We start from the raw sequence: 55,011 nt of genomic DNA on the forward strand, positions 1-55,011 counted from the left end.
CGACAACCCCGTCTTCGACGAGATCCGGGTCCAGCTGGCCCCCGGTGACCGGCTGCTGATTGCCTCGGACGGGCTGACCGAGGCCACGACACCCAATGGTCAGCAGCTGGGAAACGAGGGGCTGGAGGCGATCCTGCGCACCAATGCCTTCCTCAAGGGGCATCCCTTCCTGGAATCCATGGCCTGGTCGGTGTCGGAATATTGCCGCGGGGAACGCCAGGACGACATCTCTGCCGTCCTTCTGGAAATCCGCGAGGATGCTCAGCTGGTCCGCCTGCCCCGCAAGTCGCGCTAGGCCCGCCCGCCCAGGTCCAGCCATCTGCGCACCGCATAGCGCGATCCGGGATCGGCCAGCAGGTCCAGCGCGCGGGCGGGCGTCACCCAATGCGCGCTGTGCCCCGGTTCGGTGGGGTCGCCCCGCTGCAGGGTCGGGCGTGCCTGCCAGATCATGCACAGCTTTTCCGCGTGAAAGTTATAATCCGGCATCCAGCAGAAGCGGCGGTAATCGCACAGGTGGCGGGGCGTCGCGATACCCCAGCCGGTTTCCTCGAAGACCTCGCGGTGCAGGGCCGCGATGGCCGATTCGCCCTCGTCCACGCCCCCGCCCGGCAGCTGGTATTCCGGCACCGGCGCCCGCTGGAAGGTCAGCAGCATCAGCCCGTCGCGCACCAGAACGCCATAGGCGCCCTGGCGGCGGCGATAGCGTGTGCCGGGGATGGGCGGCTTGCCGAAACGCGGAATCATCGATCACCTGTCTGTTGCGTCCTGCTGATATCGTGCCCCGGATGCGGGCGAAACCCGCCCCCTTGGGATCGGCGCAAAAACCCCTATATTGGGCGCAACCGGGCCCGCCATGGGCGGTGCCGCTGCCACTTCAAGGATCAATGATGAACGACATCAACCAGATAGCCTGGGACGACACGATTTTGCCATTCCAGTTGGACCGCTCGGACATCCGGGGGCGCGTCGCGCGTCTTGACGGGGTGCTGGACCACATCCTGACGCGCCACGACTATCCGCCCGTGGTCAGCGCCCTGGTGGCCGAGGTCGCCCTGCTGGCCGCGCTGATCGGCCCGACCGTCAAGCTGCGCTGGAAGCTGAGCCTGCAGGTCCGCGGCAACGGCGCCGTCCGCACCATCGCCGCCGATTACTTTGCCCCCGAAGCCGACGGCCAGCCGGCCCGCATCCGGGCCTGGGCCAGCTTCGACGCCGACCGCCTGGACAATCGCCCCGCCTTCGACCAGATCGGCGAGGGGTATTTCGCCATCCTGATCGACCAGGGTTCGGGCAGCACCCCCTACCAGGGCATCACGCCCCTGGCGGGCGGATCGCTGTCGGCCTGCGCGCAGACCTATTTCGCCCAGTCCGAACAGCTGCCGACGCGGTTCCAGCTGGCATCGGGGCTGTCGCGGTCCAGCGGTCAGACGGCGGGCTGGCGGGCAGGCGGCGTGATGTTGCAGACCCTGCCTGCACAGCAGATGAACGTGGCCGATGGCGGCAGCGGCGAAGGCGGCCTGATCGAGGCGGCCGACATCCTCCAGGGTGCCGAATCGGAAAACTGGAACCGCGCCAACATCCTACTGGACACGGTCGAGACGCTGGAACTGATCGGCCCAACCGTCGGCCCGACCGACCTGCTGCTGCGCTTGTTCCACGAGGAAACGCCCCGCGTGCATGAACCCCACCCCGTCAAGTTCGGCTGTTCCTGCACCGCCGACCGTGTGCGCGATACCTTGGCGATCTATTCCGCCAAGGACATCACCCACATGACGACCGAGGAAGGGACCGTCACCGCCGATTGCCAGTTCTGCGGCGCGCATTACGTCTTTGACCCGCGCAGCCTTGGTTTCGAGGCCGAGATCGACGCCGAGGGCAATCCCCTGCCGCCCAGGGACAAGGCTGCCGAGTGAGCGGGGCCTGGTCGGAAACACGCTTGTCCCTGGCGCTGCAGAATGCGGCGGGGGCAAGTTCGGATTTCGACCTGAATCCCAGAGTTGCCCTGCCCGATACGCCGTTGCGCCCCGCAGGCGTGCTGGCGGCCTTTCACGCCGATGACGGGCGACTGGTCCTGACCAAGCGCGCGTCCGGCCTGCGCCACCATCCGGGCCAGATCGCGCTGCCCGGTGGAAAGGTCGATCCGGGCGACGCGGACGTCGTGGCGGCCGCCCTTCGCGAGGCGCATGAAGAGGTCGGCCTTGCCCCAATGCAGGCCCGCGTGCTGGGCTGCCTGCCGCCCCACCGCACCGTCACCGGCTTTCGGATCACCCCCGTCATCGCCATCATCGACGGCCCCTTCACCCCCGTCGCCGAAGAGGGCGAGGTGCAGGAGGTCTTCACCCTGCCCTTTCGCCACATCGCGAACCCCGCCAGCTATCGCATCGAGAAGCGACGCTGGCGCGGCGGTTGGCGCAGCTTTCATGCCGCGCCGTTCGGCCCTTATTACCTGTGGGGTGCTACCGCCCGCATCCTCCTGAACCTGGCGCAGGGCATGAGGCCGTGATGCGGATGCCGGCGCAGATCATGGAGGATGCCGCGCTGGTCCATGTGCTGGACACGCTGCATGCGCAGGGCGATCACGCCTATCTGGTGGGCGGCGTCGTGCGCAACGCGCTATTGGGTCAGCCGGTCGACGATATCGACATCGCGACCGATGCCGTGCCCGAACGCGTCATCGCGCTGGCCGGTGCCGCGAACCTGCGGGCCGTTCCGACGGGCATCGACCACGGCACCGTCACGCTGGTCCATGAAGGGCGCGGCTTCGAGGTGACGACCTTTCGCCGCGACGTCGAGACGGACGGCCGCCATGCCGTCGTGTCCTTCACCGATGACATCGCCCAGGATGCCGCGCGCCGCGATTTCACCATGAACGCGCTTTATGCCGACCGGACGGGCCAAGTGCTGGACCCGGTGGGCGGCCTGCCCGACCTGCAGGCCCGCCGCCTGCGCTTCGTCGGCGATCCGGCACAGCGCATCCGCGAGGATTACCTGCGCATCCTGCGCTTCTTTCGCTTCTTTGCACGCTATGGCCAAAAGGCCGATCCGGATGCCGTCGCCGCCTGCGCCGCGCAAAAGGACGGCCTGTCCGGCATCGCCCGCGAACGCATCGGCGCCGAGATGCGCAAGCTGCTGGCGGCGGATGATCCGGCGCCCTCGGTCGCGCTGATGGCGCGGACGGGCGTTCTGGACCTGCTGCTGCCCGGCGCCGATCCGGTCGCACTGGACGCGCTTCTGGCGCAGGAAGGCAACGCGCCCCCGGCCTGGCCGCGCCGTCTGGCGGCCTTGCATCGCGATCCCGCCGCCGCGCTGCGCCTGTCCAAATCCGAAGCAAGGACCCAATCGGCCCTGCGGACGGCGCTGGATCAGGATTGGTCGCTGGACCAGGCCGCCTATCGGTTTGGCGCCGTGATCGGGCTGGACCATGCATTGCTGATGGCCGCGCGCGGACAGGACCTGCCCCCCGACTGGCGCGATCGGGTCGTTCAAGCGGCCCAAGCCCGCTTTCCCATCAAGGCCGCCGACCTGCCCGACCTGCAAGGCCCCGCCCTGGGCCAGGCCCTGAAGACCGCCGAAGCTGCCTGGATCGCCTCGGGTTTTGCGCTGCCCGCCCCTGCCCTGATCGACATGGCCAACCTGGCCGGAAAAGAGCCCGTATGAGCCTGCACGCCCGTTTCGGCCGCATGGTCGATGCCTTCCGCCCCGCCGATGGCGCGCCCCCGCGCAGTCTGATGGCCTTCTTCCGTTGGTGCCTGTCGGGCGCTTGGAAGGGGCTTGGTTTCGCGGCGCTGACATCGGCGATGGGGGGCGCGGCGGATGTGGTCTCGGCCATGCTTTTGGGCATGGTCGTCGATGCGGTCACGGGCAGCAGCCCCGGCACCTTCTGGGCCCAGAACTGGGGGCTGGTCGCGATCTTCGCAGGCTTTTTCCTGATCCTGCGACCGGCGATCTTCGGCCTGTCCACGGCCAGCTCCAACGTCATCATCGGGCCGAACGTCCTGCCCCTGGTGCTGTCGCGCCTGCATCGCTGGACCATGGGCCACGCGATCGACTTCTTTGACAATGATTTTGCGGGCCGGCTGGCGCAGAAACAGATGCAGACCGCGCGCGCCGTCACAGATGTCGCCAGCGAAGTGGTGAACGTGGTGGCCTTTGCGCTGGCCTCGGTCATCGGGTCGGCGGCATTCCTGCTGGCAGTGGATGGCTGGGGGGCGGTGGCGCTGCTGGTCTGGCTGGCGGCCTATTTCGCGCTGATCCGCTTCTTCCTGCCGCGCATCCGGGCGAAATCTGGGGCGCGGGCCTCGGCGCGGGCCAATGTGACGGGGCAGGTCGTCGATACCATCACCAACATCAAGACCGTCAAGCTGTTCGCCCATGACCGCCATGAAGATCAGGTGGCCCTGGGCGCCATGGCCGGTTTCCGTGAACGCGCGCTGGATTTCGGCGTCGTCAGCACTTGGTTCCGCCTGTCGCTGATGATCGTGGCGGGGATCCTGCCGGTGATTTTGGTGGGCGGCACCATCATTCTGTGGCGCCAGGGCGCGGCCACGGTGGGCGATGTCGCGGCATCGGGTGCCATCGCCATGCGCCTGTCGCAGATGACCGGATGGGTCAGCATGTCGCTGATGGGCATGTGGGGCAATATCGGAGAGGTCGAGGACGGGATGCGCACCCTGTCGCCCCCCCACGGGCTGACCGATGCCCCCGACGCCATCACGCTGGACCGGGTGCAGGGCCAGATCCGGTTCGACCATGTCAGCTTTGCCTATGGCCGGGACGAGGGCGGAATCGAGGATCTGGACCTGACCATCGCCGCCGGCGAAAAGGTCGGCATCGTCGGTGCGTCAGGGGCGGGCAAGTCGACCCTGGTGGCGCTGCTGCTGCGGCTCTACGACGTCGAACGTGGGGCGGTGCTGCTGGACGGGCACGACCTGCGCCATGTCACCCAGGAAAGCCTGCGCCGCCAGATCGCGATGGTCACGCAGGAAACGGCGATGTTCAACCGGTCGGCGCGCGACAACATTCTCTATGGTCGGCCCGACGCCACGCAGGACCAGATCGTCACGGCGGCGAAGGCGGCCGAGGCGCATGATTTCATCCTGACCCTGCACGACCATGCCGGACGCACAGGTTACGACGCGCATCTGGGCGAACGCGGCGTCAAGCTGTCGGGCGGCCAGCGTCAGCGGATCGCCTTGGCGCGCGCCTTCCTGAAGGATGCCCCCATCCTGGTCCTGGACGAGGCGACCAGCGCCTTGGATAGCGAGATCGAGGCCCAGGTCCAGGACGCTCTTGGCCGCGCCATGCAGGGCAAGACGGTGCTGGCCATCGCCCACCGCCTATCGACCATCGTGGAACTTGACCGCATTCTTGTGATCGAGGATGGACGCATCGTCGAACAGGGCACGCATGACGCGCTGCTGGCCCGGAACGGCACCTATGCAAGATACTGGATGCGCCAGTCGGGCGGCTTCCTGGGGACAGACGAGGCTGCCGAATGACCACCTGGACGATTGAACGGCTTGGCCGCAAGGGCGACGGCGTGGCCATCCGTGGCGATGAACGCGCGCTGGCCGCCCTGACCCTGCCGAGAGAGGAGATCGACGGCACCCCCCAGGATGGCCGCATCGCCGCGCCGCGGATCGTCACGCCCTCGGATCAGCGGGTGCGCCCGATCTGCGCGCATTTCCGCGCCTGCGGAGGCTGTTCGCTGATGCATGCCAGCGACGGTTTCACGACCGCTTGGAAACGGCAGGTGGTGGAAACGGCGCTGGCCGCGCAGGGCATCCAGGCGCCCGAGCCCCAGATGCATGTCTCGCCCCTGAAATCGCGGCGGCGGGCGGTGCTGTCGGGCAAGCGCACCAAGAAGGGCGCGCTGGTGGGCTTTCATGCCCGCGCATCGGCGGTGATCGTCGATCTGGCCGAATGCCACGTCATGCGCCCGCAGATCACCGCCGCCCTGCCGCTGCTGCGCCGGATCACCGTTGCAGGGGCCTCGCGGCAGGGCGAACTGACCTTCACCGTCATCCATGGGCCTGCCGGGCTCGATGTGGCCGTGCGGGGTGGCAAGCCGATGGACCCCGACCTGTTGCAGACCATGGCCGCCCTGGCGCGCGACGGCGATCTGGCGCGGCTGGACTGGGACGGCCAGACGATCACCCGCCGACACGCGCAACTGCCGATGGGCCGCGCGCAAGTCGTCCCGCCGCCCGGCGCCTTTCTGCAGGCCACTGCCGAAGGCGAGGCGGCGCTGTTGTCCGCCGTGCGCGACACCGTGGGCGATGCCGCCCGCGTTCTGGACCTGTTCGCCGGCTGCGGCACCTTCACCCTGCCCTTGGCGGAAACCGCCCGCGTGCATGCGGTCGAAGGTCTGGCCGCGCCCTTGCAGGCCCTTGATTCGGCCTGGCGCCAGACCGCCGGGCTGAACCGCGTCACGACGCAGGTGCGCGACATCGCCCGGCGCCCGCTGCTGCCCGATGAGCTGGCCGAATTTGACGCAATCGTGATAGATCCGCCACGCAGCGGGGCCGAACCGCAGATGCGTCAGATCGCCGCCGCGCGCGTCCCGGTGGTGGCCCAGGTTGCCTGCGACCCCGTGAATTTTGCCAAGGATTTGCGTATTCTGGTCCAGGCGGGATACCGGATCGACAGGCTGTGGGTGGTGGACCAGTTCCGCTTTTCGCCGCATGTCGAAATGGTCGCTGCATTAAGGCTTTGCTAGTCAGCATCGCGATAGATGTGATATTCCGGTCCTATAAAACAAAAAACCGTCAGAGGCAGTGATGAGCAAAACGACCCGTCGGGCGTTCACGATTTCGATGTTGGCCGTTCTGGCCGCCTGTGGCCGCCCGCAGGAGGAAAAGCCGAAATTCATCCGCTATTTCGGCCCTCCGGTGACGCAGGTCCAGATCAACAAGGGGCAGCGCCGGATGCATCTGTTCAGCGGCAGCACCGTGGTCAAGTCCTATGACATCAGCCTGGGCAACGTGCCCGTCGGTCACAAGCAGTTCGAAGGCGACGGCAAGACCCCCGAGGGCGTCTATTTCGTCGACCGCTTCAACCCGCGCAGCGCCTATCACCTGTCGGTCGGGGTGTCCTATCCCAACGCCCAGGACCGCGCCTTTGCCGAAGCCCATGGCCGCAAGCCCGGCGGCGACATCTTCATCCACGGCCGCGGCCCCGACGGCAACAACCTGTTCCCCCGCCAGCGCGACTGGACGGCCGGTTGCATCGCCGTCTCGGACGAGGAGATCGAGGAAATCTATGCCATCCTGCGCCCCGGCACCCAGGTCGTCATCTATCCCTGAGGCCGCGCTGCAATCCTGACATGACACGGCCCCGATCGCAGGATCGGGGCCGTGTCATGTTCGGAGGTGCGCCGGTTCACTGGGACCCGGTCAGCAGGGTCCACCACAGCTTGCCCGAAGGTTCCTTGTACCAGGAAAAGCCCAACAGCGTCGCCGACGGGTCCATGATGACGTCGCGGGTGTCGCGCGCACTCATCCAGGCGGCCAAGGTCTGCATCTCGTCCTCATAGCTCTCCGAGATGTTCTCGCCGATCAGGGTGCCGTTGAAACCCTGACGCCGCGCGCGGTCCAAGGGGGACGATCCGTCCGACCCCCAATGCCAGGCCCGATTCTGGGCCGACATGTCGCGCGAATGGGCCAGGGCCGCGGCATCCAGCTGGGTGCTGGGGACCAGCGCGGCCTGCCCCAGATTTCCCCGCAATGTGTTGATCTGCTGCAACACCCGCGCGGCGATGGCGGCGTTGTCGTCCACCGGCGCAACGGCCTGCGCGGGCATGTCCTGGGGCATGGGCATGGGCTGCTGTTGCAGGTAGCGCGGCGCGCATGCTGTCAGCGCAAGAACGGCAAGAACCCCGATCGACCTGATATTCCTCAACGTGCCGGCTCCCTCAAATGCGATGTGGTCTTGGTCTAACGAAGCGGGCGCCGCTGTTCAAACGCAACTCTGCGTGAGACCGTCTGCCCAGCGTCATGTCCCCGTCAAACTCCGGTTTGATTTGCCGCATCGTGGCGCGGGCGGTATGATTCCCCATCGAAGCCCGCCTCTCAAGAGCGGTGATCCGAACCCCGAGGACATGAACAGATGAGCACGCGTTTCAACTTCAACCGGCGGGCCTTTCTGGGCACCGCTGTCGCAGGTCTGGCAATGCCCGCATTGGCGCAGGAAGCGCCGACCGGCAATACCGGCCCCCAGCACAACATCTCCAGCTTCCGGATGCAGGACTGGCGCCCGCATTTCCAGAACCTGACCAATGGCGCGATCCTGTGCGACCTGACATCGCGCGCCGTCCATTACTGGTCCGAGGACGGCAACACCTATCACGTCTATCCCTCCTCGATCCCGGTCAGCGCCGAACTGACCCGCACGGGCCGGACCGAGATCATCAAGAAGGTCGATGGTCCCACCTGGTCGCCCACGCCGTCGATGAAGGCCAGCAATCCCGAATGGCCCGATTTTGTACCCGCCGGACCGGACAACCCGCTTGGCACCCATGCCCTGTGGCTGTCCTGGCAGTATTACCGCATCCACGGCACCCATGACACGCGCAAGATAGGGCGCAAGTCGTCGAATGGCTGCATCGGTCTTTACAACGAACACATCGCCCAGCTGTTCGGGCTGGCCAAGATCGGGACGCAGGTTCTGGTGATGTGAAAAAGGGGGCCAGCGCGGCCCCCTTTCCCTTATGCGACCGGTTCGACCCAGCCGCCGATATTGTCGCGGATCACGTTCAGCATCACCTGGATATGGGCCGGATCGTCATTCAGGCAGGGGATGTACTGGAATTCGTGGCCGCCGGCCTCCTCGAAGGCCTCGCGGATCTCGCCATTGATCTCCTCCAGCGTCTCGATGCAGTCGGATGAGAAGGCCGGAGAGATGACGGCGATGTCGGTATGTCCCTGTTTCGCCAGTTCGGCCACATGTTCGACGGTATAGGGCTTCAGCCATTCCTCGCGGCCGAAGACCGACTGGAAGGTGGTGTCGATGATGCCCTCGGGCCAGCCCAGTTCCTCGCGCAGCAGGCGGGACGTCTTCTGGCACTGGCAGTGATAGGGATCGCCCTGCATCAGATAGCGCTTGGGCATGCCATGATAGCTGGCCACCAGCTTCTTCGGCACCTTGCCATCCAGCGCGCGGCGCACGCTGTCGGCCAGCGCCTTGATGTAGTCGGGGCGGTTCACATAGGGCTCGCAGGTGCGAACCGCGGGCTGCCAGGTCTGTTCCATCAGCGCCCGGAACAGCTGGTCGTTGGCCGTGGCCGAGGTCGGCCCCGCGTATTGTGGATAAAGCGGCAGGAAGACGATGCGGCGGCATCCGGCATCCACCATCTTCTGCAGCACGTCATGGGTCGAGGGGTTGCCATAGCGCATGCAGAATTCGACCATCACCTGATCGCCCCATTCCTGATGGGCAGCTTCGCGCAGCGCGTTTGTCTGCGCCTTGGTGATCGTCATCAGCGGGCTTTCGTTGGCCTCGTTGTTCCAGATCAGCTTGTAGTTCTTGCCCGAGCTGCGCGGCCTGAAGGTCAGGATGATCCCCTGCAGCAGCGGCTGCCATTTCCAGCTGGGCAGGTCCACCACGCGCTTGTCGGACAGGAATTCGTTCAGGTACCGCCGCATCGGCCAATAGCCATAGCCGTCAGGCGTCCCCAGATTGGCGATCAGGATGCCGGTCTTGGCGGGTTTGATCTTGGGGTGGTCGGCAGGCGCATGGGCTGGCGTCATGGGTTCGGTTTCCTGATTGCGTTCAAGGCGTCGGCAAGCGCGGTCTTGGCGCTGCCGGGTCGCAAGGGCTTGGGCTGGCTGTCCGATGGCGCCCATCCGGTCAGAAAGACCAGATCGAAGCCGACGTTGACACGGGACGGATCGTCGCGGTCGGGGTGATGGGTGGCAAGGATGGCGCTGGCGCGGCCGATGACATCGCGGCGCGTGGGGCGGCGCAGGCGGGCGGCCATGGCGTTGCCTTCGCCCATGCCACGCAGGTCGCGGCCCAGATGGGCCAGATCGCGATAGCTGACGCGCTGCGACAGCAGGTCCGCCACCGGCAGTGCCAGCCCCGCCCGTTGCAGCAACCCGCCCATGTCGCGGATCTCTCCCATCGGCAGGACGCGGGGCGACAGGCCGCCGGTGATTTCGGCCTCGGCCTGGGCCAGTGCGGCGCGCAATTCGGCCAAGGTCTGGTTGCCGAAACAGACGCCGATGAACAGCCCGTCCTCGCGCAGGGCGCGGCGGCATTGGGCGATCTGGCCGATCGGATCCTCGGCCCAGTGCAGCGACATGGCGTGGATCACAAGGTCATGCGCGCCAGGTTCCAGATCGATCACCGGATCGTCGGCCACGACGCGGGCCTGCGGAAAGCGCGGGCCCCAGATTTCGGGAAAGCCGGTCACGACGGCGGGCTCCGTAAAGGTTCTGTTAACCTCGATCAGCCTATCGTCGATCTCGTCGGCGGCGATCTGGTGAAACAGGTCGACAAACCCCGTCCGGCGCGCGCGGTCGCGCTGGCGCTGCAGGGCGGCCGTGTCGGTCAGGGCGGGGCGCGTCGTATCTTGGGGGATCTTCATGGGACTGGAACATAGGGTGCTTTCGGGGGCGATGAAAGTCGCGCTGCACGTGCTTTATCCGCCGCAATGCCTGTCCTGCGGCGCAGGCGTCGCGGATGGCGGCGCGGGCGCGGTCCATCTGTGCGCCACCTGCTGGACGGATGCCCGGTTCATCACCGGCGCGCTGTGCGACTGCTGCGGGGTGCCGCTGCCGGATGACGGGTCGGGCGACGACCAGGTGCTGGTCTGCGACGACTGCCTGACCAGCGTGCGGCCCTGGTCGCGCGGACGGGCGGCGATGGTCTATGACGGCACGGCGCGCAAGCTGATCCTGGCGCTGAAGCATGGCGACCGGCTGGACCTGGCGCCCGCGATGGCCGGATGGCTGGCGCGGGCGGCGCGGCCCTTGGTGATGGCAGACCAGATCGTCTGCCCCATCCCGCTGCACCTGCGCCGCCTGATCAAGCGGAAATACAACCAGTCGGCCCATGTCGCGGCCCGGCTGGCGCGCGACCTGGGGCTGGATCATCAGCCCGACCTGCTGGTCCGCACCCGCCACACCCCCGCCCAGGATCATCGCGGCGCGGCCGAGCGCTTTGCCAACCTGCAGGACGCGCTGGCCGTGAACCCCCGCCGGCTGGACGCCCTGCAGGGCCGGCCCGTGCTGTTGGTCGATGACGTCATGGCCTCGGGGGCCACCATCACCACGGCGGCCATGGCGCTGTTGCAGGCCGGATCGGGACCAGTTTCGGTCGCGGTGCTGGCACGGGCGGTCAAGGATCACTAAATAAGGTCCGAACCACCCGAAAGGACCGACATGTCACAGCCCAAGATCCAGATCTATACCACCCGCACCTGCCCCTTCTGCATCCGCGCCAAGGCGTTGCTGGAGCAGAAAGGCGCCAAGTTCGACGAAACCGACGTGGGGGCCGACGCCTCAAAGCGCGCGGCGATGACGCAGCGTGCCAACGGCAAGCGCACCGTCCCGCAAATCTTCATCGGCGACACCCATGTCGGCGGCTGCGACGAGCTGTTCGCGCTGGACCGCGCAGGCAAGCTGGACCCGATGCTGAAGGGCGCCGCCTGATGTCCCCCGCGTCGCTGACCGTGGGGCTGATCCAGCTGACGGTCGGCGACGCACGGCTGACCAATCTGGAACAGACCATCCCGCTGATCCGGCAGGCTGCCGCCCAAGGCGCGCAGCTGGTCCTGACCCCCGAAGCCACGAACCTGCTGTCGCCCGACCGCAACTGGCAGCGCCGCACCCTGCGCCCCGAGGGTCAGGATGCCACACTGGCCGCCCTGCGGTCCGAGGCGAAGGCCAATGGCATCTGGTTGCTCATCGGCTCGCTGGCGCTGGCGACCGAGGATGCAGACGGGCGCTTCGCCAACCGCAGCCTGCTGATCGACCCGCAAGGCCAGATCGTCGCGCGATACGACAAGCTGCACATGTTCGACGTGACGATCAGCGAGACCGAATCCTATCGCGAAAGCGCCGCCTATCGCCCCGGCGACCGGGCGGTGCTGGCGCAAGCGGCGGGTGTGCCACTGGGCATGACCATCTGCTATGACCTGCGCTTTCCGCATCTTTATCGGCAGCTGGCACAGGCGGGGGCGCGCATCCTGACCGTGCCCTCGGCCTTCAACCCGGTCACGGGGGATGCGCATTGGGAAACCCTGCTGCGCGCCCGCGCGATCGAGACGGGATGCTTCGTCCTGGCGCCCGCCCAATGCGGCACTCATCCCGCGCCCCACAGCCCCGACAGGCCCGCACGCCGCAGTCACGGGCACAGCCTGGTGGTGGACCCTTGGGGCAAGGTGCTGGTCGATGCGGGCGTGACGCCGGGTATATCTGTTGTTTCCCTTGACCTTACGGCCGTCGACAGGGCACGGTCCTCCATCCCGTCCCTGACCCATGACCGGCCTTTCGCGGCCCCGGAAATCCCATGACCCTGCGCGCGACCCATATCGACCCCAGCACCGACCGACTGGCCGCCAGCCTGTTCGCCGAGGTGCTGATTGCCGAACAGCTGTCGCGCAACCTGATCAGCAAGGCGCTGCCGGGGGGGATGCAGATCTCTCATTTCTCGGTGCTGAACCTGCTGGCCCATGTGAACGAGGAACGCACCCCCGCCCAGCTGGCCCGCGCCTTTCACGTCACGCGCGGCGCCATGACGAACACGCTGTCGCGGCTGGAGTGGGCGGGACATGTCCATATTCGCCCCGATTGGGACGATGCGCGGCGCAAGTTTGTCTCGCTCAGCCCGGCGGGTCGGGCGGCGCGCGACAATGCGCTGGCCGCCTTCATGCCTCTGATCGCGGGCGTCGTGCGCAAGATCGGGGCCGAACGGGTGCGCAGCGCCCTGCCCGTCCTGCGCGAGATGCGCGTCCAGCTGGAAGGCAGCGACTAGGCCGCCGTTTCAGGCACGGCGCGCCGTCAGGATGTAATTCACCGACATGTCGCGATCCGACAGGCGCCAGCCATGCGTGATCGGATTGAAGACCATGCCGCGCCGGTCGACCGTGTCCAGATCGGCGGCCCCGGCCATGGCGGTTAGCTCGTCCGGGGTGATGAAGCGTTGCCAGTCATGCGTGCCGCGCGGCAGCCATCGCAGAATCCATTCCGCCCCCAGGATCGCCGCGCCAAAACTGCGCACCGTGCGGTTCAGTGTGGACACGATCACCAACCCGCCGGGACGCACCAACCGCTGGCAGGTCGCGACAAAAGCCTTGGGGTCGGCGACATGTTCCACGATCTCGAGCGCCAGAACGACATCGAAGACCTCACCGGCATCGGCCATCGTCTCGGCGGTTGTGGCGCGATAGTCGATGGTCAGGCCCTGCTGGTCGGCATGGGTCTGGGCCACGTCGATATTTACATGAGTCGCGTCGGCGCCGGTGACATCGGCCCCCAACCGCGCCATCGGTTCGGCCACCAGACCGCCGCCGCAGCCGATGTCCAGAATGCGCAGCCCTTCGAAAGGCGCGGGCCCGGTGCGGTCGCGGCCGAATTCGATGGCGATCTGTTCGGCGATATAGTCCAGCCGCAGCGGATTCATCAGGTGCAGTGGGCGGAACTTGCCGTTCGGGTCCCACCATTCGGCGGCCATCGCCTCGAACTTGGCGATTTCGGCGGGGTCGATGCTGGTCATTTTCGGTGGTCCTTCTGGCAGGCGGGCTCGACAGGCCTTATAGTATCAGCATGGACCGATTGGCAGGACAAATCTCCGCGTCACATGGCCGCCTTCACCCGGCGGTCGAACCCTTCGCGCGCCACATGCTGGAGGTGGGCGACGGCCACAGCCTCTATGTCGAGGAATGCGGCAACCCCCAAGGGCGGCCCGTCATCGTGCTGCATGGCGGCCCCGGCGGCGGATGCAGCCCCTTCATGCGTCGCTTTTTCGACCCCGATCATTTCCGCGTCATCCTGTTCGATCAGCGCGGCTGCGGCCGGTCGCGGCCCACGGCCTCGGTCACGGCAAACACCACGCCGCATCTGGTGGGCGATCTGGCGCTCATCCGCGATCATCTGGGCGTCGATCAATGGTTGCTGTTCGGCGGCAGCTGGGGGGCGACGCTGGCCCTGGCATATGCGCAGGCCCATCCCGATCATTGCACCGGGCTGATCCTGCGCGGCGTGTTTCTGGGGATGCAGTCAGAACTGGACTGGTTCTATGGCGGCGGGGCGGCGCGGTTCTTCCCCGACCTCTGGGCGCAGTTCCAGGAACCGATCCCCGAGGCCGAGCGGGGCGACATGATCGCCGCCTATCACCGCCGCCTGTTCGACGACGATACCGGGCGGCAGACGCGCTTTGCCCAGCCCTGGCTCATGTGGGAAAACGCGCTGGCGGGGCTGCAATCATCGGCCTCGGGCTTTGCGCCGCCGGAATATGCCCGCGCCTTTGCCCGGCTGGAAAACCACTATTTCCACAACAACTGCTTTCTGGACGAAGGCCAGCTGCTGCGCGACCGCGACCGGATCGAGCATCTTCCCGCCGTGATCGTGCAGGGCCGTTACGACATGGTCTGCCCGCCCGCGGGCGCCCATGCGTTGGCGCAGGGATGGGCCGGATGCCAGCTGCGCCTTGTCCCCGCATCGGGACATGCGCTGTCGGAACCCCGCATCACCGCTGAACTGGTCACCGTCATGGACACCATCCGCGACGAGGACCGCATTAAGACCCGGACCCCCCGCATATGAGCCTGAACCTGTTTCTGATCTTCATGGTGGCCAGCGCCGCCGCCGCCGCCACAGGCATCATCTTCCGCCCCGGCAGCTGGTATGACGGGCTGCGCAAGCCATCCTTCACGCCGCCGAAATGGGCCTTCCCCGTCGCATGGAGCACCATCTATCTGCTGTCGGCCATCGCTGCGGCGCGGGTGGCGCTGCTGCCGGGTGCGGGGCTGGCGCTGGCGCTCTGGGCGGCGCAGATCGCGCTGAACACGCTATGGACGCCGACATTCTTCGGGGCGCGGCGGATGGGCATGGCGATGGGCGTCATGGCCGTGCTGTGGGCCGTGGTCGCGGGAATGGTCGTGCAATTCTGGATGCTTGACTGGCGGTCGGGGCTGATGCTGCTGCCCTATCTGGCCTGGCTTTGCGTGGCGACAGGGCTGAACTGGCGCGTCTGGCGCGACAATCCCGGTGCAGGGGCACGCTGAGACAGCTTGCATTCGGCGGGGGGTGGCGCTATATGGCCTTACAACAGCGGTGCAGGGGTCCAAACCCTGCCCACCTGAACTTCCGCATGGGGCCCGCTGACGGCCCCTTTTTCATGTCCGAAAGGATCCCATGTCGAACGACCTGATCGCCAAGACGGCCATTGACCGTCGCCTGGCCGAAATCATCACGCCCGTGATCGAGGATCTGGGCTTCGAGCTGGTCCGCGTGCGCCTGCAGGGCGGCAAGACCGCCACGCTGCAGATCATGGCCGACCGCCCCGAGGGCGGCATCAACGTCGATGACTGCGCCGAGATCTCGACCGCCGTCAGCGCCACGCTGGATGTCCAGGACCCCATCGAGGACAACTATCACCTCGAGGTCTCCTCGCCCGGGATCGACCGCCCCCTGACCCGGATGAAGGATTTCGAATCCTTCGAGGGCTATGAGGCACGTCTGGACCTGAACCAGCCCATCGACGGCCGCAAGCGCTTCAAGGGCACGCTGGCCGGGACCGAGGGCACCGAGGTTCTGATCAACATCGAGGATCAGGGCGCGACCCATACGATCGGCCTGGATTTCGACCTGTTGGCCGATGCCAAGCTGGTCCTGACGGACGAGCTGATCAAGGAAATGCTGCGTCAGAAGAAGGAAGCCGGGGTCGAGATCGACAACCTGGACGAAACCGCCTTCGACGAGATCGAAACCGACGACAACGAAGGTGCCGACGGCGCCGCTACCAAGGAGTGAGTTGATGGCGATCACATCTGCCAACCAGCTTGAACTGTTGCAGACGGCCGAAGCCGTCGCCCGCGAGAAGATGATCGAGCCCGAGCTGGTCATCGAAGCGATGGAAGACAGCCTGGCGCGCGCCGCCAAGTCGCGTTACGGCGCCGAGATGGACATCCGCGTGTCCATCGACCGCAAGACCGGCAACGCCACCTTCACCCGTGTCCGCACGGTCGTCGAGGATGACGCGGTCGAGAATTACCAAGCCGAGGTCACCGTCGAGCAGGCGCGTCCCTATCTGGACGATCCCAAGGTCGGCGACGAGATCATCGACCAGGTTCCGCCCGTGGAACTGGGCCGCATCGCCGCGCAATCCGCCAAGCAGGTCATCCTGCAGCGCGTGCGCGAAGCCGAACGCGACCGCCAGTACGAGGAATTCAAGGATCGCGCCGGCACCATCATCAACGGTGTCGTCAAGCGCGAGGAATACGGCAACATCATCGTCGATGTGGGCCGTGGCGAGGCGATCCTGCGCCGCAACGAGAAGATCGGCCGCGAAAGCTATCGTCCGAACGACCGCATCCGCGCCTATGTCAAGGACGTGCGCCGCGAGACCCGCGGCCCGCAGATATTCCTGTCGCGCACCGACCCGCAGTTCATGGCAGAACTGTTCAAGATGGAAGTGCCGGAAATCTATGACGGCGTCATCGAGATCAAGGCCGTGGCCCGCGACCCCGGTTCGCGCGCCAAGATCGCGGTCATCAGCTATGACGGCTCGATCGACCCGGTCGGCGCCTGCGTCGGCATGCGCGGCAGCCGCGTTCAGGCCGTCGTGGGTGAGCTTCAGGGCGAAAAGATCGACATCATCCCGTGGAACGAGGATCAGGCCACATTCCTGGTCAACGCCCTGCAGCCCGCCGAGGTCAGCAAGGTCGTCTTCGACGAGGAAGCCAACAAGATCGAGGTCGTGGTTCCCGACGAACAGCTGTCGCTGGCCATTGGCCGCCGCGGTCAGAACGTCCGCCTGGCAAGCCAGCTGACGGGTCTGGACATCGACATCCTGACGGATGAGGAGGAATCCAAGCGTCGTCAGGCCGAGTTCAACACCCGCACCGCCCTGTTCATGGAAGCGCTGGACCTGGATGAATTCTTTGCTCAGCTGCTGGTTGCCGAAGGCTTCACCAACCTCGAAGAAGTTGCGTTCGTCGACAGCGAGGAATTGCTGACCATCGACGGCGTGGACGAAGGCACGGCATCCGAATTGCAAGCCCGTGCCCGCGACGTGCTGGAGGCCAAGAACAAGGCGGCGCTGGACCGCGCCCGCGAACTGGGTGTCGAGGACAGCCTTGTTGAATTCGACGGCCTGACCCCCCAGATGATAGAAGCGCTGGCAAAGGACGGCATCAAGACGCTGGAAGACTTTGCGACCTGCGCCGATTGGGAACTGGCCGGTGGCTGGACCACCGTGAACGGCCAGCGCGTCAAGGACGAAGGCCTGCTGGAACCCTTCGACATCTCGCTGGAGGAAGCGCAGGGCATGGTGATGACCGCGCGGGTGCTTCTGGGCTGGGTCGACCCGACCGAGCTGGAAGGCGATGCCGATGATGTCGACACCGGCGAAGATGACAACGACGACGAGGAGGCCGGGGCCTGATCGCCCCGGTACTGTGCACAGCTTGAGCCGTGGTGGACGTGACAAGGACCGGACCGATCCGGAACGCAAATGCATCGTCACCGGCGATGCGCAACCCAAACGTGGGCTGATCCGTTTCGTGATCGGTCCCGAAGGCCAGGTCGTTCCCGACCTGGCCGAAAAACTGCCCGGACGGGGCATCTGGGTCACGGCCGATCGCGCGGCGATCGACAAGGCGGCGGCGAAGGGATTGTTTTCCCGCGCCGCCCGTGCCCCCGTTTCCGCGCCCGACGATCTGGGCGCCATGACCGAGGCGGGCGTCGCCCGTCGTCTGGTCGAACTGGTGTCCATGGCCCGCAAGTCGGGTCGTGCGGTCGCCGGTTTCGAAAAGGTTAAGGGCTGGTTGGCCGAGGGGCGCGCGAAAGTGCTTCTGCAGGCCAGCGACGGGTCGGAACGCGGCAAGGGAAAGCTGTGGACGCCCACCGGCGGACGCTGGTTCGGTTGCCTGACGGCCTCAGAATTGGGTTTGTCCTTTGGGCGTGATCATGTCATACACGGCGCGCTTGCGGCGGGTGGCCTGACGGACAAGGTGATCTTGGAAGCCGGCAGACTGACGGGTCTGCGCGGGCATGACGATGGCAATACGGCTGTCGGGAAGGAATAAGACGCAGATGAGCGATAAAGACGATAAAAAGCCCTTGGGACTTGGCGGCGCAGGCCGTTCGGGCCAAGTCAAGCAAAGCTTCAGCCATGGCCGCACCAAAAGCGTGGTCGTGGAAACCAAACGCAAGCGCGTCGTGGTCCCGAAATCCAGCCCGGCGCAGACCGCTGCCGACAAGGCCAAGAATCCGCTGACCGCGCGCATGGCAGGTGACCCCTCCAAGCGCCCGGCAGGCATCTCGGATGTCGAGATGGAACGCCGCCTGAAGGCCCTTGCCGCCGCCAAGGCGCGCGAGGCCAGCGATGCTGCCGAACGTGCCGCACTGGACAAACAGCGCGAAGACGACCGCGCCCGCCGCCGCGCCGAGATCGAGGCGAAGGCCGAGGAAGAGCGTCAGCGCGAAGAGGCCATCAAGGCCAAGGCCGAAGAAGAGGCTCGCGTTGCACGCGAAGCCGCGGAAGAGGCCAAGCGCAAGGATGCCCCCAAGCAGGACCGTGCCAAGCCGGCAGCGGCAGCCAAGCCCGCCGCGCCCGACCAGGCCGCGATCGAGGCGGCGGCATCGCGCGCCGAGACCAAGGGCGTGTCGACCAGCGCCCCGCGCAAGACCGACCGCGAGAAGGTCGATCGTGACAAGAACAACAAGACCGCCCGCGACGACAGCCGCCGCGCAGGCAAGCTGTCGCTGAACCAAGCGCTGAACGGCGAAGGTGGCCGCCAGCGCAGCATGGCCGCGATGAAGCGCAAGCAGGAAAAGACCCGCCAGAAGGCGATGGGTGGACACCAGCGTGCCGAAAAACAGTTCCGTGAAGTCAAGCTGCCCGAGACGATCGTCGTGCAGGAGCTGGCCAACCGGATGACCGAGCGTGCCGCCGACGTCGTCAAGACGCTGATGAAGATGGGCATGATGGTCACCATGAACCAGGCCATCGACGCCGAGACCGCCGAATTGGTGATCGAGGAATTCGGCCACAAGGCCGTGCGCGTCAGCGATGCCGATGTCGAACAGGTGATCAACACCATCGACGACAGCGAAGCCGATCTGCGCCCGCGTCCCCCGATCATCACGATCATGGGCCATGTCGACCACGGCAAGACCTCGCTGCTGGACGTCATCCGCAAGGCGAACGTGGTGTCCGGCGAAGCCGGTGGCATCACCCAGCATATCGGTGCCTATCAGGTGACGACCGAAAGCGGAGCCGTGCTGTCCTTCCTGGACACGCCGGGCCACGCCGCCTTCACTTCGATGCGTGCCCGTGGTGCGCATGTGACGGATATCGTCGTCCTGGTGGTCGCGGCCGATGACGCCGTGATGCCGCAGACGGTCGAGGCGATCAATCACGCCAAGGCCGCCGGTGTTCCGATGATCGTGGCGATCAACAAGATCGACAAGCCCGCCGCTGACCCCAACAAGGTCCGCACGGACCTGCTGCAGCACGAGGTGGTCGTCGAGGCCATGTCCGGCGACGTGCAGGATGTCGAGGTTTCGGCCAAGTCGGGCCAGGGCATCGACACCCTTCTGGAAGCCATCGCCCTGCAAGCCGAGATCCTGGAACTGAAGGCAAACCCGAACCGAGCCGCCCAAGGTGCCGTGATCGAAGCCCAGCTGGACGTGGGCCGCGGCCCCGTCGCGACCGTTCTGGTCCAGCACGGCACGCTGAAGCGGGGCGACATTTTTGTCGTCGGCGAACAGTGGGGCAAGGTGCGCGCCCTGATCAACGACAAGGGCGAACGCGTCGAAGAGGCCGCGCCTTCGGTTCCGGTCGAGGTTCTGGGTCTGAACGGCACGCCCGAGGCCGGTGACGTGCTCAACGTCGTCGATACCGAGGCTCAGGCCCGCGAGATCGCCGAGTTCCGCATGCAGCAGGCCAAGGACAAGCGCGCCGCAGCCGGTGCCGCAACCACGCTGGAACAGCTGATGGCCAAGGCCAAGGCCGATGTGAACGTGGCGGAACTGCCGGTGGTCGTGAAGGCCGACGTGCAGGGTTCGGCCGAAGCCATCGTGCAGGCCCTGGAAAAGGTCGGCAACGACGAGGTTCGCGTCCGCGTGCTGCATTACGGCGTCGGTGCCATCACCGAATCCGATATCGGCCTGGCCGAGGCGTCGGGTGCTCCGGTCATCGGCTTCAACGTCCGTGCCAACTCTCCGGCACGCAATGCGGCCAACCAGAAGGGTGTCGAGATCCGCTACTACTCGATCATCTACGATCTGGTGGACGACATCAAAGCTGCCGCTTCGGGTCTTCTCTCGGCCGAAGTTCGCGAAAACTTCATCGGCTATGCGTCGATCAAGGAAGTCTTCAAGGTCACGGGCATCGGCAAGGTCGCTGGTTGCCTGGTCACCGAAGGCATTGCCCGCCGTTCGGCCGGCGTCCGCCTGCTGCGCGACAACGTGGTGATCCACGAAGGCACGCTGAAGACGCTGAAGCGCTTCAAGGACGAGGTCAAGGAAGTCCAGTCCGGTCAGGAATGCGGCATGGCGTTCGAAAACTACGAAGATATTCGCCCCGGCGATGTCATCGAGATCTTTGAACGCGAAGAGGTCGAGCGTACTCTCTGAGAGTGACGCGACAGGACCACAAAAGGGCGGCCCCGCGAAGGGCCGCCCTTTTTCATTGCCCGACCACGCGTCGCTGGCCGTGCGGAGCAGCAAAAAAGGGGCGACCTTTCGGTCACCCCTTGTTTCTGGTCTTCGACGGCGCAGAGCTCCTCCTGCGCCGGAGACGGTCAGTTGCCGACGGGCTTGCCTTCATAGGTGCGGTCTCCCACCCGAACCCGAATGTTGCCGTCAGCGGTCGAGCCTTCGAAAAGGCCCTGGATCGAGATGTAGCTTCCAACCGAAATTGTGCGAATCATGTCAATACCTCTTGTGCTCCCAGTTCTCAGAGTAGTCATGAAATGGTTAAAAAAGCGTACACAACATGATCATCTAAGACTTATTTGGGCAGTTTGACAACTAAAACGTGCGGACAATTGTCATCAAAGCCACATTTGCAACATGGGGATCAGGGGAATATCGGCTTCGGGCATGGGATAGTCGCGCAGCTTGCCCGCGCGGACCCAGGCCAGCGATTGGCCTTCGCGCGGCTGGACGATGCCCTGCCATCTGCGGCAGGCAAAGACCGGCATCAGCAGGTGGAAATCGTCATAGCTGTGGCTGGCAAAGGTCAGGGGTGCCAGGCAGCTGTTCCAGGTCTGGATGCCCAGCTCCTCGTCCAATTCGCGGATCAGGGCGGCTTCGGGGGTTTCGCCCGATTCGACCTTGCCGCCCGGAAATTCCCACAGGCCTGCCATGGGTTTGCCCGGCGGGCGCTGTGCCAGAAGCACGCGCCCGTCGGGGTCGATCAGGGCCACGGCCGAGACCAGGACAGTCTTCACGACCGGTAATCCGCGTTGATGTCGATATAGCCGTGGGTCAGATCGCAGGTCCAGACGGTCCGCGCGCCCTGCCCCAGCCCCATATCGACACCGATCCGCAATTCGGCATTCTGCATGTAGGCGCTGGCCTTGGCCTCGTCGTAATCGGGCGCCCGCCAGCCGTTTTCGGCCAGAACCATGTCGCCGAAACTGATCCGCAACCGGTCGCGATCGGCCTGTCCACCCGATTTGCCGATGGCGGCGACGATGCGCCCCCAATTGGCGTCCTGACCGGCGATGGCGGTCTTGACCAGGGGAGAGTTGGCGATGGCCATGCCGATCCTGTGGGCATCGGCATCGTCCACGGCGCCGGTCACGGCGATTTCGACGAATTTGGTGGCACCTTCGCCGTCGCGCACGACCAGATGGGCCAGTTCGCGCATCACGTCGTGCAAGGCAGTCGTGAAGGCACGCCCCACATCGCTGTCCAGATCGGTGATGGGTTCGGCCGCGCTGCGGCCCGTCGCGGCCAGGATCAGCGCATCCGAGGTCGAAGTGTCGCTGTCCACCGTGATCGCGTTGAAGGTCGCGTCCAATCCGCCGCTCAGCGCCTGCTGCAACAGGGGCGCAGGAATGGCGGCGTCGGTAAAGAGATAGACCAGCATCGTGGCCATGTCGGGCGCGATCATCCCCGAGCCCTTGGCGATCCCGGCGATCCTGATGTCACCCCCCTGCCCCGCAACGGTGGCGGATGCACCCTTGGGGAAGGTGTCGGTCGTCATGATGGCGCGGGCGGCATCGGCCACCCCGCCCTTGTCCAGCCCTGCGGCCAGATCGCCGATCACCGCGACGATGCGGTCATGCGGCAGGGGTTCGCCGATCACCCCGGTCGAGGATGAGAACACCCGCCCGATCGGCAGGTTCAGCGCCTGCGCCACGGCCCCCGTGACGGCATCGACCGATTCCTGGCCGCGCGCGCCGGTGAAGGCATTGGCATTGCCGGAATTGACGATGATGGCCGCACCCGCGCCCGTGTCATCGGTCGCTGCCAGCTTGGACTGGCAGTCCAGCACGCAGGCCGCACGGGTCGAGGACCGCGTGAAGGCCCCCGCGACCGAGGCCCCCGGCGCGACGCGGATAAGCGTCACGTCGGTGCGGCCCTGGTATTTCACCCCGGCGGCGGCGCTGGCGAATTCGACGCCCTCGATCACCGGCAGGTCGGGAAAGGCAGCGGGCGCCAGAGGCGAGACCGGAAGACCGGCCTTGCCCATTATTCGGCCTCCAGAAGATCGGTGTTGTTCAGCAGCGCGGGATCGACGCCTTCGGTCTTCTTGATGTCAGCCTCGCCCACCAGACGCTCGATCTCGGCCTCGACCTTTTCGCGGCGGATCATCTGCGACAGCTGTTCGCGAACGTCCTCCATCTTGGGGGCCTCGCGCATGCGGGTGTCGTTCAGCTTGATCAGGTGCCAGCCGAACTCGGTCTTGACCGGGTCCGAAACGGCGCCCTTTTCCATGCCCGCGACAGCCTCGCTGAAGGGGGCGACCATCTGGTCGGCGGCGAACCAGCCCAGATCGCCCTTGTTGGGGCCCGAAGGTCCGGTCGAATGCTGTTCGGCCATCGCGCCGAATTCGGCACCGCCATCCAGTTCGGACTTGATTTCCTTGGCCTCTTCCTCGGTCTCGACCAGGATATGGGCGGCGTTGAATTCCTTGGTCTCGCCGGTATCGGCGAACATCTTGTCATAGGCCGCCTGCAGTTCCTCATCGGTCAGCTCGGCCTCGGCGATGTCGGTGACGGCGGCGGTGGCCAGCGCGTTGCGGCGCTGCAATTCGACCTGGGCGCGCACCAGCGCGGTTTCCGTCCCCGACGCGGCAACGGCGGTCTGGCGGATCAGCTGGTCCAGCATCATGTCCCACAGCGCCTGGTCGGGCAGGTTCGCCATGTTGGGGTCCTGCACGGACTGCTTCATGACGATCATCTGGCCGAGGGTGATGTCCTGGCCGCTGACGGTCGCCACGACCGTGTCGGCATCCTGGTCCTGTGCCCATGCGGCAGGGGCGGACAGCATCGGCGCCGCGACGAGGGCGATGGCCAGCAGGTTCGGTCTGAACATGGAAGATCCTTTGTACATCATGGCACGCATCCCCTGTCGGGACCGGGCCAACATTGACAGTCAGGCGGACGGGGCCTACATCCCGAAGCAACTCCGTGGAAGGCACCGCCGCCGCGTTCGTTCCAAACCCTGATACGGCAATGGGGTCGGTGCGGGCAAGTGGGCCGCGGTCACTCGTCTTTCCCAACAACGTGATTGCGAAGGTAACATGCTCGGCATCGGAAATCTGGCAAAGATGGTTTTTGGGACTCCCAACGACCGCATGGTCAAAGGGACGCGCCCATTGGTGGCGCGCATCAACGCCCTTGAGGACGACTTCAAGGCCCTGGACGATCAGCAGCTGATCGACAAGACCCGCGAATTTCAGACACGCGTGGCGAATGGCGAAAGCCTGGACGCCATCCTGCCCGAGGCCTTCGCCAATTGTCGCGAAGGCGCGCGGCGCGCCCTGGGCCTGCGGGCCTTCGACGTGCAGCTGATGGGCGGGATCTTCCTGCATCAGGGCAACATCGCCGAGATGAAGACCGGCGAGGGCAAGACCCTGGTCGCCACCTTCCCGGCCTATCTGAACGCGCTGTCGGGCAAGGGCGTCCATGTCGTTACCGTCAACGACTATCTGGCGCGGCGCGACGCGGAATGGATGTCCAAGGTCTTTGCCCAGCTGGGCCTGACCTGCGGCGTCGTCGTTCCCTTCCAGCCCGAAGATGAAAAGCGCCAGGCCTATGCCGCCGACGTCACGTATGCGACGAACAACGAACTGGGCTTCGATTATCTGCGCGACAACATGAAGGGCAGCGTGGCCGAGATGGTCCAGCGTGGCCACAATTTCGCCATCGTCGACGAGGTCGACAGCATCCTGATCGACGAGGCGCGCACGCCGCTGATCATCAGCGGCCCGTCGCAGGACCGGTCGGAACTGTACAAGGTGCTGGACGGCTATGTGCCGCTGCTGACCGAGGAACATTACAAGCTGGACGAAAAGTCCCGCAACGCCACCTTCACCGAGGAAGGCAACGAGTTCCTGGAACAGCGCCTGCAGGCCGACGGCGTCCTGCCCGAGGGGCAGTCGCTCTATGACCCGGAATCGACCACGATCGTCCATCACGTCAACCAGGCCCTGCGCGCGCACAAGCTGTTCCTGAAGGACCAGCATTACATGATCCGCGAAGGCGAGGTCGCGCTGATCGACGAATTCACCGGACGCATGATGAAGGGCCGCCGCCTGTCGGACGGCCTGCACCAGGCGATCGAGGCCAAGGAAGGCGTCGAGATCCAGCCCGAGAACGTGACCCTGGCGTCGGTCACCTTCCAGAACTACTTCCGCCTTTACGACCGCCTGTCGGGCATGACCGGCACGGCCTCGACCGAGGCCGAGGAATTCGCCGAGATCTACAAGCTGGGCGTCGTCGAGGTTCCAACCAACCGCGGCATCGCGCGTCTGGACGAGCATGACCGCGTCTATCGCACGGCGCAGGAAAAATACGCCGCCGTGATCGAGGCGATCAAGGAGGCCCATGCCAAGGGCCAGCCCACCCTGGTCGGCACCACCAGCATCGAGAAATCCGAGATGCTGTCCGAGCTGTTAAAGAAGGACGGCGTGCCCCACAACGTCCTGAATGCCCGCCAGCACGAGGCCGAAGCGCAGATCGTTGCCGACGCCGGCAAGCCCGGCGCGGTGACCATCGCCACCAATATGGCCGGCCGCGGCACCGACATCCAGCTGGGCGGCAATGTCGAAATGAAGGTGATGGAGGCCCTGAAGGCCGATCCCGAAGCCCATCCCGACGAGATGCGCGCCCGCATCGAATCCGAACATGCCGCCGAGAAGGAGGCCGTCCTGGCCGCCGGCGGGTTGTTCGTGCTGGGCACCGAGCGTCACGAAAGCCGCCGCATCGACAACCAGCTGCGCGGCCGTTCGGGCCGTCAGGGCGATCCGGGGCGTTCGCTGTTCTTCCTGTCGCTGGACGACGACCTGATGCGGATCTTCGGGTCCGAACGTCTGGACAAGGTGCTGTCCTCGTTGGGGATGAAGGAAGGCGAGGCGATCGTGCACCCTTGGGTGAACAAGTCGCTGGAACGCGCCCAGGCCAAGGTCGAGGGTCGCAACTTTGACATCCGCAAGCAATTGCTGAAGTTCGACGACGTGATGAACGACCAGCGCAAGGCGATCTTCAGCCAGCGCCGCGAGATCATGGACAGCGAGGAAGTGGGCGAAATCACTGCCGACATGCGCCACCAGGTCATCGACGATCTGGTCGAGGATTTCATGCCCGCCCGCAGCTATGCCGACCAATGGGACACCGAGGGTCTGAAGACCGCCGTGCGCGAGCGGTTGAACATGAACCTGCCCGTCACCGAATGGGCGGCCGAGGAAGGCGTCGACCAGGAGATGATGCGCGAGCGCATCGTCGAGGCAACCGACACCTACATGGCCGAGAAGACCGCCGGTTTCGGCCCCGAGAACATGGCCCAGATCGAAAAGCAGGTCCTGTTGCAGATGATCGACCAGAAATGGCGCGAGCATTTGATGACGCTGGATCACCTGCGTTCGGTCGTTGGCTTCCGCGGTTATGCGCAGCGCGATCCGCTGTCGGAATACAAGACCGAGGCCTTCCAGCTGTTCGAAGCCCTGCTGGACGGGCTGCGCTTCGACGTGACGCAGCGGCTGGCGCAGATCCGTCCCCTGACCGATGCGGAACGCCAGGAAATGCTGAACCAGATGACGGCGCAGCAGAAGGCCGCGCAGGACGATATGACGATGGAGCATGGCGACGAGGATGGCAGCAATGCCAGCCCCGAAACGCCGCTGCCTGCCGTCGAGGGCTTTGACGAGAACGATCCGTCGACTTGGGGCAACCCCGCGCGGAACGACCTGTGCCCCTGTGGGTCAGGCAACAAGTTCAAGCATTGCCACGGCGCCATCTGAAGTGATCGCGGGGCGCGGTTTGCGTCCCGCGACCACGTTCGCCCCCTGCGGGCGGGGGCCTTGCCCCCACCGCGCCAGGCGGCGAAGGACCGCGTTGCGGTCCTAATCGATCCGCGCGGGTAGTTGCCAGCCCCGCAGCAGGTCATCCGCCGCCATCGGCTTTTTCCCCGATCTTTGCGCCGTCAGCACCTGGATGGCACCGTCACCGCAGGCGATGGTGAAACCGGGCAGGACCTGTCCGGGTTCACCCGACCCCGACGCCAGACGGCTGCGCAGCAGCTTGACCCGTTCGCCGTCGATCTGGCACCAGGCCCCCGGAAATGGCGAAAGGCCGCGGATCTGGCGATCGACCTGAGATGCGGGCTGCGACCAGTCGATCCGCGCCTCGGACTTGTCGATCTTGGCGGCATAGGTGACGCCATCTTCGGGCTGGGGTGTGGCCGCCAGTGGCAACCGGTCCAGCACATCGAGGATCAGGGTCGCGCCCAGGTCCGACAGACGGTCATGCAGGTCGGCCGTCGTGTCCTGCGGGCCGATGGGCGTGCGCGTTTCCGCAAGAACCGGCCCGGTATCCAGCCCTGCCTCCATCTGCATGATCGACACGCCCGAAGCCGCATCGCCCGCCAGAATCGCGCGGTGGATCGGCGCGGCCCCGCGCCAGCGCGGCAGCAAGGATGCGTGGATGTTCACGCAGCCAAGCCGCGGCGCATCCAGAACCGCTTGGGGCAGGATCAGCCCATAGGCGACCACAACTGCGACATCGGCCTGATGGGCCGCAAAGCGGTCCTGATCGGCAGGGTCGCGCAGCTTTTCGGGGTGGAACACGGGCAGCCCCAGTTCCAGCGCCGTCGCGTGGACCGGCGATGGGCGTGGTTTTTGCCCCCGGCCCGCCGCCCGCGGGGGCTGGGTATAGACGGCGACGACATCGTGGCGGTCGGCGATCGCCCGCAAGGCGGGCACCGAAAAATCGGGCGTTCCCATGAAGATCACGCGCATGGCGACGGCCTTTCTGTTGTTGGATCAGCGACGGGCCAGCTTGGCCGATTTCTGCACCAGCATCTTGCGGCGCAGGGGCGACAGATGATCGACATACATCCGGCCGTTCAGGTGGTCGATCTGATGCTGAACGCTGGTGGCCCAGAGATTGACGAAATCGCGATCCTCGATCTGGCCCTCCGCATTCAGGAAGCGCACCGTCAGCGCGCGGGGGCGGCTGATCGTGGCATGGACGCCGGGCAGGTTCGGGCTGGCTTCGTCATGGTCGCGGAACTTGCCGCTGACGTGCAGGATTTCGGGATTGGCCATGCGGATGGCCTGACCGTGCGCCTCGGACGCATCGACCACGGCCAGGCGCAGCATGACGCCGATCTGCGGCGCGGCCAGACCCACGCCCGGCATCGCGTTCATGGTGTCGATCATGTCGTCCCAGATGGCACGGATATCGTCGGTGATCGCCTCGACGGTATCGGCCGCGCGGTGCAGGCGGGGGTCGGCATAGGGCAGGAATGGGCGAACGGTCATGCGGTGTCGGATTCCTTCAGGATCAGGCGGCCGTCCAGATGGTCGGCCTCGTGCTGGGCGATCCGGGCAGCGTCGCCCGACATCTGGCGCATCCGGTGGCGGCCCTGCAGGTCGTACCACCCAAGGGTGATGGACAGGGACCGGGTCACGGACAGGGGCCTGTCGGGAATGGACAGGCAGGTTTCGACCGCGCTGTCGGTTTCATCGCTGCGCCACAGGATTTCCGGGTCCAGCATGACCAGCGGGTCGGGTTCACCCGTCTTCCACCCGGCATCCATCACGAAGATGCGCCGCGACACGCCGATCTGGGGAGCGGCCAAGCCGCGCCCCCGGGCCGCGTACATGGTGGCCAGCATGTCGGCGGCCAGCACCAGGATGTCGGGCTGGGCCAGATAGCCCACGTCGTCGCAGCGGGTGAACAGGACCGGATCGGGGTAGAGCAGGATCGGGCGCACCTTCCCCGCAGCCAGATCGCCTGTCAGGACAGGGGGGATCGGCGATGCGGGGATGGGTGTGTCAGCCACGGGCCTGCTCTCGTTTCAACTTGACCATCTTGCGCGTGATCATCTGGCGCTTGATGGCGGAAAGATGGTCGATGAACAGGATGCCGTCCAGATGGTCCAGCTCGTGCTGGGCGCAGGTGGCCCAAAGGCCGTCGAATTCCTGTTCGTGGGTCTTGCCATCCAGGCCCAGCCACTCCATCCGCAATTCGGCAGGGCGGGTCACGTCGGCATATTGGTCCGGAATGGACAGGCAGCCCTCATCGTAGGTGTTCAGCGCCTCGGACGTCCAGGTGATCTGCGGGTTGACCATGACGATGGGCGCGCGTTCGGCCTCGGGGTCGCGGGTGGCGTCCATCACGAAGATGCGGGCGCCCACGCCGATCTGCGGCGCGGCCAGGCCAATGCCGGGCGCGTCATACATGGTGGCCAGCATGTCGGCGGCCAATGTCTCGATCTCGGGCGTGATGCGCGCGATCGGCTCGGCCACCTTCTTCAGGCGGGGATCGGGATGGATCAGGATGGTTCTCAGGCTCATGATTGGCGATTTAGGGCATGGCTTCACCATAAGCAACAACAGGCGTATGCAGTGTGAAACGCGAAAATCACGAGGATCCCATGAGCCAGCCCGATTTCGACCAGATCATCGACCGCAAGGGGACGCATTGCAGCAAGTGGGACGACATGCAGGCGGCTTACGGCGTGGACCCTGATGACGGGCTGGCGATGTGGGTAGCTGACATGGATTTCCGCCCCCCCCAGGCGGTGCAGGACGCGGTCGAGACGGTCGCGGCGCATGGCATCTATGGCTATCCGGGCGCGCACCGGCCCTATCTGAAGGCGATCTGCTGGTGGATGGAAAACCGCCACGGCTGGCAGATCCGGCCCGAATGGGTGCTGACCTGCGCGGGTCTGGTCAACGCGGTGGCGATGGCGCTGAACGCCTTCACAGCCAAGGGCGACGGGGTGATCGTGATGTCGCCCGTCTATCACGCCTTTGCCCGGGTGATCCGCGCCCAAGGGCGCGATCTGGTCGAATTGCCGCTGGCGCAGCAGGATGGCCAGTACCGCATGGACTGGGACGCGTGGGAAACGATGCTGAAGGGCCATGAAAAGCTGCTGATCCTCTGTTCGCCCCACAACCCCGGCGGCCGCGTCTGGTCCGAGGACGAGCTGCGCCAGGTCGCTGATTTCTGCAGGCGCCACGACCTGATCCTGGTCTCCGATGACATCCATTGCGACCTGGTCCTGCCGGGCAGCCCGCGCCACCGGATGATGGCCACCGTCGCCCCCGACATCGCGGACCGGCTGATCACGCTGACGGCGGCGACCAAGACCTTCAACATCGCCGGCGCCCATATCGGTAATGCGATCATCGCCGACCCTGACTTGCGCGCGCGGTTCAAGGGCGCGCTGATGGCGGCGGGGATATCGCCGGGGATCTTCGGGATGGATATGGTGGCTGCGGCCTATTCGCCGCAAGGCGCCGCCTGGGTCGATGCGCTGGTCGAATATCTGGACGGCAACCGCCGGATCTTCGACGCGGGCGTGAATGCCATTCCCGGGCTGAAATCCATGCCGCTGCAGGCCACCTATCTGTCTTGGGTCGATTGTTCGGGCACCGGCATGACGCCCGACGAATTCACCGCCCGCGTGCAGGAGGGTGCAAGGATCGCCGCCAATCACGGCGCGACCTTCGGCACCGGCGGGCAGGATTACCTGCGCTTCAACATCGCCACGCCGCGCGCCTTGGTCGAACAGGCGGTCCGGCGCCTGCAGGATGCCTTTGCCGATCTGCAATAGGGCCGCGTTGCAACCGTCCGCGACCCCGCATATACAGCCCCAAACCGAACGCCCGGAGCATCACCCATGGTCTATCTGGATTTCGAAAAGCCGCTTGCCGACATCGAGGGCAAGGCCGAGGAACTTCGCGCGATGGCCCGCAAGGGCGATGGCGTCGATGTCGAGAAAGAGGCCGCCGCCCTGGACAAGAAGGCGGGCGATCTTCTGAAAGAGATGTATCGCAACCTCTCGCCCTGGCGGAAAACCCAGGTCGCGCGCCATCCCGACCGCCCCCATTGCAGCCAGTATATTGAGGCGCTGTTCACCGACTACACCCCGCTGGCGGGCGACCGGGCCTTTGGCGACGACCATGCGGTGATGGGCGGGCTGGCGCGCTTCAACGACGCGCCTTGCGTGGTGATCGGCCATGAAAAGGGCAACGACACCAAGTCGCGCATCCACCACAATTTCGGCATGGCCCGCCCAGAAGGCTATCGCAAGGCGATCCGCCTGATGGACATGGCGCATCGCTTCGGACTGCCGGTGATCACGCTGGTCGACACGCCCGGCGCCTATCCCGGCAAGGGCGCCGAGGAACGCGGCCAATCCGAAGCGATCGCCCGTTGCACCATGAAATGCCTGGAGATCGGCGTGCCGCTGGTCAGCGTCGTCATCGGCGAAGGCGGATCGGGCGGGGCCGTGGCCTTTGCCACCGCGAACCGGATCGCCATGTTGGAACACTCGATTTATTCGGTGATCTCGCCCGAGGGCTGTGCCTCGATCCTGTGGAAGGACAGCGACAAGATGCGCGACGCGGCCGAGGCGCTGCGCCTGACCGCACAGGACCTGAAGAAGCTGGACGTCATCGACCGCATCATCGCCGAGCCGATGGGCGGCGCGCAGCGCCTGCCCGCCGAGGCCATCGCCAAGGTCGGCACGGAAATCGCCGCGATGCTGGAGGATCTGTCCGGTAAATCCCCGGCCGAACTGATCGCCGACCGCCGGCAGAAATTCCTGACCATGGGCGCGCATTCCCTGGCCGCCTGATCCACACGACATTGTGACCCAAACGCCACAGCCGCCCCTTTTGGGCGGCTGCTTGCATTTGCGCACTTGCGCGCCATGCAGGGAATCGGGCAGCGTCCGCCTTGCCCGTATCATGCATCAACGAGGGAGGGGCCGCACATATGACCAATGTCACCAAAGCCGCCCAGCCCATGCATGATGGCCGCCAGTCGCGACGAAATCCGCTGCTGACCGCCTGAACAGGCATTTTCCGACCGATGCCCTGACCTGACCGACCGCCTTTGCGCGGCCTGTCCGCACGGCATCATTCCATCCTCAACCAACCCGTTTTCCGGTCGTGGCACAGCCATGTCCGGCTTGCAAAGGACTGCAATGATGATTGCCCAGATGACGCCGCAGGCCCCTGCCCTGCGTCCCGCCCTGCATCGCCTGATCGCCCGTCACGGTGCGACGGCGGTGACATTCGCCCTGTTTCGGGCGCTGCTGATCAGGCGGCGGAAAAGACCGAGGCCGCCCGACGCCTATCACCTCAGCCCGCATATGCGGCGCGACATCGGGCTGCCTCCGGCGGGGCCCCATGTCCCGAAATACTACGAACTGCGCTGATCAGGGGCGGGCGGCATCACTGTCGCCCGCGCCCAGCACCAGACCCGCCTCGGCCATCAACCGGTCCGAGGCGGCCTCGACCTGGCGTTCCAGCCGCGGCATGAAATCGGCCTGCGGCTGGTCCGGATCGATGACGGGCAGAAACTCGACCACGGCACGACCGCGGCGGATGCCCCAACCGCTGCGCGGCCAGAACAGGCCGGCATTCACCGCGACCGGCACCACCGGCAGCCCGGTTCCCGCCCGCAATGTCGCCACCCCGTGCTTATAGGGTTTGCGCTGCCCCGGCAGGGTGCGCGTGCCTTCGGGATAGATGATCAGCTGACCGACGCCGCCATCCTGCATGCGCGCCTTGACCTCGGCCGACATGATGCCCATCGCGTCGCGCCCGCGACCGCGATCGATGGGGATGCAACCGACCTTCCATGCATACCAGCCCATGACGGGAACGCGCATCACCTCGCGCTTCATGATGAAGGCGCGGCGGGGCACGGCATGGGCGATGACCAGGATGTCCCAGAAGCTTTGATGCTTGGCGGCGATGATGCAATCGCCCGTGGGCGGCGTGCCGCGGATTTCGCAGGTCAGGCCCAGATGCAGGCGCGCGGCCCAGATCATATAGCCGATCCAACGCGTCGCCACCCGGTTCGCGCCCGCCCGCCCGTGCCGCATCTGCGGCAGGCCGAACAGACCGATCACCACCGTCGCCAGCGCGACATGCACATAGAACAGGACGTTCTGGACATATTGCCAAGGCCCGAGGGGCGCGGGAACGGCGCGGGTGGTCAACGGACAGCCTCCAGCATGTTCAGCGCGGCCCAACGGGTGGCCAGAAAGCCCACCGCCGCCGCGACCAGCGGGATGGAGAGCGGCATCAGCCAGTCCCACCCCTGAAACCCAAGCCCGGTCAGAAAGCCGCCCGCCGCGCTTGCATCGGGCAGGATCGAAACCGCCCCGACGCCCAGCACCGTGCCGACGGCCGACCCGATCGCGGCGCGCCGGGTAAAGCGGCGGACGAAGGCGGTGGCGATGGTCAGGTCGCGCGCGCCGATCAGGCGAAGGACGCGGATGACCTGCCCATTGGCCGCCAGCGCCGCCTTGGCCGCCAGCGTGATCATGGCCGCCGAGGCCGCCGTGATCAGCAGCAGCGACACGATCCCCAGCATCCGCAGGCGATTGGCCGCAGAGACCAGCGGCCTGCGCCATTCGGTATGGTCGTCCAGGATCGCGCCGGGCACCTCGGCCTCCAGGCGCAGGCGCAGGCCCTCGGCGTCAAAATCATCGCCCCGGATCGGGAGGTCGATCAGCGCAGGCACCGGCAGGGCGTCGACCGGCATGTCGGGCCCGAACCAGGGTTCCAGCAGCATGGCCAGTTCCTCTTGGGGCAGCTGGCGCGGCTCTCCGGTGCCGGGGGTGGTGCGCAGCAGTTGCAGGGCGGTCTGGACCTGACCCTCCTGCTGGTCGGCGGGGGCGCTGATGCGGACCGTGACCGAACCCGCAAGCTGGGTGGACCAGTGATCGGCCAGCCGCCCCGTCGCCAGTGCCAGCGCCAACGCGAAGACCGCCAGAAACGCCATCGCCCCTGCGGAGAACAGCGTCAGCTGGGCGGTGAAGCCCGTCGGCGGGACGATGCGGTCGCCCTTGCCGCCTTCGTCGCGCAACAATCCCCTGCCAAGGGTCATCAGGTTCAGTGCCAAGCTTTTGCCCCGTTTCACAGATCCGCCCCCGCCAGCTGAAGGTTGCCGCCCGAAATCCGCAGGACCCGCGCCGTCACCTGCGCCTTGGTGGCGCGGATCAGGTTCAGGTCATGGGTCGCCACCAGCACGGTCTTGCCGGATTTGTTCAGTTCGATCAGCAGCTGCATCAGGCGCATGGACATGTCCCAATCCAGGTTGCCGGTCGGTTCATCGGCCAGGATCAGGTCCGGTGACAGGATCACCGCCCGCGCCAGGGCCGCGCGCTGACGTTCGCCGCCCGACAGCGACGGCGGCAGGGCGCGCGCGTGCTGCGACAGCTGCACCCAACCCAGAAGATCGCGCAGGGCGTCCATATCCACGGGTTCATGCGCCACGCTCAGCGGCAGGGCAACGTTTTCGGCAACGGGCAGATGGTCCAGGAATTGCGGTTCCTGATGCACCACCCCCACCCGCCGGCGCAGGTCCGCGATATCGTCGCGCGACAGATCGCGCATCTCATGGCCGAAGGCCGTCATCTGTCCCGCCGTCGGCAGCAGATCGGCATAGCACAGACGCAGCAGCGTCGTCTTGCCCGACCCCGACGGCCCCGTCAGGAAATGGAACATGCCCGGCTGCAGACTGAGCGTCATCCCCGACAGCAGCTCGGCCCTGCCGTGATAGCCGAACCCGACATCCCGCATCTCGATCAAGCGCCACCTCTTTTCCGTTTCAGCCCGTCTTGCGCGGGGCATTTGCATCCGGCGCGTCTTGGAAGCCGGACCTGCGCTTGATAGAACAGGCACAAGACGAATGCGAGGGTGGCATGGCTGAATTTAGGTTGAACTGTCCAGGCTGCGGCGCGGAATATGTCGTGCCGCAGGACGCGATCCCCGCCGCCGGCCGCGAGGTCGAGTGCAGCCGCTGCGAACGCATCTGGCAGGCGCAGCGGCCCAAGGACCCTGCGCGCCCACTGGATCTGGCCGATTTCACCGCCCCCTCGGCCCAGGATGACGATAATGCCGCAACGCCACCGCCCCTGCGCCCGGCCAGCAAGCGCCTGTCGCCCGACATCCTGGACATCCTGCGCGACGAGGTCGAACACGAACGCCGCCTGCGCGAGGCCGAAAGCGACCCCGACGCCCCCCGCCCGGCCATGCCCGCCGGTGGCATGACCGACAACGACTGGCCCGCGACCACGGTGACGATGCCGGCGGAGGACGCCACGCCGTCCGAGGGTCGCCCGACCACGCCGACGGTCATCCGACACATGCCGCCGCGTCCCCCAGCGGCCCAGCCAAAGCCCGCCCCGCAGCGTCCCCGTCCCGTTGCGCAGCCAGTGGCGTCGGAACCTGTGGCCGTGGCCCCCGTCAATGATGCTGCGCCGCAACCGGGCGCGCGGCGGGGTTATGGAACCGGCTTCGGCATCTCGATGCTGGTGACGGCGGCGCTGCTGGCGCTGTACATGGCGACGCCGATGATGGCCGCAAAGGGCCTGCCCATGGCCGATCAGCTGACCGGATTGCGGGCCGAGGTCGATCAGGCCCGCCAATGGCTGTCGGCCACGCTGATCGACCGCTGAACGTCCCGTCCCAGGAAAGGGCTGGTCTCAGAACTGGTCGCCCAAGCGGTCCAGATAATCCAGCTCGGATGCCGAGCGGCCCGGATCGCCCATGCGGCGCCGGATCTCGTCCAGCAGATCGCGCGCCCGGGCGGCAGGGTTGGTGCCAAGCCCGCCTTCGCTGTCGCCGGTGATCTGGTTGGTGCCGGTGGGCTGCTGACGCCCCAAGGGGTCGGTGCCGGGATTGCCGCTGGCCTGGCCGCTGCCATCGGCGCCACCGGTCTGGCCTTCCTGGCCATCCTGACCGCGCTGACCCTGCTGCCCCTGTTCGGCCAGCATGTCGCCCATGGACTGCATGCCCTCACGCATGGATTGGATCGCGTCGGCCTGGCGCTGCATGGCGCGGCCGGTATCGCCTTCGCGCAGGGCCTGTTCGGCATCCTCCATCGCACGGCCGGCATCGTCCAGCCGGTCGCGGGCCTGATCCCCCCGTTCGGACCCCTGCCCCGGCAGCAGGCCGCGCTGCTGGTCCAGATCCTCGCGCAGCGCCTGCTGGCGGTCGGCCAGATCGCCGGTCTCGCCCTGCTGGCCGTCGCGGAACTGGCGCTGCGCCTCGCGGAAGGCTTCGTCCGACAGCTGCTGCTGGTCGCGCAGCGTGTCTGCCAGCCGGTTCATCGGCTGGCTGCCCTGCGATCCTTCGCCCTGCTGGCCTTGCTGGCCCCGGGATTGGCGCACCTGCAGGTTTTCCATCATGCGATTGAACTGTTCCAGCAGCTGCTCGGCCTCGGCCATGCGGCCTTCGTTCATCAGGCGCTGGATCTCCTCCATCATCTGCTGGATCTGGTCGCCGGTAATCTCCTGGCCCTGTTCCTGGCCCTGGTCGGGACTGTCGGCCTGGGGCGCTTCGCTCTGTTCGGCCAGCATACGGGTGTAATCGTCTGTGGCTTCGCGCAACTGGTCCATCAACTGCTGAATCTCATCGGGGCTGGCACCGTTGCGGATGGCCTCGGACAGCTTTTCCTGCGCGTCGCGCATCGCCTGCAGCGCATCCGACAGCCCGCCATCCTCCAACTGGACGGCCGCGTCCCACAGTGCCTCGGCCAGACGGTCGCGGGCGTCAGACTCGAAATCGGGCCCCTCCAGCAGCGCGACCGAGGCCCGGAGTTCCCGGTAAAGCTCGCCCTCGACAAAGCCTTCGGGCTGCCAGGTCAGGGCGCGCAGGATCTCGGCGCTGCGGGGGGCGTTGGCCTTGGCCCACAGCAGGTCGCGCCGCATCTCGATCAGGGCGGCGGCCAGCGGATTGAAGAAGCGTCGCCCCGGCAGGACGGTGGCGCGCGGATCGGATTGGCCGACCTGCTGGATACCGTCGGTGGCGCGCAGCGTTAGGCTGACCGGCAGGTTCGCCCAAGGGTGACGTGACAGATCCTCGACCAGCCGGCCCTGCACATCCTTGCGGTCGCGCGACGGCAAAGGCAGGTTCAGCCGGATCGGGTCGCGTGGGTCGGGATCGGCGGCCAGGCCAAAGCGGCGGTCCAGCTGGGCCATGTCCAACGTGATCACGGCTTCGGCGTCCGCCAGACCATGATCGTCGCTGGCGGTGAAATCCTGCATCATCCGGCCATCGGCACGGCGTGCGGCGGCCTCTCCGGGGGTGATCCGGGGCGCGAGGTCGGGCAGCACGGTGATGGCAAAGCGCCGGTCCAGGATCTGGACATGGCCCGACTGTTCGGCCCTAATGACCATTTCCTGCGGATCATCACCCTGCAGCGCGCCGATATCCTGTTCGACGGTCTTGTCGTCCCCGTAAAGCCGGACCTGCACCAGGCTGCCCTTGGGCAGTTCCAACGCATCGCCCTGCAGCGCATTCAGATAGATGGTCGGGCGTCGGGTATAGGCGGGCGGCTCGGCCCAGCCTTCCCATGCGGGACCGGTATCGGCGGCGGATTGCGGCATCATGCGGGGGGCGACGGTCGCGGCGATGGCGCCGATCCCCTGCCCCACCTGCCCGATGCCGCCAAAGATCAGCGCCATGACCAAGGCCACCAGCGCAGCAAGCCGCAGCGCCAGCGGGTCGCGCCGCGCCAGGCCTGCATCGGGGCGCACCGGCCGCGCGGCCTGCGCCGCCTGCCGCATCTGTCGGATATGGGCATCCCACAGCGCGCCCTCGCCGCCGATGGCGGCCCGGTCGGCCAGGGCGCTCAGCGGGCGGCCCGGCAGAGTGCGGTCCAGCCGCAGCAACGCCTCGGCGGGGCGGACCCGGCGCAACCGGACGCCGCCAAGGATCGCGGCACCGATGACGGCCAGCAGCCACAGCCCCGCGACCCAAGGCAACAGGATGGCGGGCATCACCTGCGCCACCCCGAAGGCCAGCGCCGCAAACCCCACGGCCAGCAACACCGCCAGCGGCCAGAAGGCCGCTATGACCCGTTCCCAGATCATTCCCCACCGCGTCAGTGCCAGGGCGCGCGCAACAGACCTGCTGAGCCCTGCCGACAGATCGTCGGTTGTCCGGGGGCGGCTGGCCCCCGGCGTTTCGGTTTCGTGCTGTCGCCCGGTCAAAGCCATTCCGGGATGCTATCCCGGGCCAGCATTTCCTCAAACGTCGGACGTGCGCGGATGACGGCGAAGTGATCCCCGCTGACCAGAACCTCGGGGACCAGGGGCCGGGAATTGTATTCCGAGGCCATCACGGCCCCATAGGCCCCCGCCGACCGGAAGGCGACCAGATCGCCTGCCGCCATGTCGGGCAGCTGCGCGCCCTTCTGGAAGGTGTCGCCCGATTCGCAGACCGGTCCCACCACGTCGAAGGATTGCACGGCTGCCGCCACGGCGGGTTCGACCACCGGCACGATGTCGTGATGCGCGCCATACATCGCCGGACGCAGCAGGTCGTTCATGGCGGCGTCCACGATCAGGAAGTCGCGATCCTCACCATTCTTGACGTAGATGACCTGGCTCAGCAGCACGCCCGCATTGCCGACGATGTTGCGGCCCGGCTCGATCTCGATCTCGCAGCCCAGATCGCCGACGGTGTCGCGGATCACCTGCCCGTATTCCAGGGGCAAGGGCGGCGCGTTGTTGTCGCGGCGATAGGGGATGCCCAGACCGCCGCCCAGATCCAGGCGCGTGATCACATGCCCGTCCTCGCGCAGCGCGCGGGTCAGTTCGGCCACCTTCAGATAGGCGGCGCGGAACGGCTCCAGATCGGTCAGCTGGCTGCCGATATGCACATCGACGCCCACCACCTGAAGACCCGGCAGGGTGGCCGCCTCGGCATAGACGTCGCGGGCGCGGGCGATGGGGATGCCGAACTTGTTTTCCGACTTGCCGGTGGCGATCTTTTCATGGGTCTTGGCATCGACATCGGGATTGACCCGGATGGCGATGGGCACGGTCGCGCCCAGACCATGGGCCACGCGCGACAACACGCGCATCTCGGGTTCGGATTCGACGTTGAACTGGCGGATGCCGCCGCGGATGGCCAAGGCCATCTCGGCCTCGGTCTTGCCGACGCCGGAAAAGACGATGCGGTCACCCGGCACCCCCGCCGCCTTGGCGCGCAGGTATTCCCCGCCCGATACCACGTCCATGCCCGCGCCCAGATCGCCCATCAGCTTCAGCACGGCCAGGTTGCTGTTCGACTTGACCGCAAAGCAGACAAGGTGATCGGTCCAGTCCAAGGCCTGCCGGAACAGGGTGAAATGCCGCGTCAGCGTGGCCGCGGAATAGACATAGACGGGCGATCCGACCTGATCGGCAATGCGCGACAGGGGGACGTCCTCGGCGTGCAATTCGCCGTGCTGATACTGGAAATGGTCCATTACATCTGCGCCAGGACACCGACGCGGGCATCGCCGCTGATGGTGACGCCGGATTGAGCGGGTTTTTGGACGGGACGCTCGGGCGCGCCGTCGACGCCGCAGGCGGCCAGCGCCAGAACGGCCAACAGGGACAGGCGGATCATCATGCCAGTTTCTCCTTCCAGCGGGCGATCTGCGCGCGGACCTGATCGGGCGCCGTCCCGCCATAGCTTTGCCGCGAGGCGACCGAGTTGTGAACCCCCAGCACGCCGAACACGTCTTGGGTGATGTCGCCATGGACCGACTGCATGTCGGCCAGCGTCAGGTCGGGCAGGTCGATCCCCTTGCCCTCGGCCATGGCGACAAGCGATCCGGTGACGTGATGGGCGTCGCGGAAGGGCAAGCCCAGTTCGCGCACCAGCCAGTCGGCCAGATCGGTGGCGGTGGAAAAACCGGTCGCCGCGGCAGCTTCCAGATTGGCGGTGTTCGCGGTCAGGTCGGACAGCATTCCCGACATGGCGGCCAGAGCCAGCATCAGGTGATCGGCGGCGTCGAAGACCTGTTCCTTGTCCTCTTGCATGTCCTTGGAATAGGCCAAGGGCAGGCCCTTCATCACCGTGAACAATGCGACATTCGCCCCCAAGATGCGCCCGATCTTGGCGCGGATCAGCTCGGCCGCGTCGGGGTTGCGCTTCTGCGGCATGATCGAAGACCCGGTCGACCACTTGTCCGACATCGACACGAAGCGGAACTGGGCGGATGACCAGATCACCAGTTCCTCGGCCAGGCGCGACAGGTGGACGGCGCAGATGCTGGCCGCCGACAGGAACTCAAGCGCGAAATCGCGGTCGCTGACGGCGTCCAGGCTGTTGGCCATGGGACGGTCGAAGCCAAGCGCCTGCGCGGTGGCATGGCGGTCGATCGGATAGCCGGTCCCGGCCAGCGCGGCGGCCCCAAGGGGCGATTCGTTCATGCGGGCGCGGGCGTCCTGAAAGCGCGACAGGTCACGGCCGAACATCTCGACATAGGCCATCATGTGATGGCCCCAGGTCACCGGCTGCGCGGTCTGCAGGTGGGTGAAACCGGGCATGACCCAATCGGCACCGGCTTCGGCCTGACCCATGGCGGAGCCGATCAGGGCGCGCAGTCCGCTGATGGCGGCGTCGCATTGGTCGCGGACCCACAGGCGGAAATCGGTGGCGACCTGGTCGTTGCGGGACCGGCCCGTGTGCAGGCGCCCTGCCGGTTCGCCGATGATCTCCTTCAGCCGCGCCTCGACATTCATGTGAATGTCTTCCAGCGCGGTCTTGAAGGGGAAATCTCCGCCCTCGATCTCTGACAAGACGGTGAGCAGGCCTTCCCTGATGGCGCCCGCATCGTTATCGCTGATGATGCCTTGTGCTGCCAGCATGGCGGCATGGGCCCGGCTGCCCGCGATATCCTGGGCGTAGAGCCGTCGGTCGAAACCGATCGAGGCGTTGATCGCCTCCATGATCGCATCGGGACCGGCGGCAAAGCGCCCGCCCCACATGCTGTTGGCGGCATCAGTGCTGTCGGGCCGGTCGGTCATATGTCAGTCCTTCGGAGGTCACATGCTGCGTTCCGCCCTGCTTTATACGGCACTTGTTTTCGGTGCAAACACCGCCTTTGCCCAAAGCCCCGATTGGCAGGCCGCCAAGGACGGCGGGCTGCCGAAACTGGTCGTGGCCGAGGATGCTGCGCCGATCAGCCAGACCGAATTCACCGACATCGAGGGCAATGCCCACACCCTGGCGGATTACGAAGGCAAGGTCGTGCTGGTGAACTTCTGGGCCACATGGTGCGCCCCCTGCCGCGAGGAAATGCCCGCGCTGGACCGCCTGCAGGCCGAACTGGGCGGCGACGACTTCCAGGTCGTGACCATCGCAACGGGTCGCAACGCGCCCGCCCGCATCCAGTCCTTCTTCGACGAGGTCGGGGTGGAAAACCTGCCCATCCTGCTGGACCCGCGCCAGATGGTCGCCCGCGACATGGGCGTCGTCGGCCTGCCCGTCAGCGTGCTGATCGACCGTGATGGCAAGGAGGTCGCGCGCTATCTGGGCGATGCCGAATGGGATTCGGATGTGGCCAAGACATTGATCACCCAGCTGACAGCGCCCTGACCGCGTCATGGCGGTGGCAGGAGGTGATGTGATCGTTCACCATCCCCGTCGCCTGCATGAAGGCATAGGTGATGACCGGCCCGCAGTAAGTGAACCCGCGCGCCTTCAGCGCCTTGGACATGGCCATCGATTCGGGGGTGGCGGTCGGCACGCTGGCCATGTCGGGCCAGGCATTCTGGATCGGCGCGCCCCCCACAAAAGACCACAGCCAGGGGGCGAATCCCTCAGTCGCCTCGATCTTCTGGAACAGGTTGGCGCTGCGGACGGTGGCGGTGATCTTGCCGCGATGGCGCACGATGCCGGGATTGCTCAGGGCACGGTCGATGCGGTCTTCATCCCACAGCGCGACGCGGGCCGGATCAAAGCCGTCGAATTCCTGCTGGAAGGCCGGGCGTTTGCGCAGGATAGTGATCCAGCTGAGCCCCGCCTGGAACCCATCCAGCACCAGCTTTTCCCACAGCGCGCGGCTGTCATGTTCGGGCACGCCCCAGTCGGTGTCGTGATAGGCGACGTAAAGCGGGTCACTGCCGCACCAGCTGCAACGTGCAAGCATCCATTAACCCTGAGTTGAGAAAACACTGACGATTCACCCAAGATTAAGCCATCATGCCCAGACTGCAAGCAGAGCTGACAAGATGGGGCCCACCGTGAGCGACCTATACCAGAACAACAGTTCGCCGCTGGAAGATGCAATCCGCCTTCAGGATCGCGTCACCTTGTCGGCGGTGGCCGCAGCGGTCGAAAAGGCCAGCGCGGTGCTGGCCTTTCAACCCATCGTGCAATCCCAAAGCACCAAGTCGCCCGCCTTCTGGGAAGGGCTGATCCGCATCATCGACGACAGCGGCCGCCTGGTTCCCTTGCGCGATTTCATGCCCCAGGCCGAAACCACGGAACTGGGGCGCAAGATCGACTGTCTGTCGCTGTCGCTCGGGCTGAAGACGCTGGTCGAGGACCCGTCGCTGCGGCTGTCGATCAACATGTCGGCACGCTCGATTCAGTACCCGGATTGGATCAATACGCTGCGGCGGGGCATTTCGGACGATCCGATGGTGGGCGAAAGGCTGATCCTGGAAATCACCGAAAGCTCGGCCATGGGCATGCCGAACGAGGTCCAGCATTTCATGGCCGAGGTGCAGGGATACGGCATAAGTCTGGCGCTGGACGATTTCGGCGCGGGCTATACCTCGTTCCGTTACCTGCGCGATTTCTGCTTCGACATGATCAAGATCGACGGGCAGTTCATCCGTTCCATTGCCGCCAATCCCGACAACCAGATCCTGACCCGCGCGCTGCAATCCATCGCGCATCATTTCGACATGTTCACCGTCGCCGAATCAGTGGAAACCGCCGATGACGCCAGCTTCTTGATCGACTTGGGAATCGACTGCCTGCAAGGCTACTACTTCGGTGCACCCACCATCGCGCCCCCTTGGAAAAAACCACCGTCGCGTGCGGCGCGCTGACGGGGTTCGCGGGATCGGCGCTTGACGTTACGTCCCGAAACAGCATCCTGACCCCAGAAGGTCGGCCCGTCCGACCGCCCAGGGAAGGAGCCTACCATGTCCAAAGCCGTCATCGTCTCTGCCGCACGCACGCCCGTCGGCAGCTTTATGGGCGCATTCGCGAATGTCCCGGCCCATGATCTTGGTGCCGCCGTCCTGAAAGAGGTCGTCGCCCGTGCCGGTGTCGACCCCGCCGAAATCAGCGAAACGATCCTGGGCCAGGTGCTGACCGCCGCCCAAGGCCAGAACCCCGCGCGCCAGGCCCATATCAATGCCGGGCTGCCGCAGGAATCCGCCGCCTGGCTGATCAACCAGGTCTGCGGTTCGGGCCTGCGCGCCGTCGCGCTGGCCGCGCAGCAGGTCATTCTGGGTGACGCGAACATCGTGCTGGCCGGTGGTCAGGAAAGCATGTCGCTGGCACAGCACGCCGCCTATCTGCGCGCCGGTCAGAAGATGGGCGACATGCAAATGGTCGACACCATGATCCGCGACGGGCTGTGGGACGCGTTCAACAACTATCACATGGGGCAGACGGCCGAAAACGTCGCCGATCGCTGGTCGATCAGCCGCGACCAGCAGGACGAATTCGCCGTGGCATCACAGAACAAGGCCGAGGCCGCCCAGAAGGCTGGCCGCTTCGCCGATGAGATCACCGCCTATACCGTCAAGACCCGCAAGGGCGATACTGTCGTCGACCAGGATGAATATATCCGCCACGGCGCCACGATCGAGGCGATGCAGAAGCTGCGCCCCGCCTTTACGCGCGACGGCACGGTGACGGCGGCCAATGCCTCGGGGCTGAACGACGGCGCCGCCGCCGTGATGGTGATGACCGAGGACGAGGCCGCCCGCCGTGGCCTGACCCCGCTGGCCCGCATCGCATCCTATGCGACCGCTGGCCTGGACCCCGCCATCATGGGCACCGGTCCGATCCCGGCCAGCCGCAAGGCGCTGGAAAAGGCCGGATGGTCGGTGGGCGACCTGGACCTGGTCGAGGCGAACGAGGCTTTTGCCGCGCAGGCCTGCGCCGTCAACAAGGACATGGGTTGGGACCCGTCCATCGTGAACGTGAACGGCGGCGCCATCGCCATCGGTCACCCAATCGGCGCCTCGGGGTGCCGTGTCCTGAACACCCTGCTGTTCGAGATGAAGCGCCGCGACGCCAAGAAGGGCCTTGCCACGCTGTGCATCGGCGGCGGCATGGGCGTGGCCATGTGCCTGGAACGGTAATGCAAACGGGCACGCAATTATCTTGCGCGCCCAAATCTGCTTATGTAGCAATATTTCAATGGTTCTGAATTAATACGGGGGGAGCATCCATGTCGAAAGTCGCTTTGGTCACGGGGGGGTCGCGGGGAATCGGCGCCGCCATCAGCAAGGCCCTTCAGCAGGCCGGCTATGTCGTCGCCGCGAACTATGCGGGCAATGACGAGGCCGCGAAGGCCTTCACGGATGAAACGGGCATCAAGACCTTCAAGTGGTCGGTCGCCGATTACGACGCCTGCGCCGCAGGCATCGCTCAGATCGAAAGCGATCTGGGACCGGTCGAGGTGCTGGTCAACAATGCGGGCATCACCCGCGACGCCATGTTCCACAAGATGACGCCGCAGCAGTGGAAAGAGGTCATCGACACCAACCTGACCGGCGTCTTCAACATGACCCACGTGGTCTGGACCGGCATGCGCGATCGCAAGTTCGGACGGGTGATCAACATCAGCTCGATCAACGGGCAGAAGGGCCAGGCGGGTCAGGCGAACTATAGCGCGGCCAAGGCGGGCGATTTGGGTTTCACCAAGGCGCTGGCTCAGGAAGGTGCGCGCGCGGGCATCACCGTCAACGCCATCTGCCCCGGCTATATCGGGACCGAAATGGTCCGTGCGATCCCGGAAAAGGTGCTGAACGAACGCATCATCCCGCAGATCCCGGTCGGTCGCCTGGGCGAGCCCGAGGAAATCGCCCGTGCGGTGGTCTTCCTTGCGGCCGAAGATGCGGGCTTCATCACCGGTTCGACCATCAGTGCGAATGGCGGTCAGTTCTTCGTGTGATCGACCCGGAAACGAAATCGGCCCGCGCATGGTGCGCGGGCCTTTTTCATGAAAATCTCACTGTTCAACGGGATCAGTTTGCAAGCCGGGTAATCTCTTCCTTGATGCGCAGCTTCTGACGTTTCATCTGGACGATTTCCAGATCCTTGGTGCCGGGACTTTTCTGTGCCCTTTCAACGGCATCAGAGAGGTGTTGGTGTTTCCTGCGAAGTTCCTCGACATGAGAAGCAACCGTCATTACGTCCTCCTTGGCTATGTTCGTCGAACCCTTTGATTGCAGCACAGCGCAACGATTCTGTCACGGGACTTTTGCAATCCTCAGTTGGATCGGCGCTCCGTCGCGCAGCACCTGCACAGCCTGCAGGGTCAGGTCCTCGGCGTCGGTTTCATGACGCGGTGCCTGATGCAGCACGAAGGGCGCCATCAGGCGCATCGGCGCCCGTGCGCCCTTGCGGGCCAACACGATCACGCGGCCAGCCTCGCGGCCCTGCCGGGCGGCGATGGGCAGGACGGTGACCGCCCCGGCACGCCCCGCCAGCGCGCAGATCAGACCGTCCAAGCGGTCGGCACGCTGGATCATCGTCAGCCATCCGCCAGGCCGCAGACGCCGCAGCCCCGCATCGACCCACAAGTCCAGCGGCGTCGCCTCGGTCCGCGATATGGCGCGACCGCGATCGGGCGCATGGGTGCCGCCCAGGAAATAGGGCGGGTTCATCATCACATGGTCGAAACTGGTCGCCCGCAATGCGGCCGGCAAGGCCTGAAGGTCGCTGGTGACGATCTGCATGGCGATCAAGTTGCGTTCGGCATTCTGCCGCGCCAGATCGGCATAGGCCACCTGCTGTTCCACGCCCGTGATCGACAGGCCACGGACCCGCCAGCCCAGGCACAGCACCGCCACCCCTGCCCCGCAGCCCAGTTCCAGCACCGATTGCCCCGTCTGCGCAGGACAGGCCGCCGCCAGCATCACCGCATCGGTGCCTGACCGATAGCCCCGCACCGGCTGCGTGATCTGCAGTTTGCCGTCCAGAAAGTCGTCGGCCCGCAGGTCAGTCATCAAGCCCTGTATCGCGCAGGATGGCGCGGGCCGTGAATTCGTCGCGATCGGCCACCATCAACCGGGCCGGCAGGACCCCGATCGAACCTTCCAGCACGCTCATGTGCTGGTCCATCTGGAAGGTCACGATGCCTTCGGCCTCCAGCAGGCTGGTGGCGGCGGACATGCGCACGGGATCGTTGCTGCGAAAAAGCTCTTTCATGGACGCGACGTTAAGGCGCGGTTGCGAAATTGTCGATGGCGTGGCAATGCAGGGCCGCAGATACGGGATTATGCCATGACTTTGCAGGAAAACGTCCGCAAACCGCTGGATCGGCTGTCGGAAGCGCTGAGCAACGAAATGCAGGCGGTGAACGCCCTGATCCGCGAACGCATGGCCAGCCGCCACGCGCCGCGCATCCCCGAGGTGACCGCCCATCTGATCGAGGCCGGGGGCAAGCGCCTGCGCCCGATGCTGACATTGGCCGCCGCCCGGATGGTCGGTTACGACGGCCCCTATCACATCCATCTGGCGGCGACGGTCGAATTCATCCACACCGCGACCCTGCTGCATGACGATGTCGTCGATGAAAGCAGCCAGCGGCGCGGCCGTCCGACGGCAAACCTGCTGTGGGACAACAAGTCCAGCGTGCTGGTCGGCGATTACCTGTTCGCCCGCAGTTTCCAGTTGATGGTCGAACCAGGCAACATGCGGACGCTGGAGATCCTGGCCAATGCCAGCGCCACCATCGCCGAGGGCGAGGTGTTGCAGCTGACCGCCGCCCAGGACCTGGCCACGACCGAGGCGATCTATCTGCAGGTCGTGCGCGGCAAGACCGCAGCCCTGTTTTCCGCCGCGACCGAGGTGGGGGGCGTCATCGCCGGCGCGCCGGCCGATCAGGTGCAGGCGCTGTTCGATTACGGCGACGCGCTTGGCATCGCCTTCCAGATCGTCGACGACCTTCTGGATTACGGCGGGGCGACCGAAACCATCGGCAAGAATGTCGGCGACGATTTCCGCGAACGCAAGCTGACCCTGCCCGTGATCAAGGCGGTGGCCAAGGCCGACGACCAGGAACGCGCCTTCTGGGCACGGACCATCGAAAAGGGCGACCAGCGCGAAGGCGACCTGGACCATGCGCTGTCGCTGCTGGCGCGCCATGGCGCCATGGATGCGGCCCGCGCGGATGCGCTGGCCTGGGCGGAGAAGGCCAAGGCGTCGCTGACGGCGCTGCCCGAACATCCCATTCGCGACATGCTGACCGATCTGGCCGATTTCGTGGTCAGCCGCGTCACCTGAAGACACCGAAATCCCGCATGAAGAACGCCCGGACCTGCGAAGGTCCGGGCGTTTTTCATGGCTGTTCCGAAACGCGGAAGGGGCGGATCGCCTGCGCGACCCGCCCCCTCTCCGGGAAGAGACCTTGGATTACTTGGCCTGGACGAAGTCGGGATAGGCCTCCATGCCCATTTCCGAAATATCCAGCCCGCTGATTTCGGCTTCCTTGCTGACGCGGATGCCCATCGTCGCCTTCAGCACCGTCCAGACGATGAAGCTGATGACGAAGACGAAGGCGCCGACCGCAGCCACACCCATGGCCTGCGTCACGAAACTGGTGCCCTCATTGGTGGCAGGGACGATCATCGTGCCCCAGATGCCGGCGACCAGGTGGACCGGAATGGCGCCCACGACGTCGTCGATCTTCAGCTTGTCCAGCATCGGCACCACGAAGACGGCCAGCGCGCCACCGACACCACCGATCAGGATGGCGGCAAAGACGGTCGGGGTCAGCGGTTCGGCGGTGATGGCGACCAGGCCCGCCAGCGCGCCGTTCAGCACCATGGTCAGGTCGATCTTGCCATAAAGCAGCTGCGTCACGATGATCGCGGCGATGGCACCGCCCGATGCGGCCATGTTGGTGTTCACGAAGATGCGGCTGACATCGGCCGCGTCACTGACCGACCCGATGGCCAGCTGCGATGCGCCGTTGAAGCCGAACCAACCCAGCCACAGGATGAAGGTGCCAAGCGTGGCCAAGGCCAGGTTCGAACCAGGCATGGGCTGCATGCGGCCGTCGGGACGATACTTGCCGGTGCGTGCGCCCAGCACGATCGCGCCCGCCAGGGCCGCGAAACCGCCCGCCGCATGGACCAGGGTCGAGCCTGCGAAATCCGAGAAGCCCATTTCCGACAGGAAGCCGCCGCCCCACTGCCAGCTGGCCTCGATGGGATAGATCAGGCCGGTCAGGATGACGGTGAAGATCAGGAAGGGCCACAGCTTGACCCGCTCGGCCAGGGTGCCCGACACGATGGATGCGGTCGTGGCGCAGAACATCAGTTGGAAGAAGAAGTCCGAACCGGCCGAATAGCCGTCCTCGGCATTGCCCGCGCCCACGGCGTCCAGGCCCTTGGGGCTGAAGATCTGGCCGATGACGCCCTGCACGGTCCAGCCGTCGCCCGGATACATCAGGTTATAGCCGATCAGCCAGTACATGATGCCCGCGATCGCAAAGAGCGAGATGTTCTTGAACAGCTGCGTGGTCACGTTCTTGGACCGCACCAGGCCTGCCTCCAGCATGGCAAAGCCCGCGGCCATCCACATGACCAGGAAACCGCCCATCAGGAACAGCAGCGTGTTGAAGATATAGACGACATCCGCGCTGACTGCGGCAGCCGCCTCCGCGGGCGCCGCGGCATCCTGCGCGGCAGCAGGATAGGCTGCCAGCGTCGCAAGTGTCGCGATGAGCGGAAGGGTCTTGTTCATGTGATTAAACCTCGCTTCGTGCCGCAGCCACCGGACCGGCTGCCATCGCCCCTTTCATGTGCAATTCCGGCACGTCGGCAAAGATTGGCGCAGGGTCGGATCGCGCAGAAATCACCGCTGCCCGTTCGGCGGGCGGAAATCGGGGCAAACGCCCATTAAAAGGGCAGCATTTGTCCGCAGGGCTGCCACGCCTGCCTTTGCCCTGTGCATCCGGGCCTGGCAGGGCGCTGGGCCCGTGCGGCACGGTTCCGCCCCCCGTCATCACGGATTGGTCACCCCAATTCCCCTGCTGGCAAACATGCTGTAGGCTGGGCGCAATCTTGGCCGGATCAACCGGCATGGCAAAGACGCAGGCATTCAAGGCATGAAAAGACCCACCGGAACCCCGACCCGCACGGGCAAGAGCCCTGTTGCCGACAAGCGCAACCTGTCGGACGACGCGGCCGACACCAAGCGGCGCAAGGTGACCCGCCACAAGAACCCCAAGCCCCGTCGCGGCGGGATCCTTGGCTGGATCGCGGCCTTCGTGACACTAATCTGGCGGGTGGTCTGGGGGTCGGTCTGGCGCCTGGCCATGGTGGTCGCGCTGATCATCGCGGCCGCCACCGGCTATTTCTATGTCACCCTGCCCGAGGCATCGGCGCTGTTTGACGGTCGCGCGCGCGGCAGCGTCACCATGCTGGACCGCGACAAGCGCGTCTTTGCGTGGCGGGGGGAAACCTTTGGCGCGGTGAACAGCGAAAAGATCGCGCCGGTGCTGAAGCAGGCCGTGATCTCGACCGAGGACCGCCGCTTCTTCCGCCATTTCGGCGTCAGCCCCCGCGGCATCGCCAGCGCCATCAAGATCAACCTGGCCGCAGGACGCGGGCCGCTGGAGGGCAATGGCGGGTCCACCATCACCCAGCAGGTCGCAAAGCTGCTGTGCCTGGGCGACACATTCGACCCGACCCGCTTCAAGAACGAGGCCGAGTTCGAGGCCGATTGCCGGTCGGGCGGCGTCTGGCGCAAGATCAAGGAAGTCCCCTATGCCTTCGCCATGGAGGCGAAATACAGCAAGGACGACATCCTCAACATCTACATGAACCGGTCCTATCTGGGTGCCGGAGCGCGCGGCTTCGAGGCCGCCAGCCAGCGCTATTTCAACGTCCCCGCCAGCGAGGTGAACGCCCAGCAATCCGCGATGCTGGCGGGCCTGCTGCGCGCGCCCAGCTATTACGCGCCCACCGCCAACCTGTCCCGCAGCCAGGAACGTGCCGACACGGTCCTGGGCCTGATGCACGAGGAAGGCTATCTGACCGATGCGGAGCTGGCCCAGGCCCGCGCCAACCCCGCCGAACTGTCGCAGGCCGCCAAGGCCCGCGCGGGCGGATATTTCGCCGATTGGCTGATGGAATCGGGTCCGGGCTTCCTGACCAGCGAGACGACCGAGGACGTGACCATCACCACCACCTTCGACCAGCGCATCCAGCGCGCGGCCGAACGGGCGCTGAAGCGCGTCTTCGATGAAAAGGTCAAGGACGGCTCGACCGCCGAGGCCGCGGTGGTCGTGATGTCCGCCGATGGTGCCGTGCGCGCCATGATCGGCGGGCGCGACACCACGGTGAACGGCGCCTTCAACCGCGCCAGCCAGGCCAAGCGCCAGACCGGGTCCAGCTTCAAGCCCTTCGTCTATGCCGCGGCATTGGAGGCGGGCTATGGCCCCAGCGACCGGATCGAGGACGGCCCCCTGACCATCCGAATTCCGGGCGGCAAGAACTGGTCGCCCAAGAACTATACCCGCCGCTATTACGGCCAGGTGACGCTGACCGACGCGCTGAAACGGTCGCTGAACACCGCCACCATCCGCCTGCAGGAGGTCGTGGGCCGCGACGAGGTCATCCGCATCGCCCATGATTTCGGCATCGTCAGCAACCTGACCCGCAGCCCGTCTCTGGGCCTGGGCGCATCCGAGGCGACGCTGCTGGAACTGACCGGTGCCTATGCGGGCATCCGCAACGGCGGCACCTCGGTCGCGCCCTATGGCCTGGTGGAACTGAACGTCCAGGGCGACGACCAGCCGCTGATGGGCCAGACGGGCGGCTTTGGCGAACGCGTCATCAGCCAGCGCGCGGCAGGCCAGCTGATCTACATGATGCAGAAGGTCATCCAGGAAGGCACCGGCGGCCGCGCCCAGCTGGGATCGCGCCCCGTGGCCGGCAAGACCGGCACGACCAGCAGCTATCGCGATGCGTGGTTCGTGGGCTTTTCGGAACAATACGTCACCGGCGTCTGGATGGGCAATGATGACAACAAGCCCCTGACCGGCGTGACCGGCGGCGGTCTGCCCGCCGAGATCTGGCAGGCGGTGATGGAGGAGATCCATGACGGTCTGCCCGAACTGCCCCTGTCGACCGTGTCCCCCGATGGCAGCGGCATCATCATGTCCAGTGGTGGCGGCACGCCGCAGGTCGTGACCAGCGGATCGGCGGATGATCCCCTTGCGGCGGCCTTGGCGGGCGTCATGAACGGCGTGAACGGTCAGAACCAAGGCGGGCGTGTCATCACCGCGCCGGGCGAAGGGGGCGGCAACCCCGCCGCCACGCCGGGCGACAGCAGCGAGGCCAGCTCGGATGACGCTCTCAGCCGTGCGCTGAACGGCATCCTGTCGGGCAACTGACGGAACACCTCCCGCGACAACGGCAAAAGGGCACCCTGCGGGGTGCCCTTTTTCGTTGCGGTTCAGATGGCGTGGCGGGTCAGCCAGCCTGGCGCAGATCGGCGGTCAGCGCGGCGACGTCGCCCTTGCGGCGCGACAGCATGGCCGCGATCTCGGCCCGTTCGCTGGCCAGCATGTTCACGCCCTCGATGATGATGTTGAAATACAGATCCTGGCCGGATCGGTCCGAGACATGCCACTCGACCTCCATCGGCGCGCGACCGTTCAGATAGGCGACCGACGTGACCGCATAGAAGCTTTTCAGCTGACGCGCGCCCGTCACCTCGATCCGTGATCCGACGAATTCATGAAAGCGCTTGCCGTATTTGCGCCCGATATACCCCTGGAAGGCCTGCTTGTAGGCCGCGAAGGTCGCCGCATCGGTCTGGCGCGCCGCGGGTCCCAATGCGGATCGCGCGATCACGTCCACATCGGCATAGCGGGCAAAGATCGCCTCGAACTGCTGATACATCGTTGCGGGGGCCTGCCCGGAATTGATAACCTGATAGACCTCGCCCAGGGACCGGTCGATCAGGGCGCGGGCACTGCCCGCATCCAGCGCATGGGCGGGGCGGAAAGGCAGCACGGCCGCGACGGCCGCACAGGCCAGCAGCCCCAGAAAGCCGCGGCGGTCACTCCGCATAGGGGTCGATGACATCAGCGTCGTCATAGGGGTCGTAATCTGCACGCTCTTCTCCCAAATCGTGGCGGCGGTTCATCAGCCAGATCAGCCGCGTCTGCGCATAGCTATCCGCACTTCCCTGCAAGATGCCATCCACGCTGTCCCCGAACCGCGCCCGATCACCGGCTTTTGAGGCGACGCGCAGGCCAAAGACCACCGCGCGATCCTGACCGTCCAACAGGTGATACATCGGGTCGATCAGCAGATCGACCACCTGCCCCACCGCATCGCGCCGGGTCGATGGCCCCAGCACCGGCAGTTCCACATAGGGACCTTCGGGGACGCCCCAGACGGCCAGGGTTTCACCGAAATCGGTGTCGCGTTCGGATATGCCAAAATTGTCCATGGCCGGATCGAAGACACCTCCCAACCCCAGGGTCGAGTTGATCGCGAAGCGCGACAGGTTGCGCCCCGCATTGCCCGGTCGCCCCTGCAGCAGGCCGTTCACCGATTTTACCGGCAGCGACAGGTTGCGCCCGGCATTGATGACCATCTGCAGCAGCCCGATGGGTGCATCGGGATCGACCGGCGCGGTTTCGGCGTCATTCTTGCCGCCCGCGAGATCGGCGATCGGGCCGATCACATGCGAATCCAGCCCCTTGTTGAAGGCATGGACGCGGCGGTTCTGCGCCTCGTAGGGGTCGTTGATGGTGATTCCATCCTGCTGGACCGGCGCGCTGGCGCAGCCCGTCAGCAGGGGCAGCGCGACAAGCGCCGTCAAGATCAATGGGCGCAAGGGAATTCCTAATCGTTGCAAGGCGCGATGGGCCTTCGGGACAGGTTGGTCTAAGCTTGGGGCGGTGATATGGTTGTCATGTTGATGTGGCAAGCCCCGGGTTCCGATCCTGGGGGCATGAAGGCATAAAGATGGCAACAGTATCAGGCAATCACGACGGGATGCGCGAATTGCGGCAGGCCCGCGCCACGGGTTGGCAATTGTTCGCTGCGGTCGCGGTGTTCTCGGCGGTTGTGAACCTGCTGATGCTGACCGGACCGCTGTTCATGCTGCAGGTCTATGACAGGGTGCTGGCCTCGCGCTCGGTCGAGACGCTGACGGCGCTGTTCGTGCTGGTGACGTTCCTGTTCCTGCTGATGGGTGCGGTCGACATGATCCGCAGCCGGGTGATGCAGCGCATCGCCGCCCGCTTCCAGGACCGGATCGAACCGCGCGTCTTTAATGCCGCCCTGCGCGAGGGGGCCGTCAGGGGTGACGAATCCGCCGCGACCGCCAGCGGCATGCGCGACCTGGACGCGGTCCAGCGCCTGATCGGATCGCCGGTCACGCTGGCCTTTTTTGACCTGCCCTGGGCACCGCTGTTTCTGGCCGCGATCTATATGTTCCACCCGCTGCTGGGGATCGTGGCAACGGCGGGCGGTTTCATCCTGGTAATTGCCACCATCGCGAATCGCGGCCTGACCAAGGTGCCGCTCCAGCAATCGGCGCGGTCGGCCGCCCAGGCACAGCGCATGGCCGACCTTTACCGTGACGAGGGCGAGGTCATCTGCGCATTGGGGATGCGCGGTGCCACCCATGCCCGCTGGCAGAAGTTCCGCCGCGAAGCCCAGGAAAGCACGGTCCGCGCCGGCGATCTGTCCGGCGGGTTCGGCGTCTTTTCCCGCAGCTTCCGGCTGTTCCTGCAAAGTGCGATGCTGGCGGTGGGCGCCTTGCTGGTGCTGCGTCAGGAACTGACGCCGGGGGCGATGATCGCCAGCTCGATCATGATGGGCCGGGCGCTGGCACCGGTCGATCAGCTGGTCGGCGGCTGGCCTGCCGTGCAGGCGGCGCAGGACGGCTGGAAGCGGCTGGGGAACTTGCTGGGACGGCGTCCGCCCGAATTCGCCCGTACCCCTCTGCCCCGCCCCGAGGCCGCCTTGGACGTGCGCAACCTGGTTGTCGCGCCTCCGGGCGAACAATCGGCCACGCTGCGCGGCATCACCTTCAAGGTTGCCCCCGGCACGGCGCTGGGCGTCATCGGCCCGTCGGGGGCGGGAAAATCCACGCTGGCCCGCGCGCTGATCGGCGCATGGCCCGTCGGCGGCGGCTTTATCAGGCTGGGCGGGGCGACGCTGGACCAATACGACCCCGACGTGCTGGGCGGCCTGATCGGCTATCTGCCGCAACAGGTAACGCTGTTCGACGGCACCATCGCGGAAAACATCGCCCGCCTTGCCCCCGAACCCGATCCCGCCCGCGTGGTTCAGGCTGCGCGCGCCGCGGCGGCCCACCAGATGATCCTGGATCTGCCGAACGGATATGACACCCGCATCAGCCAGACCGCAGGACGCCTGTCGGGCGGTCAGATCCAGCGCATCGGGCTGGCCCGCGCGCTCTATCCCGATCCGGTCCTGCTGGTTCTGGACGAGCCGAACTCGAACCTGGACAACCAGGGTTCCGAGGCGCTGAACCAGGCGATCCGGCGACTGAAGGCGCAAAACGGTGCGGTGATCATCATGGCCCACCGCCCTGCCGCCATCAACGAATGCGAAAACCTGCTGGTGATGGAGGCTGGAATCATCCGCGCCTTCGGACCGCGCGACAAGGTGCTGCAACAGATGGTCAAGAATTCGGCACAGATCATGCAATCCCAGACGGGCGGCCTTGCCGGAGGTGTCGCATGACCCCCGGTCTGGACACCCGCTGGTCGGTCCGCACGCCGATCATCGCCGGGCTTCTGGCGGTCATCATCTTGGTGGGCGGTTTCATCGCCTGGGCAATGATGTCGCAGATTTCGGGTGCGGTGGTGGCGTCGGGCCAGGTCGAGGTCGAACAGCAGCGCCAGATCGTACAGCACCCAGACGGGGGCGTGGTGGAAACCATCGCCGTCAAGGACGGCTCCGATGTCAAGGCGGGCGACCTGCTGCTGGGTTTGGACGGCACGCTGCTGCGGACCGAACATACCATCGTCGAGGGCCAGTATTTCGAGGTTCTGGCCCGTCGCGGGCGTCTTGAGGCCGAACGCGGCGAAACCGAAGAGGTCACCTTCCCCGACGAATTGACGACCGCTGCCAAGGACAATCCCGACCTTGCCGGCCTGGT

At 65.9% G+C, this 55,011-nt stretch carries 58 protein-coding genes (2 of these 58 only partly in view); 31 read left to right on the forward strand and 27 right to left on the reverse strand.

What is annotated here, in order from left to right:
* Positions 1-295, forward strand: partial view of a PP2C family protein-serine/threonine phosphatase gene (locus DKT70_RS06195; protein WP_111558317.1) — the end only. 998 nt of this gene lie to the left of the window's left edge; the window shows 295 of its 1,293 coding nt (coding positions 999-1,293); the start codon falls outside the window, past its left edge; the stop codon is at positions 293-295.
* Here the strand turns inward: DKT70_RS06195 and DKT70_RS06200 are convergent.
* Positions 292-744: an NUDIX domain-containing protein gene (locus DKT70_RS06200; protein ID WP_111558318.1), complete on the reverse strand. Its 453-nt coding sequence runs from the start codon at positions 742-744 to the stop codon at positions 292-294. The genes DKT70_RS06195 and DKT70_RS06200 overlap by 4 nt on opposite strands.
* A 143-nt stretch (positions 745-887) precedes the next feature.
* Here DKT70_RS06200 and hslO point away from each other — a divergent pair, with 143 nt between their 5' ends.
* The 6 genes from hslO to DKT70_RS06230 all read left to right on the forward strand — a co-directional run bounded on the left by hslO (position 888) and on the right by DKT70_RS06230 (position 7,301).
* Positions 888-1,910 (forward strand): Hsp33 family molecular chaperone HslO, encoded by a 1,023-nt coding sequence (hslO, locus tag DKT70_RS06205; protein ID WP_111558319.1) that lies wholly within the window; start codon positions 888-890, stop codon positions 1,908-1,910.
* Complete coding sequence (locus DKT70_RS06210) at positions 1,907-2,500, forward strand: NUDIX hydrolase (protein ID WP_111558320.1); 594 nt, start codon at positions 1,907-1,909, stop codon at positions 2,498-2,500. Before hslO ends, DKT70_RS06210 begins: the two co-directional genes overlap by 4 nt.
* 5 nt (positions 2,501-2,505) lie before the next feature.
* The gene (locus DKT70_RS06215) at positions 2,506-3,654 is read left to right on the forward strand and encodes a CCA tRNA nucleotidyltransferase (protein WP_233490443.1); all 1,149 of its coding nucleotides are present in this window, start codon (positions 2,506-2,508) and stop codon (positions 3,652-3,654) included.
* Complete coding sequence (locus DKT70_RS06220; RefSeq protein WP_111558322.1) at positions 3,651-5,495, forward strand: ABC transporter ATP-binding protein; 1,845 nt, start codon at positions 3,651-3,653, stop codon at positions 5,493-5,495. Before DKT70_RS06215 ends, DKT70_RS06220 begins: the two co-directional genes overlap by 4 nt.
* Complete coding sequence (locus DKT70_RS06225; protein ID WP_111558323.1) at positions 5,492-6,715, forward strand: class I SAM-dependent RNA methyltransferase; 1,224 nt, start codon at positions 5,492-5,494, stop codon at positions 6,713-6,715. Before DKT70_RS06220 ends, DKT70_RS06225 begins: the two co-directional genes overlap by 4 nt.
* Positions 6,716-6,776: 61 nt before the next feature.
* On the forward strand, positions 6,777-7,301 hold the full coding sequence (locus DKT70_RS06230) for a L,D-transpeptidase family protein (RefSeq protein WP_407672193.1): 525 nt from the start codon (positions 6,777-6,779) through the stop codon (positions 7,299-7,301).
* 76 nt (positions 7,302-7,377) lie between these two features.
* Here the strand turns inward: DKT70_RS06230 and dalA are convergent, their stop codons facing one another.
* Complete coding sequence (gene dalA, locus DKT70_RS06235; RefSeq protein ID WP_456095297.1) at positions 7,378-7,896, reverse strand: divisome-associated lipoprotein DalA; 519 nt, start codon at positions 7,894-7,896, stop codon at positions 7,378-7,380.
* Between the two features lie 207 nt (positions 7,897-8,103).
* Here dalA and DKT70_RS06240 point away from each other — a divergent pair, with 207 nt between their 5' ends.
* Positions 8,104-8,673: a L,D-transpeptidase gene (locus DKT70_RS06240; protein WP_111558325.1), complete on the forward strand. Its 570-nt coding sequence runs from the start codon at positions 8,104-8,106 to the stop codon at positions 8,671-8,673.
* 29 nt (positions 8,674-8,702) lie between these two features.
* Here DKT70_RS06240 and hemH read toward each other — a convergent pair whose 3' ends face one another.
* Both hemH and DKT70_RS06250 read right to left on the reverse strand, forming a co-directional pair.
* Positions 8,703-9,743 (reverse strand): ferrochelatase, encoded by a 1,041-nt coding sequence (hemH, locus tag DKT70_RS06245; RefSeq protein ID WP_111558326.1) that lies wholly within the window; start codon positions 9,741-9,743, stop codon positions 8,703-8,705.
* Positions 9,740-10,582: a methyltransferase domain-containing protein gene (locus DKT70_RS06250; RefSeq protein ID WP_111558327.1), complete on the reverse strand. Its 843-nt coding sequence runs from the start codon at positions 10,580-10,582 to the stop codon at positions 9,740-9,742. Before DKT70_RS06250 ends, hemH begins: the two co-directional genes overlap by 4 nt.
* 31 nt (positions 10,583-10,613) lie before the next feature.
* On the opposite strand from DKT70_RS06250, the gene DKT70_RS06255 reads away from it, so the two are divergent.
* From DKT70_RS06255 to DKT70_RS06270, 4 genes are read left to right on the forward strand one after another with little or no spacing between them, the layout of a single operon-like run.
* Positions 10,614-11,348 (forward strand): ComF family protein, encoded by a 735-nt coding sequence (locus DKT70_RS06255; protein ID WP_111558328.1) that lies wholly within the window; start codon positions 10,614-10,616, stop codon positions 11,346-11,348.
* 30 nt (positions 11,349-11,378) lie between these two features.
* Entirely contained in the window at positions 11,379-11,648 is a 270-nt protein-coding gene (gene grxC, locus DKT70_RS06260) for a glutaredoxin 3 (RefSeq protein WP_072295852.1), read from the forward strand.
* 14 nt (positions 11,649-11,662) lie between these two features.
* The gene (locus tag DKT70_RS06265; RefSeq protein WP_111558383.1) at positions 11,663-12,511 is read left to right on the forward strand and encodes a carbon-nitrogen hydrolase family protein; all 849 of its coding nucleotides are present in this window, start codon (positions 11,663-11,665) and stop codon (positions 12,509-12,511) included.
* Positions 12,508-12,972 carry a MarR family winged helix-turn-helix transcriptional regulator gene (locus tag DKT70_RS06270; RefSeq protein WP_111558329.1) on the forward strand — a complete coding sequence of 155 codons (465 nt, stop codon included), beginning with the start codon at positions 12,508-12,510 and terminating at the stop codon, positions 12,970-12,972. Before DKT70_RS06265 ends, DKT70_RS06270 begins: the two co-directional genes overlap by 4 nt.
* Positions 12,973-12,981: 9 nt before the next feature.
* Here DKT70_RS06270 and ubiG read toward each other — a convergent pair whose 3' ends face one another.
* Positions 12,982-13,713 carry a bifunctional 2-polyprenyl-6-hydroxyphenol methylase/3-demethylubiquinol 3-O-methyltransferase UbiG gene (ubiG, locus tag DKT70_RS06275; RefSeq protein ID WP_111558330.1) on the reverse strand — a complete coding sequence of 244 codons (732 nt, stop codon included), beginning with the start codon at positions 13,711-13,713 and terminating at the stop codon, positions 12,982-12,984.
* A gap of 50 nt (positions 13,714-13,763) precedes the next feature.
* Here ubiG and pip point away from each other — a divergent pair, with 50 nt between their 5' ends.
* From pip to infB, 6 genes are all read left to right on the forward strand, one after another.
* Positions 13,764-14,762 carry a prolyl aminopeptidase gene (pip, locus tag DKT70_RS06280; protein ID WP_111558331.1) on the forward strand — a complete coding sequence of 333 codons (999 nt, stop codon included), beginning with the start codon at positions 13,764-13,766 and terminating at the stop codon, positions 14,760-14,762.
* Positions 14,759-15,223, forward strand: coding sequence for a tryptophan-rich sensory protein TspO (gene tspO / locus DKT70_RS06285; RefSeq protein ID WP_111558332.1), 465 nt, complete (start codon positions 14,759-14,761; stop codon positions 15,221-15,223). Before pip ends, tspO begins: the two co-directional genes overlap by 4 nt.
* 130 nt (positions 15,224-15,353) lie before the next feature.
* Positions 15,354-15,971, forward strand: coding sequence for a ribosome maturation factor RimP (gene rimP, locus DKT70_RS06290; protein WP_108501866.1), 618 nt, complete (start codon positions 15,354-15,356; stop codon positions 15,969-15,971).
* A gap of 4 nt (positions 15,972-15,975) precedes the next feature.
* Complete coding sequence (gene nusA / locus DKT70_RS06295) at positions 15,976-17,604, forward strand: transcription termination factor NusA (protein WP_111558333.1); 1,629 nt, start codon at positions 15,976-15,978, stop codon at positions 17,602-17,604.
* A 22-nt stretch (positions 17,605-17,626) separates the two neighbouring features.
* Entirely contained in the window at positions 17,627-18,247 is a 621-nt protein-coding gene (locus tag DKT70_RS06300) for an RNA-binding protein (RefSeq protein WP_111558334.1), read from the forward strand.
* 7 nt (positions 18,248-18,254) lie between these two features.
* Positions 18,255-20,801 (forward strand): translation initiation factor IF-2, encoded by a 2,547-nt coding sequence (gene infB / locus DKT70_RS06305; protein WP_111558335.1) that lies wholly within the window; start codon positions 18,255-18,257, stop codon positions 20,799-20,801.
* A 167-nt stretch (positions 20,802-20,968) separates the two neighbouring features.
* Here infB and DKT70_RS18625 read toward each other — a convergent pair whose 3' ends face one another.
* The 4 genes from DKT70_RS18625 to DKT70_RS06320 all read right to left on the reverse strand — a co-directional run bounded on the left by DKT70_RS18625 (position 20,969) and on the right by DKT70_RS06320 (position 23,714).
* Positions 20,969-21,097, reverse strand: a complete 129-nt coding sequence (locus DKT70_RS18625; protein ID WP_267895642.1) for a hypothetical protein — start codon at positions 21,095-21,097, stop codon at positions 20,969-20,971.
* A gap of 123 nt (positions 21,098-21,220) precedes the next feature.
* On the reverse strand, positions 21,221-21,619 hold the full coding sequence (locus DKT70_RS06310; RefSeq protein WP_111558336.1) for a (deoxy)nucleoside triphosphate pyrophosphohydrolase: 399 nt from the start codon (positions 21,617-21,619) through the stop codon (positions 21,221-21,223).
* Complete coding sequence (gene argJ, locus DKT70_RS06315) at positions 21,616-22,869, reverse strand: bifunctional glutamate N-acetyltransferase/amino-acid acetyltransferase ArgJ (protein WP_111558337.1); 1,254 nt, start codon at positions 22,867-22,869, stop codon at positions 21,616-21,618. Before argJ ends, DKT70_RS06310 begins: the two co-directional genes overlap by 4 nt.
* Positions 22,869-23,714: a peptidylprolyl isomerase gene (locus DKT70_RS06320; RefSeq protein ID WP_111558338.1), complete on the reverse strand. Its 846-nt coding sequence runs from the start codon at positions 23,712-23,714 to the stop codon at positions 22,869-22,871. The genes argJ and DKT70_RS06320 overlap by 1 nt, the downstream gene beginning before the upstream one ends.
* Before the next feature lie 208 nt (positions 23,715-23,922).
* Here DKT70_RS06320 and secA point away from each other — a divergent pair, with 208 nt between their 5' ends.
* Complete coding sequence (secA, locus tag DKT70_RS06325) at positions 23,923-26,640, forward strand: preprotein translocase subunit SecA (protein WP_111558339.1); 2,718 nt, start codon at positions 23,923-23,925, stop codon at positions 26,638-26,640.
* A 102-nt stretch (positions 26,641-26,742) separates the two neighbouring features.
* On the opposite strand, the gene fmt is transcribed toward secA, so the two are convergent.
* The 4 genes from fmt to def (DKT70_RS06345) are packed head-to-tail and all read right to left on the reverse strand — an operon-like array spanning position 26,743 to position 29,199.
* Positions 26,743-27,636 (reverse strand): methionyl-tRNA formyltransferase, encoded by an 894-nt coding sequence (fmt, locus tag DKT70_RS06330; protein WP_111558340.1) that lies wholly within the window; start codon positions 27,634-27,636, stop codon positions 26,743-26,745.
* A 24-nt stretch (positions 27,637-27,660) separates the two neighbouring features.
* Positions 27,661-28,161, reverse strand: coding sequence for a peptide deformylase (gene def, locus DKT70_RS06335; protein ID WP_111558341.1), 501 nt, complete (start codon positions 28,159-28,161; stop codon positions 27,661-27,663).
* Positions 28,158-28,685 carry a peptide deformylase gene (locus DKT70_RS06340; RefSeq protein ID WP_233490445.1) on the reverse strand — a complete coding sequence of 176 codons (528 nt, stop codon included), beginning with the start codon at positions 28,683-28,685 and terminating at the stop codon, positions 28,158-28,160. The genes def (DKT70_RS06335) and DKT70_RS06340 overlap by 4 nt, the downstream gene beginning before the upstream one ends.
* Positions 28,678-29,199, reverse strand: coding sequence for a peptide deformylase (gene def, locus DKT70_RS06345; protein WP_111558342.1), 522 nt, complete (start codon positions 29,197-29,199; stop codon positions 28,678-28,680). The genes DKT70_RS06340 and def (DKT70_RS06345) overlap by 8 nt, the downstream gene beginning before the upstream one ends.
* An 80-nt stretch (positions 29,200-29,279) precedes the next feature.
* Between def (DKT70_RS06345) and DKT70_RS06350 the strand changes: the two genes are divergently transcribed.
* The 3 genes from DKT70_RS06350 to DKT70_RS06360 all read left to right on the forward strand — a co-directional run bounded on the left by DKT70_RS06350 (position 29,280) and on the right by DKT70_RS06360 (position 32,075).
* Entirely contained in the window at positions 29,280-30,464 is a 1,185-nt protein-coding gene (locus DKT70_RS06350; protein ID WP_111558343.1) for a MalY/PatB family protein, read from the forward strand.
* Between the two features lie 66 nt (positions 30,465-30,530).
* On the forward strand, positions 30,531-31,490 hold the full coding sequence (locus DKT70_RS06355; protein ID WP_111558344.1) for an acetyl-CoA carboxylase carboxyltransferase subunit alpha: 960 nt from the start codon (positions 30,531-30,533) through the stop codon (positions 31,488-31,490).
* 354 nt (positions 31,491-31,844) lie between these two features.
* Positions 31,845-32,075, forward strand: coding sequence for a hypothetical protein (locus tag DKT70_RS06360; RefSeq protein WP_146612597.1), 231 nt, complete (start codon positions 31,845-31,847; stop codon positions 32,073-32,075).
* Here DKT70_RS06360 and DKT70_RS06365 read toward each other — a convergent pair whose 3' ends face one another.
* From DKT70_RS06365 to DKT70_RS06375, 3 genes are read right to left on the reverse strand one after another with little or no spacing between them, the layout of a single operon-like run.
* The gene (locus tag DKT70_RS06365) at positions 32,076-32,864 is read right to left on the reverse strand and encodes a lysophospholipid acyltransferase family protein (protein WP_233490446.1); all 789 of its coding nucleotides are present in this window, start codon (positions 32,862-32,864) and stop codon (positions 32,076-32,078) included. It lies immediately after the preceding gene.
* On the reverse strand, positions 32,861-33,757 hold the full coding sequence (locus DKT70_RS06370) for a cell division protein FtsX (RefSeq protein WP_111558386.1): 897 nt from the start codon (positions 33,755-33,757) through the stop codon (positions 32,861-32,863). Before DKT70_RS06370 ends, DKT70_RS06365 begins: the two co-directional genes overlap by 4 nt.
* Before the next feature lie 29 nt (positions 33,758-33,786).
* Entirely contained in the window at positions 33,787-34,461 is a 675-nt protein-coding gene (locus DKT70_RS06375; protein ID WP_072295831.1) for a cell division ATP-binding protein FtsE, read from the reverse strand.
* Between the two features lie 113 nt (positions 34,462-34,574).
* On the opposite strand from DKT70_RS06375, the gene DKT70_RS06380 reads away from it, so the two are divergent.
* On the forward strand, positions 34,575-35,330 hold the full coding sequence (locus tag DKT70_RS06380; RefSeq protein WP_111558346.1) for an MJ0042-type zinc finger domain-containing protein: 756 nt from the start codon (positions 34,575-34,577) through the stop codon (positions 35,328-35,330).
* Positions 35,331-35,357: 27 nt separating this feature from the next.
* Here DKT70_RS06380 and DKT70_RS06385 read toward each other — a convergent pair whose 3' ends face one another.
* The 4 genes from DKT70_RS06385 to argH are packed head-to-tail and all read right to left on the reverse strand — an operon-like array spanning position 35,358 to position 40,679.
* Positions 35,358-37,874, reverse strand: coding sequence for a DUF4175 domain-containing protein (locus DKT70_RS06385; protein ID WP_233490447.1), 2,517 nt, complete (start codon positions 37,872-37,874; stop codon positions 35,358-35,360).
* Entirely contained in the window at positions 37,865-39,130 is a 1,266-nt protein-coding gene (gene lysA, locus DKT70_RS06390; protein ID WP_111558347.1) for a diaminopimelate decarboxylase, read from the reverse strand. The genes DKT70_RS06385 and lysA overlap by 10 nt, the downstream gene beginning before the upstream one ends.
* Positions 39,130-39,276: a hypothetical protein gene (locus DKT70_RS17995; protein ID WP_158529958.1), complete on the reverse strand. Its 147-nt coding sequence runs from the start codon at positions 39,274-39,276 to the stop codon at positions 39,130-39,132. Before DKT70_RS17995 ends, lysA begins: the two co-directional genes overlap by 1 nt.
* Complete coding sequence (gene argH, locus DKT70_RS06395) at positions 39,273-40,679, reverse strand: argininosuccinate lyase (protein WP_111558348.1); 1,407 nt, start codon at positions 40,677-40,679, stop codon at positions 39,273-39,275. The genes DKT70_RS17995 and argH overlap by 4 nt, the downstream gene beginning before the upstream one ends.
* 22 nt (positions 40,680-40,701) lie before the next feature.
* Here argH and DKT70_RS06400 point away from each other — a divergent pair, with 22 nt between their 5' ends.
* Positions 40,702-41,250 (forward strand): TlpA disulfide reductase family protein, encoded by a 549-nt coding sequence (locus DKT70_RS06400; protein WP_233490448.1) that lies wholly within the window; start codon positions 40,702-40,704, stop codon positions 41,248-41,250.
* Here DKT70_RS06400 and DKT70_RS06405 read toward each other — a convergent pair.
* Positions 41,228-41,803, reverse strand: a complete 576-nt coding sequence (locus DKT70_RS06405) for a DNA-3-methyladenine glycosylase I (protein WP_111558349.1) — start codon at positions 41,801-41,803, stop codon at positions 41,228-41,230. The genes DKT70_RS06400 and DKT70_RS06405 overlap by 23 nt on opposite strands.
* A gap of 94 nt (positions 41,804-41,897) precedes the next feature.
* Between DKT70_RS06405 and DKT70_RS06410 the strand changes: the two genes are divergently transcribed.
* The 3 genes from DKT70_RS06410 (at position 41,898) to phbB (ending at position 44,797) form a co-directional block, all read left to right on the forward strand.
* Positions 41,898-42,713 (forward strand): EAL domain-containing protein, encoded by an 816-nt coding sequence (locus DKT70_RS06410; RefSeq protein WP_233490449.1) that lies wholly within the window; start codon positions 41,898-41,900, stop codon positions 42,711-42,713.
* Between the two features lie 96 nt (positions 42,714-42,809).
* Positions 42,810-43,982 carry an acetyl-CoA C-acetyltransferase gene (locus tag DKT70_RS06415; RefSeq protein ID WP_111558350.1) on the forward strand — a complete coding sequence of 391 codons (1,173 nt, stop codon included), beginning with the start codon at positions 42,810-42,812 and terminating at the stop codon, positions 43,980-43,982.
* Positions 43,983-44,071: 89 nt separating this feature from the next.
* On the forward strand, positions 44,072-44,797 hold the full coding sequence (gene phbB, locus DKT70_RS06420) for an acetoacetyl-CoA reductase (protein WP_111558351.1): 726 nt from the start codon (positions 44,072-44,074) through the stop codon (positions 44,795-44,797).
* Between the two features lie 73 nt (positions 44,798-44,870).
* Here phbB and DKT70_RS06425 read toward each other — a convergent pair whose 3' ends face one another.
* The 3 genes from DKT70_RS06425 to DKT70_RS06435 are packed head-to-tail and all read right to left on the reverse strand — an operon-like array spanning position 44,871 to position 46,056.
* Positions 44,871-45,035 carry a YdcH family protein gene (locus tag DKT70_RS06425; RefSeq protein ID WP_111558352.1) on the reverse strand — a complete coding sequence of 55 codons (165 nt, stop codon included), beginning with the start codon at positions 45,033-45,035 and terminating at the stop codon, positions 44,871-44,873.
* 60 nt (positions 45,036-45,095) lie between these two features.
* Positions 45,096-45,854: a tRNA1(Val) (adenine(37)-N6)-methyltransferase gene (locus DKT70_RS06430; protein ID WP_111558353.1), complete on the reverse strand. Its 759-nt coding sequence runs from the start codon at positions 45,852-45,854 to the stop codon at positions 45,096-45,098.
* Positions 45,847-46,056, reverse strand: coding sequence for a putative signal transducing protein (locus DKT70_RS06435; RefSeq protein WP_111558354.1), 210 nt, complete (start codon positions 46,054-46,056; stop codon positions 45,847-45,849). Before DKT70_RS06435 ends, DKT70_RS06430 begins: the two co-directional genes overlap by 8 nt.
* 75 nt (positions 46,057-46,131) lie before the next feature.
* Between DKT70_RS06435 and DKT70_RS06440 the strand changes: the two genes are divergently transcribed.
* On the forward strand, positions 46,132-47,133 hold the full coding sequence (locus tag DKT70_RS06440; protein ID WP_111558355.1) for a polyprenyl synthetase family protein: 1,002 nt from the start codon (positions 46,132-46,134) through the stop codon (positions 47,131-47,133).
* Positions 47,134-47,262: 129 nt separating this feature from the next.
* Here the strand turns inward: DKT70_RS06440 and DKT70_RS06445 are convergent, their stop codons facing one another.
* Positions 47,263-48,597, reverse strand: a complete 1,335-nt coding sequence (locus tag DKT70_RS06445) for an ammonium transporter (RefSeq protein WP_111558356.1) — start codon at positions 48,595-48,597, stop codon at positions 47,263-47,265.
* Between the two features lie 364 nt (positions 48,598-48,961).
* Here DKT70_RS06445 and DKT70_RS06450 point away from each other — a divergent pair, with 364 nt between their 5' ends.
* Positions 48,962-51,253, forward strand: a complete 2,292-nt coding sequence (locus DKT70_RS06450; protein ID WP_111558357.1) for a transglycosylase domain-containing protein — start codon at positions 48,962-48,964, stop codon at positions 51,251-51,253.
* 79 nt (positions 51,254-51,332) lie between these two features.
* On the opposite strand, the gene DKT70_RS06455 is transcribed toward DKT70_RS06450, so the two are convergent.
* Entirely contained in the window at positions 51,333-51,935 is a 603-nt protein-coding gene (locus DKT70_RS06455) for an MlaC/ttg2D family ABC transporter substrate-binding protein (protein WP_233490450.1), read from the reverse strand.
* A complete protein-coding gene (locus DKT70_RS06460) occupies positions 51,925-52,695 on the reverse strand; it encodes an MlaA family lipoprotein (protein WP_233490451.1) in 771 nt (256 codons plus the stop codon). The genes DKT70_RS06455 and DKT70_RS06460 overlap by 11 nt, the downstream gene beginning before the upstream one ends.
* A 146-nt stretch (positions 52,696-52,841) precedes the next feature.
* Here DKT70_RS06460 and DKT70_RS06465 point away from each other — a divergent pair, with 146 nt between their 5' ends.
* On the forward strand, positions 52,842-54,593 hold the full coding sequence (locus tag DKT70_RS06465; protein WP_111558359.1) for a type I secretion system permease/ATPase: 1,752 nt from the start codon (positions 52,842-52,844) through the stop codon (positions 54,591-54,593).
* On the forward strand, positions 54,590-55,011 hold the 5' portion of the coding sequence (locus tag DKT70_RS06470; RefSeq protein ID WP_111558360.1) for an HlyD family type I secretion periplasmic adaptor subunit. 886 nt of this gene lie beyond the right edge of the window; the window shows 422 of its 1,308 coding nt (coding positions 1-422); the start codon lies at positions 54,590-54,592; the stop codon falls past the right edge of the window. Before DKT70_RS06465 ends, DKT70_RS06470 begins: the two co-directional genes overlap by 4 nt.

This window comes from Paracoccus sediminilitoris, from assembly GCF_003259195.1.
GTDB classification, from domain to species: Bacteria; Pseudomonadota; Alphaproteobacteria; order Rhodobacterales; family Rhodobacteraceae; genus Paracoccus; species Paracoccus sediminilitoris.

What these genes read in the sequence shown, in the direction of transcription:
- DKT70_RS06200 (WP_111558318.1), bottom strand. Translation starts at nt 744, where the DNA reads ATGATTCCGCGTTTCGGCAAGCCGCCCATCCCCGGCACACGCTATCGC.
- hslO (WP_111558319.1), top strand. Translation starts at nt 888, where the DNA reads ATGAACGACATCAACCAGATAGCCTGGGACGACACGATTTTGCCATTC.
- DKT70_RS06215 (WP_233490443.1), top strand. Translation starts at nt 2,506, where the DNA reads ATGCCGGCGCAGATCATGGAGGATGCCGCGCTGGTCCATGTGCTGGAC.
- DKT70_RS06220 (WP_111558322.1), top strand. Translation starts at nt 3,651, where the DNA reads ATGAGCCTGCACGCCCGTTTCGGCCGCATGGTCGATGCCTTCCGCCCC.
- DKT70_RS06225 (WP_111558323.1), top strand. Translation starts at nt 5,492, where the DNA reads ATGACCACCTGGACGATTGAACGGCTTGGCCGCAAGGGCGACGGCGTG.
- DKT70_RS06230 (WP_407672193.1), top strand. Translation starts at nt 6,777, where the DNA reads ATGAGCAAAACGACCCGTCGGGCGTTCACGATTTCGATGTTGGCCGTT.
- DKT70_RS06240 (WP_111558325.1), top strand. Translation starts at nt 8,104, where the DNA reads ATGAGCACGCGTTTCAACTTCAACCGGCGGGCCTTTCTGGGCACCGCT.
- hemH (WP_111558326.1), bottom strand. Translation starts at nt 9,743, where the DNA reads ATGACGCCAGCCCATGCGCCTGCCGACCACCCCAAGATCAAACCCGCC.
- DKT70_RS06250 (WP_111558327.1), bottom strand. Translation starts at nt 10,582, where the DNA reads ATGAAGATCCCCCAAGATACGACGCGCCCCGCCCTGACCGACACGGCC.
- DKT70_RS06255 (WP_111558328.1), top strand. Translation starts at nt 10,614, where the DNA reads ATGAAAGTCGCGCTGCACGTGCTTTATCCGCCGCAATGCCTGTCCTGC.
- grxC (WP_072295852.1), top strand. Translation starts at nt 11,379, where the DNA reads ATGTCACAGCCCAAGATCCAGATCTATACCACCCGCACCTGCCCCTTC.
- DKT70_RS06270 (WP_111558329.1), top strand. Translation starts at nt 12,508, where the DNA reads ATGACCCTGCGCGCGACCCATATCGACCCCAGCACCGACCGACTGGCC.
- ubiG (WP_111558330.1), bottom strand. Translation starts at nt 13,713, where the DNA reads ATGACCAGCATCGACCCCGCCGAAATCGCCAAGTTCGAGGCGATGGCC.
- pip (WP_111558331.1), top strand. Translation starts at nt 13,764, where the DNA reads ATGGACCGATTGGCAGGACAAATCTCCGCGTCACATGGCCGCCTTCAC.
- tspO (WP_111558332.1), top strand. Translation starts at nt 14,759, where the DNA reads ATGAGCCTGAACCTGTTTCTGATCTTCATGGTGGCCAGCGCCGCCGCC.
- rimP (WP_108501866.1), top strand. Translation starts at nt 15,354, where the DNA reads ATGTCGAACGACCTGATCGCCAAGACGGCCATTGACCGTCGCCTGGCC.
- nusA (WP_111558333.1), top strand. Translation starts at nt 15,976, where the DNA reads ATGGCGATCACATCTGCCAACCAGCTTGAACTGTTGCAGACGGCCGAA.
- infB (WP_111558335.1), top strand. Translation starts at nt 18,255, where the DNA reads ATGAGCGATAAAGACGATAAAAAGCCCTTGGGACTTGGCGGCGCAGGC.
- DKT70_RS18625 (WP_267895642.1), bottom strand. Translation starts at nt 21,097, where the DNA reads ATGATTCGCACAATTTCGGTTGGAAGCTACATCTCGATCCAGGGCCTT.
- argJ (WP_111558337.1), bottom strand. Translation starts at nt 22,869, where the DNA reads ATGGGCAAGGCCGGTCTTCCGGTCTCGCCTCTGGCGCCCGCTGCCTTT.
- DKT70_RS06320 (WP_111558338.1), bottom strand. Translation starts at nt 23,714, where the DNA reads ATGTTCAGACCGAACCTGCTGGCCATCGCCCTCGTCGCGGCGCCGATG.
- secA (WP_111558339.1), top strand. Translation starts at nt 23,923, where the DNA reads ATGCTCGGCATCGGAAATCTGGCAAAGATGGTTTTTGGGACTCCCAAC.
- fmt (WP_111558340.1), bottom strand. Translation starts at nt 27,636, where the DNA reads ATGCGCGTGATCTTCATGGGAACGCCCGATTTTTCGGTGCCCGCCTTG.
- def (WP_111558341.1), bottom strand. Translation starts at nt 28,161, where the DNA reads ATGACCGTTCGCCCATTCCTGCCCTATGCCGACCCCCGCCTGCACCGC.
- def (WP_111558342.1), bottom strand. Translation starts at nt 29,199, where the DNA reads ATGAGCCTGAGAACCATCCTGATCCATCCCGATCCCCGCCTGAAGAAG.
- DKT70_RS06350 (WP_111558343.1), top strand. Translation starts at nt 29,280, where the DNA reads ATGAGCCAGCCCGATTTCGACCAGATCATCGACCGCAAGGGGACGCAT.
- DKT70_RS06355 (WP_111558344.1), top strand. Translation starts at nt 30,531, where the DNA reads ATGGTCTATCTGGATTTCGAAAAGCCGCTTGCCGACATCGAGGGCAAG.
- DKT70_RS06360 (WP_146612597.1), top strand. Translation starts at nt 31,845, where the DNA reads ATGATTGCCCAGATGACGCCGCAGGCCCCTGCCCTGCGTCCCGCCCTG.
- DKT70_RS06370 (WP_111558386.1), bottom strand. Translation starts at nt 33,757, where the DNA reads ATGACCCTTGGCAGGGGATTGTTGCGCGACGAAGGCGGCAAGGGCGAC.
- DKT70_RS06380 (WP_111558346.1), top strand. Translation starts at nt 34,575, where the DNA reads ATGGCTGAATTTAGGTTGAACTGTCCAGGCTGCGGCGCGGAATATGTC.
- DKT70_RS06385 (WP_233490447.1), bottom strand. Translation starts at nt 37,874, where the DNA reads ATGGCTTTGACCGGGCGACAGCACGAAACCGAAACGCCGGGGGCCAGC.
- lysA (WP_111558347.1), bottom strand. Translation starts at nt 39,130, where the DNA reads ATGGACCATTTCCAGTATCAGCACGGCGAATTGCACGCCGAGGACGTC.
- DKT70_RS17995 (WP_158529958.1), bottom strand. Translation starts at nt 39,276, where the DNA reads ATGATGATCCGCCTGTCCCTGTTGGCCGTTCTGGCGCTGGCCGCCTGC.
- argH (WP_111558348.1), bottom strand. Translation starts at nt 40,679, where the DNA reads ATGACCGACCGGCCCGACAGCACTGATGCCGCCAACAGCATGTGGGGC.
- DKT70_RS06400 (WP_233490448.1), top strand. Translation starts at nt 40,702, where the DNA reads ATGCTGCGTTCCGCCCTGCTTTATACGGCACTTGTTTTCGGTGCAAAC.
- DKT70_RS06405 (WP_111558349.1), bottom strand. Translation starts at nt 41,803, where the DNA reads ATGCTTGCACGTTGCAGCTGGTGCGGCAGTGACCCGCTTTACGTCGCC.
- DKT70_RS06415 (WP_111558350.1), top strand. Translation starts at nt 42,810, where the DNA reads ATGTCCAAAGCCGTCATCGTCTCTGCCGCACGCACGCCCGTCGGCAGC.
- phbB (WP_111558351.1), top strand. Translation starts at nt 44,072, where the DNA reads ATGTCGAAAGTCGCTTTGGTCACGGGGGGGTCGCGGGGAATCGGCGCC.
- DKT70_RS06425 (WP_111558352.1), bottom strand. Translation starts at nt 45,035, where the DNA reads ATGACGGTTGCTTCTCATGTCGAGGAACTTCGCAGGAAACACCAACAC.
- DKT70_RS06430 (WP_111558353.1), bottom strand. Translation starts at nt 45,854, where the DNA reads ATGACTGACCTGCGGGCCGACGACTTTCTGGACGGCAAACTGCAGATC.
- DKT70_RS06435 (WP_111558354.1), bottom strand. Translation starts at nt 46,056, where the DNA reads ATGAAAGAGCTTTTTCGCAGCAACGATCCCGTGCGCATGTCCGCCGCC.
- DKT70_RS06440 (WP_111558355.1), top strand. Translation starts at nt 46,132, where the DNA reads ATGACTTTGCAGGAAAACGTCCGCAAACCGCTGGATCGGCTGTCGGAA.
- DKT70_RS06445 (WP_111558356.1), bottom strand. Translation starts at nt 48,597, where the DNA reads ATGAACAAGACCCTTCCGCTCATCGCGACACTTGCGACGCTGGCAGCC.
- DKT70_RS06450 (WP_111558357.1), top strand. Translation starts at nt 48,962, where the DNA reads ATGAAAAGACCCACCGGAACCCCGACCCGCACGGGCAAGAGCCCTGTT.
- DKT70_RS06455 (WP_233490450.1), bottom strand. Translation starts at nt 51,935, where the DNA reads ATGCGGAGTGACCGCCGCGGCTTTCTGGGGCTGCTGGCCTGTGCGGCC.
- DKT70_RS06465 (WP_111558359.1), top strand. Translation starts at nt 52,842, where the DNA reads ATGGCAACAGTATCAGGCAATCACGACGGGATGCGCGAATTGCGGCAG.